This is a genomic window from Cohnella hongkongensis (genome assembly GCF_042654645.1).
GTDB lineage: Bacteria > Bacillota > Bacilli > Paenibacillales > Paenibacillaceae > Cohnella > Cohnella hongkongensis.
Map to the genome: position 1 here is coordinate 115344 of NZ_JBHSEP010000009.1, position 57671 is coordinate 173014.

A 57671-nucleotide genomic window follows, 5' to 3' on the forward strand; every position below is an offset into this window, starting at 1 on the left:
TGTACGAGGTTTATCATAACGGTGTCAATTCGTTCTTCTATCCGAAGAACGAATGCTACTCGGAAGACGGAAGGTACGCCTATACGGGGCAGGATGCGATCCGTTTCCGGATGAAGCCGGTTCGCGCCGCCCGCGACATCATTTTGTCGATCTCCCGCATCTACGAAGAGCTGCGCGACGATCTGTCCTATTACGAGAGCGATTATTTGACGCATCGCCGGATGCAAGGACAATCCAAATAGCAAAACTGGCTGCAACCTCCGCCCCTCTGTCCGTATACCCCGCCCGCGCGGGCGAACACTAGGACAGGGGGGTGATCAATAATGCCGAAAGACGTAGCTTGCAGCGTAAGCAACTGCACGTTCTGGAAGGAAGGCAACGCCTGCGGAGCCGGCGAAATCCAGATCGAGGTGGACGCCCACGCTCGCCGGCACTGGGATGAGGAATTCGCCGCCGAATTCGAAGACCATCAAGACCAGGCGAAGACTTCTTCGGTCACCTGCTGCCTGACGTTCGAGCCCAAATCGTAAAAACAGATCCGGAGCAGCGGCAGGCGAGATCGGTCGGGACTGGTCGTACTCCCGGGATTGTTGTACAATGAAATCATCCGATTACAATCTGACAATGGGGAGCTAATCGACTTGAACATAACGACGGATCCTCGCCTGCTCAAGCAACTGCTGCTCACGCAATGGATAACGGAAGCGAATCCGTTCTCCGGCAAATCCGCCAGCGGCGCGCCGGAGAACTATACGGGTCTGTTCGACATGCTGCTCAGCCAGTATTCGGCAAGCTCGGCGGCGTCCGGCGTTTCCGAGACGTCCGTCATGAATCCGATGGGCGGGTTGTCCGCCTACCCGGTCCATTGGGGGGGAGCGCTCGCCGGCGCCGGGGGAGCTTCCGCCTTCGACGATCTCATCGCCGCCGCCGGAGAAAGATACGGCGTAAATCCCGCCTTGATCAAGGGAGTCATTCAATCGGAATCCTCCTTTAATCCGAATGCGGTCTCCTCGGCCGGAGCCAAGGGACTGATGCAGTTAATGGACGACACCGCGCGCGGACTCGGCGTAACGGATTCCTTCGACCCCGCTCAGAACATCGACGGCGGCACCCGCTTTCTGTCGTACTTGCTGAGGAAGTACGAGGGCAATGTCGCTACGGCGCTGGCCGCCTACAATGCGGGACCGGGACGAGTCGACCGGCTGGGCTTGAAGACCGACCGGGATGTCGAAGCCAATCTTCATCTGCTCCCGTCCGAGACGCAAGGCTATATTCGCAAGGTGCTGAACGCGACCGTTCAGTGGAGCGCTTAGTCTCCGCAGGCCGGACGGACTGCGCATGCGGAATGGCTGACGCCGGCACTTCATGGATCGGGACGGGACGGCTGCGGCCGGGCCCGTCTTTTTATTTTCCCGGAACGGAGAAAAGGCTATGAACACCTATTATTACGATCACTGCGCATCCTCCCCGATGCCGCAGAGGGTGATCGACACGATGAGCGAGCTGATGAGGCTGCATTACGCGAACCCGGCGTCCCTGCATCAATCCGGAACGGAAGCGATGAAGCTGGTGGAGAGAGCCCGCGCGGGCGTGGCCGACAGGATGGGCGCCAAGCCGCAGGAGGTGGTGTTCACCTCGGGCGGGACGGAGAGCAACAACCTGGCGATCAAGGGGCTGGTCGACAAGACGGCCCGATCGGCCAAGCATCTGATCGTCTCAGCGGTGGAGCACGCATCGGTATACGAGTGCGCCAAGCAGCTGGAAGCCGGCGGAGCGGTCGATCTGACCGTCGTTCCCGTCGATTCCGCCGGCCGGGTCGACCCGGGGGACGTCGCAGCGTCGATTCGCAAGGAGACGGTGCTCGTCAGCGTCATGCACGTCAACAACGAGACGGGAACGATTCAGCCGATCGAAGAAATCGGCCGCGTCGTCCGCTCACATGGGCATGTTCGCTTTCATGTCGACGGCGTGCAGGCGATCGGCAAAGTGCCGTTCGATTGGAACGGCTCGGGCGTCGACCTGTATACGGGTTCGGCTCACAAGTTCGGCGGGCCCAAGGGCGTCGGCTTTTTGCTGGTCAGAGAAGGAGTTGAGCTGTCTCCGCTGCTTAGCGGCGGTCGTCAGGAGAACGGCATGCGCTCGGGCACGCTTAACGTTCCGGCTATCGTCGCGATGTCCCAGGCGCTCAGACTGACGACGGAAAAAACGGAGGCGAGACGCTCGGCGATGTACGCCATGAGAAGACGGCTGCTGGAGATCGTCTCGGATATTCCCGAATTGGTCGTCAACGGAACGGCGGCGGCCGATGAGCGAATGGAGCGGGAAACCTCTCCGCATGTCATCAATCTGTCCTATCCGGGAATGCGTCCGGAAGTGATAATTCATATGCTGGAGCAGGAAGGCATCTACGTCTCGACCCAGTCGGCTTGCTCCTCCAAAAGCTTAAAGCCGAGCCGCGTGCTGCTGGCAATGGGCCACGATGCGGACCGCTCCTCCGGAAGCGTCCGGATCAGCTTCGGGGACGAGCACCGGCCGGAGGATATCGAAATACTTGGCGCAAAGCTGCGTTCGGTCGTGGCCGGCTTAAAGCTGCTGGAGAGGACGAAAATATGAAATACGAGCTGGTGCTGGTCCGATTTGGGGAGATTGTCATTAAAGGGCGCAACCGCAATCGTTTTGAGACGATGCTGTTGACGCAAATCCGGACAGCGTTAAAATCGTTCGAAAAGCTGGAATTCGTCAGAAGCTACGCCCGGGTTTACATTCGGCTGAACGGAGAGAGCTACGAGCGGGTCGCGGAGAGGCTTAAGGACATTTTCGGCATTATGAGCTTCAGTCCGGTCATCGGCTCGGAGCTGGAGCTGGAAGCCATTCGCGAGCATTCGCTTCAATTGATTCGCCGGCTGAGCGCAAGGCCGAGGACGTTCAAGGTGTCGGTCAATCGCGGCTGGAAGTCGTACCCGCACAGCTCTCCCGAGATGAACCATCTGGTCGGGTCGCACGTGCTGCGGAATACGCCGGATTTGAAGGTCGACGTCCATCATCCGGACGTCGAGCTGAAGATCGATATTCAGAAGGAGCTGGCTTATATTTACTGCGAGGTCGTCAAGGGAGCGGGCGGCTTCCCTCTGGGCATGAACGGCAAAGCGATGCTGCTGCTGTCCGGAGGCATCGACAGCCCGGTAGCCGGCTGGATGGCGATGCGCAAGGGGCTGAAGGTGGAGGCGGTTCATTTTCACAGCTATCCTTATACGAGCGAGCAGGCGAAGGACAAGGTCGTCGCCTTGGCGAAGAGGTTGGCCTACTACGGCGGCAAGATCCGGCTCCACCTCGTGCCGTTCACGGAGCTTCAGACGAAGCTGGCGCAGTCCGGTCACGACAATCTGATCATTACGCTGATGAGAAGAAGCATGCTGAGGATCGCCGAGAAGCTAGCCGAGCAGAACGGAGCGCTGGCGATCGTCACCGGAGACAGTCTCGGACAGGTGGCCAGCCAGACGCTGGGCAGCATGAACGTCATCGGCCGCTCCGCGGCTCTCCCGCTTCTGCGTCCGCTGGTGATGATGGACAAGCAGGATATTATCGGCTACGCCGAGCGGATCGGCACGTACGAGACGTCCATTCTGCCTTACGAAGATTGCTGCACGCTGTTCGTGCCGAAATCTCCGGCCATTAATCCGAACCTGAAGATCGTGGAGAGGGCCGAAGCGATGATGGGCGGCGAGCTCGAGCGGCTGATCGATGAAGCCGTGCGAGGAACGGAAGTCGTCGTCTTGAAGGACGGGCCTTCCGGGGACGACGCTTCGGAGCGTCCCGAGGACGCCTGGTTTTAACGCCAAAGCCGCGAGTCGCAACATGCGATTCGCGGCTTTGGCCCGTCGTGACGGCGCTGCCGGCTCGGAATCCGCCGCTTCCGGCCCCGCCAAGGATTCAAAAAATTTACAGCTCATAACCCCCTCGGCTTGTACATAAATCTGGTTAGAGGGGGAGTGCCGAATGGGAATGATGGAATCCGTACTCGTATTTCTGAAAATCGTGATGATCAATATGCTGCTCAGCGGCGACAATGCGATCGTCATCGCTATGGCCGGACGCCGGCTGCCGCCTAACCAGAGAAGGCGGGCCGTCTGGTGGGGAGCGGCGGCAGCGGTCGTGCTCCGCTGCGTGCTGACGCTCGGGGCGATCGCGCTGCTCCACATTCCTTATTTGCAGTCGGCAGGCGCTGCGCTGCTGCTGGTGATCGCCTACCAACTGCTTATGGACCATAAGGACAAGTCGGCCGACACGCAGGCGGCCAATACGCTGGCCGGCGCCGTATGGACGATCGTCGTGGCCGATTTCGTCATGAGTCTGGACAACGTGCTGGCCGTAGCGGCGGTCGCCGACGGAGATACGGCGCTGCTGATTATCGGCATCGTCATGAGCATCCCGATTATTATTTGGGGGAGCTCGTTTATTATGCGCCTGTTGGACAGACTGCCCGGCTTGCTTTATCTGGGAGGAGGCCTGCTGGGATACACTGCGGCGGAGATGGCGATGGGCGATCCCGCCTGGGAGCCGTACAGGCACCTGCTTCCCGCCGACTCCGACAAGCTCGTGCCTCTGCTGGCGGTCGCCGCGCTGCTCGTCGTCGTCCTGCTGATGCGCAGACGCAGCCGGCAATCCCATTAGCCGCGCCTTCGGCAGGGGAATCTTTAGGGAAAATTTTGCTTTCATCAACTGGTTTTTTGCCCCGACTTCCATTAAACTAAAGGAAAAGCTGTCACGCTTCGTTACCGGAACGTGAGCTACAGAGAAATGAAGTGGGGGAGCGATCGTGAACAGACAGTCCGCAGCCGTCGGAGTTGGAGTTTTAGCTGTTGGATTAATCATTCTTCTAGGAAAATTGGGTGTATTCGCGTTTATCGGCGCGGTGTTCTGGCCTTTGTTCGTGCTGATCCCGGGCGTGCTGCTTCATGTGCTCTATTTCGGCCGAATCGTTCCGTCGATCGCGCTTATTCCGGCCGGCATCCTCACCGTCGTCTCTATCGTGCTGCTGATCGGCAATTGGTTCGGATGGGGGCTGCTGAAATACCTTTGGCCGCTGTTTCCGTTCGCGATCGCCGTCGGACTTTACGAGTATTACATTTTCGGATTCGACCGTTCCAGACAGCTGTGGCTCGCTTCCATCGGCATCGCCGGCCTGTCTTTGCTGTTCTTCCTCATGACGCTGCTGTGGACGTGGGGCATCTATTTGATTGCGATCGCTTTGATCGGCGTCGGCGCATGGCTCGTCATCCGCAGACCGAAGATTTGGTGAAGAGGCTTTGGAGCTGCCGGAGTGGATAGAAATGGATTGGCTTTTCGGCGAACGTAGCGTATAATATAAGGGATGAGGACCAGCGGCATTCTCATGCGCGCTGTGTCGATCGTACCGGTGATGGTGATTAACGTCGGCCTCGTGTCGGCGTTTTGTTTTGTGAAATAGAAGCACCTTAACGGGCGGTTGATCCGCTTGCAGATCATGGAGCGCTAACAGAGACTACAAGGAGTGGAAGTATGCATTCGAGAGACAAAATTCGCAACATCGCCATTATCGCCCACGTCGATCATGGCAAAACGACTTTGGTAGACCAGCTGCTGCGACAGTCGGGCACGTTTCGCGACAACGAGCAGCTGCAGGAGCGCGCCATGGATTCCAACGATCTTGAGCGGGAGCGCGGGATTACGATTCTGGCCAAGAACACGGCGGTCAACTACAAGGATACGCTGATCAACATCGTCGATACGCCGGGACACGCCGATTTCGGAGGCGAGGTCGAGCGAATCATGAAAATGGTCGACGGCGTGCTGCTGGTGGTCGACGCGTTCGAGGGCTGCATGCCGCAGACGAAGTTCGTGCTTCGCAAGGCGCTGCAGCAAGGCTTGACCCCGGTCGTCGTGCTGAACAAGATCGACCGTCCGGCCGCCCGCCCCGCCGAAGTCGTCGACGAAGTGCTGGAGCTGTTCATTGAGCTGGAAGCTTCCGACGAGCAGCTGGATTTCCCGGTCGTGTACGCTTCGGGGCTGAACGGCATCGCCGGCTATTCCCCGGACGATCTGAAGGAAACGATGGAGCCGCTGTACGAAATGATTCTGAAGCATATTCCATCTCCGAAGGAAAATCCGGACGATCCGCTCCAGTTTCTCGTCACATTGCTCGATTACAATGAATATTTGGGCCGTATCGCCATCGGGCGCGTGAATCGCGGCCATATCCGGCAAGGCCAGGCGGTGGCCGTCATCGATCGCGAAGGCGCCGTCAAGCAGGCTCGCATCGAGAAGCTGTTCGGCTTCCAGGGTCTCAAGCGGATCGAGGTGGAGGAGGCGGCCGCCGGAGATATCGTGGCGATCGCCGGCTTGAAGGAGATTAACATCGGCGAGACGATCGCCGATCCGGGGCATCCCGAGCCTTTGCCGGTGCTGTCCATCGACGAGCCTACGCTGCAGATGACGTTTCTCGTCAATAACAGCCCGTTCGTAGGACGCGAAGGCAAGTGGGTCACTTCCCGCAAGCTGCGCGAGCGGCTGTTCAAGGAGATCGAGACCGACGTCAGCTTGCGGGTCGAGGAGACGGACAGCCCGGACGCGTTCATCGTCAGCGGACGCGGCGAGCTCCATCTCGGCATTCTGATCGAGAACATGCGCCGCGAAGGATTCGAGCTGCAGGTGTCCAAGCCGGAGGTTATTTTGAAGGTGATCGACGGCGTGAAGAGCGAGCCGATCGAGCGACTGCTGATCGACGTGCCCGAAGAAAGCATGGGAGCGGTTATGGAAAGCCTTGGAACGCGCAAGGCGGAGATGGTCAACATGATTAACAACGGCAACGGCCAGGTGCGTCTGGAGTTTCTCATTCCCGCTCGCGGGCTGATCGGTTACCGGACGAACTTCCTGACGCTTACGCGCGGCTACGGCGTCATGAACCATGCCTTCGACAGCTACGGACCGGTCGTCGGCGGCCAGGTCGGCGGAAGGCATCAGGGCGTTCTGATCGCCAGCGAGACGGGGAAATCGACGATGTACGGCATGCTGTCGGTCGAGGATCGCGGCATACTGTTCCTGGAGCCGGGAGAAGACGTGTACGAGGGCATGATCGTAGGCGAGCATACCCGCGATAACGATATTATCGTCAACATCTGCAAGGAGAAGGCGCTGAACAACATTCGCACCGCCAACAAGGAAGAGACGGTTAAGCTGAAGTCGCCTCGCCTGATGTCGCTCGAGGAAGCGCTCGAATACCTGAACGACGACGAGCTGTGCGAGATTACCCCGAAGAGCATCCGTCTTCGCAAGAAGCTGCTGAACAAGAGCGAGCGCGACAGAGCGGAGAAGCATCGCCGCATGGCCGAGTCGGGCGTCTAATCGCCCGCCACGCACGAAAGGGGGATTTCCATGCAACAGTGGTTTCACGATCACCCGATCATTTCCTACATTTTGATTGTCGCCTGTACGATTTACATTTTCAATTCCGTCTTCAGAGTCGGGAGACTCCCGATTCTGAAGGAGATTGTCGTGCATATCGTTCTGGCGCTCGGCTGCCTCGTGCTGCTGCTGCTGCAGCTGGACAAGCTTCCGATCATCCAGTGCATGGGCGTCGCGGTGGCTATGATGCTGCTGCTGAGGCTTCGCCAGCTTTACGACAAGCGCAAGGCTCATCGGAAGAACAAGGACGGCGAGGCGCCGCCGGCCGGTTAACCCGCCGCCGGCGCCGCCGACTGTCCGGATGCTGCAGAGAAGAGGAGGAAGCCTGCCGTGTCTCTGATGGATGCTTTATTTTATTGGCTGCAGATGAAATGGATCGTCTCCGAACGACCCGACGACGAAGCGGCCAGGGAGACGCTTGCCTTTTTCACGCAAATTTTGTCGGAGGACCATCGATTGACGTCGTTCGATGTCGGCTCGACGGACGAACACAAAGTATACATAACTTATGTCGCGGAGGAAGGCGGCGCTTCGCGCACGGTCTGGTTCGACCGCGAAGCCGTGGAGCAACTGAATCGGGAGATGTTCGGCGGGTCCTCCGGCTGCGGACCGGAATTCAATCCAGAGGATGAGGAGGATCAGGATTGAGCCAGCATACACCGCTTCCGTCGCGTTCAAGCAGACGCGGCTCCGCTCCTAAAGCCTCGAAAAAGCCGGGAAGAAAACTCCGCTGGGGCAGGCTCCTGTTTCTGTCGCTCGGTCTGATCATCGTTCTGCTGGCGGGATACGTGGCGTATTTGTATTTCGGCTCCTATAAGCCGAATCTGGCCAAAATCGCCAAGCCGAACGACGGCACCGGCGTCGCCGCCGCGATCCCGAAGGAGGAGCGGGCGCAGGTCAAGCCGATCTCGTTCGTGCTGCTCGGGCTCGACACCCGCAGCGCGACCGGCAGCATGAATACGGACGTGATGATGGTGGCCGCCTTTAATCCCCGGACGAAAACGGCGACGATCGTCTCGATTCCGCGGGACAGCGATTTGAAGGTGGACGGGTATAAGAGGCATAAGGCCAACGGGTATTACGCCGCTTTCTACATGTACGGGAAAAATACGGAGAAGCTGGAGAAGGAGAAGCTTGCCGGATATGCGCAGGACGAAACCCGGCTGCTGCTGTCCCGGTTCTTCGGAATTCCGGTCGATTACACCGCTGTGATCGACTTCCAGGGGTTCGTCGACGTTGTGGACGCCCTCGGCGGCATTCAGGTGACCGTGGATCAGGATATGAGGTATATGGATTCCGTCGACGGCACCGATATTAATCTGGTGAAGGGCGAACAGGAGCTGAACGGGGAGCAGGCGCTGGGCTTCGTTCGCTATCGGCAGTCCAATTCCAACAAAGGCTTCAAGCCGACGGCGGAATCGAGCGACTTTCAGCGCAACGAGCGGCAAAATCAGGTGCTCGGCGCGATCGCCGACAAGATGAAGTCTCTCGGCAGCGTCACGAAGGTCGACGGTCTGCTGAACGCGGTCGGCAACAACCTGCGAACCGACATTCCGGCATCGCAGATCGAGAACATCATTACGACGTACTTCGGCATCAATCGTTCCGATATTCGCTTTATTCCGCTGACGGGCACCTGGAAAAGTCCGTACGTGATCTTGGACGACGACAGGTTCGCGGAAGCGAAAAAGGCGTTGGAGGAGGAGCTCCATCCTGAAGGACGCGGGGGAGCCGCTGCGGCCGGAGCGAGCGGATCGGCCGAATCAGCCGCCGGAGAGCCATAGCGCGAATGGCGCCGCCAGGGAACGCTCCCTGCGGCGCCATTCGTATTTTTTTACGGCTGGAGCAGCGCCCGCCACCGTTCGTAAGTGTCCCGCGCCCTGCCTTGCTCGAGGATCGATTTGGCGGTATAGAGCCCTTCCTCGACGGAGCCGACCCGGTTCGCGAGATGAAGGCGGTACGCCGCGTTCAGCAGCACCTGGTTCATGAACGCCAGGTGGCCTTCTCCGCGAAGAACGGCTTCGGTCGCTCCAATCTGCGAAGCGGCCGTCCACTCGACGTCCGGAACGGGCGTGTCGAGTCCCCACGATTCGGGGCTGACGACGTTCAAGCTGGCGCTGCCCCGCTCTACGATATAAGTGCGCGTAGGCCGGTCGACGAACAGGTCCTCCGAGCCTTCGGCGCCCTGCACGATCAGCGCTTTGCGGTATTCCAGCGCAGTCATCAGGCGGGAGAGGCGATCGAAGACGGTGTTGTGATAGACGCCGAATACGAGATAGGGAGAGCGGCCGTAGTCGATCAGCTTCTCCGCCGTATTCAGCGCCGTTCTCATGCCGAGCTGCTCGCGGATCGGGCGAAGCCGGCCGAGCGGCGGGCACCACCGCTCCGCCGGCGCGTACAGAAGACCCGTCCTCTTCGCCGCCGCTACGATCGTCTCGCGAGGCAGTTCGTCCGGACGAATGCCGAGCTCGCCCAACAGATCGTGCAGCGTGATTCCCCATTTGGGCGGGAGAGAGCCCGCGCCGTGCAAAGTGACCGGCAGTCCCGCAGCGGCGAGAACGAACGCGCATGCGAAGGAGGCGTAAAACGACTTTTTGCGGCCGTCGTAAGGGCCCGCGCAGTCGATTCCTTCCTCGAGCGGCGTCTCCCGCCAGGCGGCTTGTCTGCACGCGTCGACGAACGCATTCAGCTCCTCGACGCTCTCCATTTTGATCCGCTCGGCCATGAGGAACGCGCCGATCTGAGCGGGGGTCGCCCGCAGGCTCATAATTTCCTCCGCCGCTTGCAGGCTTTCTTCATAGGTCAAATCGCGGGCTCCCCGCTTGCCTCTGCCGACTTCCTTTAACCATGCGATCATCTCCGCCTCGTCCCTCTCTCTTTGTTTTCTTGCAGCAGCTGATGCACCTTGACGATCGAAGTGGCGACGTCCACCATTCTTTTGCGCTCGTTCATCGCTTGTTTGCGCAAAATATCGTAGGCTTCGGATTCGGTTACGTTTTTGATTTCGCATAAAATTTTTTTGGCGATATCGATCCATTTTCTCTCTTCGATACGGCCGAGCAGCTGCTCTCTCTCGCTCAGCCACTGCCTTCGCTCCATAAATTGCTTCGCCCCGATGTGAAGAGCCCAATGAATTTCCGAGCCGGTCATGGAGGGCGTCAGCAGGCCGTCGATCGGAATGTCGTCCTCGCAAGCTTCCAGAGATTGGGCCGCGGCTTCTTCGTCGCACCACCAGAGCAGCGGCAAGGCTTTGAACTGAAGCAGGCGGTCGCCCCATGCGTGGATCGAATGGATCGGAAGCTGCATAATCGCGGCATCCGCGTCCCGGATGAGGTGAGCGGCCTGGTCCTTGGAGGAGGTTCCGAATACGAAATAGCCGTGCGAGCGAAGCGTCGATTCGGGGCGTGCCTGAGCAGAAGGGGCAAGCGGCCTCTCTGCCGCCGGAGCGCGGTCGTGAATTACCAACAAGGAACGCATATGTCGACCCCCCCCTCATTTCTGTGGATCCAATCAATATGTCATGTAATCTCACGTAAATTTTATAACATAACGAGGGCTCTGCTGTCTATCGTTCACAATAATAAATTTATGTTAGGTATATTGACGTGAGATCGACCGATATTGTATAGTTAGACCATCAACCTATTCATTTTTATAACGAGGAGTACAACGAGGTACTCGCTCAAGCGGCAATGGAGCCTGCTATTCGGAATTCGCGGAATGACTGATCCGCGAAGCGCGAAGGCGGGCTTTTTAAGTGATTCAGAAAGGGTCAAATTCGCTATCCTTAGATGGATCGCCTCCGACAAAAACGCGATTCTGCGTCCAGAGGACGCCAAAGCCGTTTTTGCTTGAGTTTCAGGCATTCGGGAGGGAGAGGAGAAATGATGATGAATAACGCGAGGAAAAAGCTGGTGCTTGTCGGAAACGGGATGGCCGGCGTGAGGACGATCGAGCATCTGCTGAAGCTGGCCCCTCAAGCGTACGAGGTGACTATTATCGGGGCAGAGCCGCATCCCAATTATAATCGGATCATGCTGTCGTCCGTTTTGGCCGGAGGCGCGACTCTGCAGGAGATCGTCATGAACGACTGGGATTGGTACGAGCAGAACGGCATTCGCCTGCTTGCGGGACATCGGGCGACGAGCCTGGATACGAAAAAGAAACAAGTGACGACGGATCGGGGCGAGGCGCTGGAATACGACAAGCTTATTCTGGCGACCGGATCGAATCCGTTTATGCTGCCGCTGCCGGGCGCGGACAAGGAGGGCGTCATCGCCTTCCGGGATATTAGCGATTGCGAGAAGATGATAGAGGCGTCGAAGAAGATCAGGAACGCGATCGTCATCGGCGGCGGCCTTCTTGGACTGGAAGCGGCGCGGGGATTGCTTCATCTCGGCATGGACGTCTCGGTCGTGCACATTAACGGCTACCTGATGGAAAGACAGCTGGACGAAACGGCGGCGAAAATGCTGCAAAGCGAGCTTGAACGGCAGGGCATGAAGTTCCTGCTTCGCAAAAATTCAAGCGCCGTTCTCGGAAGGAAGCGAGTGACGGGGCTGGCGTTCTCCGACGGCACGGAAGCGAGCGCCGATCTGATCGTGATGGCCGTCGGCATCAAACCGAACGTCGAGCTGGCGAAGTCGGCCGGGATCGAGGTCAATCGGGGAATCGTCGTCAACGACTGGCTGGAGACGAGCGCGGAGGACGTGTACTCGGTCGGAGAGTGCGCGGAGCACCGGGGAATCGCCTACGGACTCGTCGCCCCGCTGTACGAACAGGGAGCGGTGCTGGCCAAGCGGCTTGCCGGAGCGGAGACGGCCGGCTACGAAGGCTCCGTCACCTCGACGAAGCTGAAGGTGTCCGGGGTGGACGTCTTCTCCGCCGGACGCTACGACGAGCCTGCCGGCTCGCGGGCGCTTCGCTATCAGGACGAGGTCGACGGCGTATACAAAAAAATCGTCCTGCAGGACGACAAGCTGATCGGAGCGGTGCTGTTCGGGGATACCGGAGACGGGGCGAAGCTATACTCCGTCATGAAGAACGGGGAGTCGGTCAAGGGCCGCGAGAAGGAGCTGCTGCTGGGCATCGCTCCGGGACAGCCGGGTTCCGATCCGACGGAACGGTTAAAGCAGCTGCCGGACGACGAGATTATTTGCGGCTGCAACGGCGTATCCAAGGGGGCGATCGCGGAAGCGATTCTGAATAAAGGGTGCGCGAGCGTCGGGGAGATTAAAGCTTGCACGAAAGCTTCGGGCTCCTGCGGCGGCTGCAAGCCGCAAGTCGAAGGACTGCTCGCCATCTATGCGGGCGAGAATGCGGTAGACGTCAAGGAAGGCATATGCGGGTGCACGCCGCTGGGCAGAGACGAGATCGTCGCGGAGATCCGCCGGATGAAGCTGAAGAGCATCAAGGAAGTCATGAACGTGCTGGAGTGGAGCCAGCCCGAAGGCTGCTCAAAATGCCGGCCGGCGCTGAACTACTATCTGGGCATGCTGTGGCCGGAAGAGTATAAGGACGAGAAGGAGTCCAAAATTACGAACGAGAGATACCACGCCAACATTCAGAAGGACGGCACGTTCTCGGTCGTTCCGAGAATCTACGGCGGCGTCACCTCTCCGGCGGAGCTGAAAAAAATCGCGGAGGTGGCGGAGAAGTTCGACGTGCCGATGGTGAAATTTACCGGGGGCCAGCGGCTCGATCTTCTGGGCGTGAAGAAAGAGGATCTGCCGAGAATGTGGGAGGAGCTGGATATGCCGTCGGGCCACGCCTACGGAAAAACGCTCCGGACGGTCAAAACTTGCGTAGGCTCGACGTTCTGCCGGTTCGGAACGCAGGACTCCATCTCGATGGGCATTCGGCTGGAGAAGGAGTTCGAACGGCTGAACACGCCGGCCAAGGTGAAGCTGGCGGTGTCCGGCTGCCCGAGAAACTGCGCGGAGGCGACGATCAAGGACTTCGGCGTCGTAGCCATAGACGGAGGCTGGGAGCTGCACATCGGCGGCAACGGCGGCGTCCACGTGCGCGCGACGGATCTGCTGTGCGTCGTGAAGACGGAGGACGAGGTCGTCGAATGGGCGGGAGCGTTCCTTCAATATTATAGAGAAAACGCCCAATGGAACGAACGGACGTCGACATGGGTGGAACGGATCGGCCTGGATGCGGTGAAAGCCGCGCTGCAAGGCAAGGAGGCTCGCGCGGAGCTGTACGCCCGGATCCGCAGGACGCTCGACTTGACGACCGATCCGTGGAAGCAGATCGTCGAGGACGGAACGCTGCGCAAAAACTTCGAGCCTTTGGCGGAAGCTGAAACGGTGTAACTTATTACGAGGACTAAGGCAGGTGCAGGCGGATGAACAAGCTTCTTGTCGGCAACATCGGAGACATCGACTTGAAAGGTTCGCGTACGCTGAACATACGGAACAAGCAGATCGCGCTATTCCGTCTCTCGGACGGGGAAGTGCTGGCGGTCGAGAACAGGTGCCCGCACAAAGGCGGGGCGCTGTCGGAAGGGATGGTGTGCGGCGGCGTCGTTCATTGCCCGCTCCACGATTGGAGGATCGATCTGCGCAGCGGAGCTGTGCAGGAGCCGGACGAAGGCTGCGTGGAGACGTACGAGGTGGAAGTCGATCGCTCCAGCGGCGCGATCTATGTGACGATCGATTCGCTGTCAGGCGCGGAGAAGGGCGCATGAGGCCCGGGATCGTTCATCTCGTCGGGGCCGGGCCGGGAGATCCGGAGCTTATCACCGTTAAAGCGCTCGGACTGATCCGGCAAGCGGACGTCATCGTCTACGATCGCCTCGTCGACGAACGGCTTCTCGGCTGGGCGAGGGCGGACGCCCAGCTCGTCTATTGCGGCAAGGAGCCCGGGCGCCACGCGATGACGCAGGAGCGGATTCACGACGAACTGGCGAAGCATGCGCTGCGGGGGAAAACCGTTGTGAGGCTCAAGGGCGGAGATCCTTATCTCTTCGGCCGCGGCGGAGAGGAGGCGGTCAATCCGTCGCTCGTCATCGTCGGGGAGACGGTGAAGGTGCGGCAGCAGCTCGAACGGCTGGCCGACGAAGCTGCGGCGATGGCCGGGTGAAGGTCTCGTCGGGCGGTCGGGGTCAGCCGGATTACGCACCGCGTCTTCGTGCCGCGCTTCCGGCAGGGACCGGCACTGGCGGCGAAAGTCCGTTGGAAACCGGATAGGGATATGGTATAATGAAGCCAGCACAACCGTTATGGGGGGCTGCGGGTGATCTACGCGAGACCTACTTTGGCCGATCGGATCTTTCAACAAGCCGTCTGCGAACGCACGGACTGCCGTGCGTCTGCAGCCATGACGAAAGCCCAGTGAAATTTTCACTGGGCTTTTTGTCATTTCTGGGGTCTTTCCGCCGGAGGAGTGCCCAGATTTTCCGGCTCTCTCGGGGGAATGATGCTGCGGGGGATTTGCGGAATAAGCCTTCCGACGATATCGGCGAGCTCGTCCGCGAATCCGGAGATCGGACGGCCGTTCTGAACGTCTGCGTGGATTTCCCGTATTCTCTGCCCGATATCGATGTCCGCCGTAACCAGCGCGTCGATGCCGTACGGATCTTTGCGGAACGCTTCGGCCACCGCGTACTTGATCGTCCCGACCTGCGAGCGCTCCATTTTCTCGTCGACGTCGATTCCGACGATCGCGTATCTGCCGAAGACGACGCAGTTGGCATCCTTAACGCCTTCGACGCCGCGGGCCAGCGACTCGAGATGGGCAGCCGTCTGCTGCGGGTTGCGCTGCATGTCGTCCGCCGTCCCGTCCAGAGCTTGAGCCTGAGGCGCGCCTTCGTTCGCCCCCGGGTTCGTCTGCCGGTTGCCGCCGCAGCCGGCGGAACCGAGCGCAAGCAAGATCGCGAGCAGGGCCGCGACCGGGCCGGCGATCGTTCTGTTGAATTTCATCGTTGTTCACCACCCTGGTTGGAGGGATGCCCGGATCGACCGCTTGGAGTCGGCTTCCGCCTCCGTCGAGTCGGTCGTTCGCAGGAAAAGCTTGCTTCTCGTATTGTTCCCTGTCGTCCGTTCACTATGTAAGCCGTGGAGAAAAAACGGAGCTATGGCTCGGCATACGCCCATAAGCTCGAATCGGGAGGGAACGTCCATGAGAAAAATCTATGTTCTGGATACGAACGTCCTGCTGCACGATCCGCTCTCTTTGTACGCATTCGACGACAACGAAGTCATTATTCCCTCCGTCGTTCTGGAAGAGATAGACTCCAAGAAGAGGCTGGCCGACGAGATCGGCCGCAACGCCCGCAACATCTCCAGGGAGCTGGATGCGATGAGAACCCACGGGCCGCTTCATACGGGCGTCCCGCTGCCGGGCGGAGGCTTGCTTAAAGTGGAAATGAATCATCGCCGGTTCGTGAAGGTTCAGGAGTTGTTCGGAGAGATGACGAACGATAACCGGATTTTAGCGGTGGCGTTGAATTATCATATGGAGGAGCAGGAGACGGACGGCCCGCGGCCGGTCGTCCTCGTCAGCAAGGACGTTCTCGTGCGCGTGAAGGCGGACGTGCTCGGAATCGTCGCGCAGGACTACCTCTCCGATCGAATCGCCCCGGCGACGGATCAATATACCGGCCACGCTACGCTGCAGGTGCACCCGTCGGTCATCGACGAATTTTATTCGACGCGGTCGTTAAGCATCAAATCGCTCGGACTGAAGACGAAACTTCACCCGAACGAGTTCGTCATTCTTCGGGACGAGATGGGCACTTCCAAATCCGCGCTTCTCAAAGTGACGCCCGACGGCCTTCGCCTGGAGCCGCTGCATATGAGCAACGACCCAGTATGGGGCATCACCGCCCGCAACGCCCAGCAGCGCATGGCGCTGGAGCTGCTGCTCAGCGACGACATTCCACTCGTCACGCTGACAGGACGCGCCGGAACGGGCAAGACGCTGCTAACGCTGGCGGCCGGGCTGATGAAGGTCGAGGACGAGCATAAGTTCAAGAAGCTGCTGATCGCTCGCCCGGTCGTTCCGATGGGCAAGGACATCGGCTATTTGCCGGGAGAGAAGGAGGAGAAGCTGCGCCCGTGGATGCAGCCGATCTACGACAACCTCGAATACTTGTTCGACACGAAGCGAGCCGGAGACCTCGATAAAATATTGATGGGCATGGGAAGCATTCAGGTCGAGGCGCTGACGTATATTCGGGGCCGGTCGATTCCCGGACAGTTCATCATCATCGACGAAGCGCAAAACTTGAGCAAGCACGAGGTCAAGACGATCGTCTCCCGCGTCGGCGAGAACAGCAAAATCGTGCTTCTGGGCGATCCGGAGCAAATCGACCATCCTTATTTGGATTCGCAGAGCAACGGTTTGACCTATCTGGTGGAGCGCTTCAGGGAAGAAGGAATCAGCGGCCACATTACACTAGAGAAGGGCGAACGCTCCCGATTGGCCCAGTTGGCCACGGAGAAGCTGTAACCGATCGATCGCAACGTGCCGTTCCTGTCGGCGGGGACGGCTTTTTTTCGCGCCTTCGGTGAAGCGCTTCCGGAAAAGGGGAGACAGGCCGCGCGCGGCCTGTTATCATGAAGCTAGCGATGTTTAACGATACGACGAAAAAGGTGAGGTTGTGGCGCGTCGAAAGCTGGCCCTGGTGTTTCTTCTGCTGTGCGTCATGGTGTTGCTGCTGTCGCCGTGGGCGGATGCTCCGACTTCCACCTCGGTTCCCGTCGTCGCTCCGCCGGGCGGGGCGGCCCTCGTCGAGGAGCCCGAGCAGGCGGAGGAGGTAGCCCGATTGACGATCGAAGTCGCGCTTGAGGAGCCGGAATTCCGCGCTCTGTCCGACCGGAACGACGATTTTAAGTCCCGAAATCCCGGCATCGAGGCGGAGCTGCGAAGAGTCGCCCCCGAGCAGGCCTACGACGCATTCCGGCGAGCCTCGGAGCTGGAGGAGGCGGCCGACGTTATGCTGTTCCGCAACGAATGGGTGGCGGAGTTCGCATCGGCCGGCCATCTGTTTCCGGCCGATTCGGCGTTCGTCGGCAAGGCGCTTGGCGAGCAGTTCGAGGCGCTGTCCGGACCGCTGAAGTGGAACGGATATTTGTGGGGCGTTCCGCGCGATATGGACCCGCACGTGCTGGTTTGGAACTCGGATCTGCTGCGGGCCTGGCTCGGAGAGGACGCCTCGCTTCCGCTGACGCCGGAGCAATGGGAGACCGCGGCGGCCGGCGCCGGAGCGGAGGAAGGCGGAGGGGCGGCCTGGCTCGCCATCGACCCCGCCGATCCGTTCGCGCTGCTGGCGTGGGTGGAGAACTACGCGCAGACGCGAACCGACGAGCTGTGGACGCAGGAGAGCGAGCCTTGGGAAGGGACGGAGCGTGGGCAGGCGCTGGCGCTGCTGGAGAGAAACAGGGAGAGCGTGCGGTTCGAGCGGGATGTTCGCGAATCGATTCGGGCGCAGGCCCAGGGCCAAGTGCTGGCGGCCGTTATGCCTTACTCGGAGGCGATCCGGCTCGCTCCGCCCGGCGAAGACGGGGAAGGCCGGCCCGAGCTGGCCATCGACCACAGCGGCTGGAAGCTGCCGTTCGTATGGCCTCGCGGCAGCAGCTTCGTGATCTCCTCCCGCACCGAAGCGGAGGAGGCGGCGGCCGCCTGGATCGCGGAGATGACGGGCGAGCAGGCTCAGCTGTCGAATCTGGAGGAGCAGGGGAAGCTGCCGGTTTTCAGCTCGCTGTACGAAGCCGACCGAAGGCTGGCCGACCTGCTTGCGGGCAGATCCGGGCAGGCTTTCCCGGATCAGGCTCCGCTGCTGTACGGTCCGGAAGCGGTTCGGCGGCTCGACGAGGTCGGCCGGCTGTGGAGCCGCTTCGCCGGCGGCGAATTGACGCGGGAGCAGTGGGGAGAGGAATGGCGCATGGCGATGGAAGGCTGAAGTCAGCCTCCGATCGCCAGATCTACGGTCAGCACGCCGTCCTCCATCTCCACGCTGCGCGCCTTGACGTATTTAATGAGCTTCTGCGGGTAGAAGCCGAGATCGAACTCTCTTTCCAGCTCGGCCCGCGTCGTATCGGGCAGGGACAGCCCGTTGAAGATCAGCGTGTCGACGTGAAACCGGATGGCGTTCTCCGGCTCTTCCTCGATCGTGTACCGGCCCTGAATCGTCACCTGCAGACGGCCGTTGTCTCCCTCCATCGTCAGCAAGCCGTCTTCAAACCGGAAGGAGAAGTCGTCGAAGCGACTGTCCTCCGAGCGCAGAAATTCGTTCAGCTGCCGGTCGGACAACGTCAGCTTCGCCTTCAGTCCGCTCGTATTCACGATGCCCGGGGTCTTCTGAATATAGTCGGGGAGACGGGTCATGGCGCGGGCCAGCGCGTTAAAATACTGTTTGACCTCGAACAGGCCGACGTTGCGCCAATACGCCTGAAGCTCCTCCATGAGGCGGCGCAGCAGCTGTTCGTCGTCGCTGGAGGCGAGCTCGCGGTCCAGCTCGCCCCGCAGCGCGGTCACTCTGTCCCGCTGGGCGATCAGCTCCGTTTCGACGGAGATGAGGTCTTCCTTGTCCCGCCTCAGCCGGTCGTAACCTTCCTTCAGTTGGCTGTACTGCTCGGCGTAGGCGTTCATCGTCCGGTGATCGGATTGCAGGATCGTATCCATCGTGTCCCAGACGCGAATCAGCTTGGGCAAGGAATTGGCGTTCAGCAGCGCGGACAGCCAGAAGTCCTTGTAGCCCATATAATAGGAGCGCAAAACCCGGCCCGCCCGCTCGCGCTGAACGGCGATCGCCATCTCTCGTTCGGCGAGAAGCCGCTCGTTCCGCTCGATCTCCGTCTGTGTCTTGTTTTTTAATCCGGATATTCTCTCGATTTCCCGGTTCAGCTCGACGACCGACAAGCTTTTCTCTAGCAGTTTTCTCGTTTCCTCGGGATAGGGCTCGGCATAGACGGGAAGCAACGCTCCGCCTCTGGAGACGCCCGCTAGAAATATCGAAACCGCGAGCGCTATCGTCATCATTCGACGCATCGGGTCACTCCTTTCCTGCGGCGTCCGATCCTATGCTATTATAAACTTTCGATATCACTTGGGGAAGGTGCGGATCGTATGGAACAGGCTCAAGCTCGCCGTTTTCCCTTGCTGGACGCCGTCTCCGCCGCCATCGATGCGGAAGGCCGGCCGGCGATTGCAGCCGACGGGGCGACGTTGTCCGCGATTTCCTTTTACCATTATATGTCGCTCTGCCTCTATCATCCCGAATTCGGCTATTATCGTTCAGGTTTCCCGAAGGTGGGGAGGGAAGGGGACTTCTACACCAGCTCATCTATCGGGGACGTGATGGGAGAAACGTTGGCGGGGTGGCTGCGAGAGGCCGCACTCGCCCGTTTCGGACCCGGCGCGGCGGTCGAAGTGCTCGATTGGGGCGGGGGGACGGGGCGTCTAAGCCGGCAGATGCTGGACGCCTGGGCCGCTTCGTCGGACCGGCCGGAGGATGGCGCGGCTCCGGCGTTCGCCGTCACCGTCGTCGACGGGAATCCCGCCCATCGCCGCGAGGCCGAACGGGAGCTGGCCGCTCATATTCGGGCCGGAACGGCTCGGGTGTCCGACGAGACGGAATGGGAGAAGCTGCTCGCGCCCGATCGCCCGGTTATCGTCGTCGCCAACGAGCTGCTTGACGCGTTTCCCGTTCACCGGCTCGTCATGCAGGACGGGAAGCTGAGCGAATGGGGGGTCGCCCGCACGGCGGAAGGCCGCTTGGTTCCCTGCTTGATGGAGCCGACCGACGTCCGGCTAGCCGATTGGCTCGCCGAGGAAGGGGTCGAGCTGTTGGACGGCCAGACCGTCGAAGCGAATCTGGACGCCGCGGCTTGGGCTGCGGACATCGCCGTCCGCTTCGCCCGGGCGCTGCTCGTCCTGATCGACTACGGCGACGAGACCGCCGAGCTGATCTCCCCTCACCGGATGGACGGAACGCTGCTCTGCTACTATCGCCACCGGGCGCACAACGATCCGTATCAATGGCCGGGGGAGCAGGACCTCACCGCGCACGTTAACTTCAGCCATATTCGGCGAAGCGTGGAGAAGCGGGGAGGGCGGCAAATCTGGTACGGCTCGCAGAAACGGTTTCTGGTCGAGGCCGGCTTGCTGGAGCGGTTGACGGCGCACGGCTTCACGGATCCGTTTCACCCCGTCGTTCGGCGCAACCGGGCGATTCGCCAGCTGCTGCTGTCCGACGGCATGAGCGAGCTGTTCAAGGTTCAAGTGTTCGCGATCGGCCGGTCGACATGACAAGAGGCTGCTTCCCCGCCGTATGGCGGGAAGCAGCCTCTTGTCATGTAACGTATGTATCCGGTTCCGAAGGGGAGATTAGACGGGAATTCCCATCTCGAATACGGACCAGTACGTGAATCCGAGAAAGGCTAAAACCATGTAGCCCCAGAATACCATCAGGTAGGTCCGCTCGGTGAAATTCAAATAACCGATCAGGAAGAAAACGGCAGTTTGGATGAAGAACAGTAGGGCGAACTCGTACATGTCTCCCGCAAACGCCATCAAGGCGATTACCAGCGTCCAGAAGCCGAGGACCCTAAACATTCGTGCCATCTTGAATACCCCTCTCATACGCGCAAGACGATTTCTAAAGCATATTATAACGGCTCCGCATAGGCGTGTAAACCCAACAAGTCGTGACGAATCGGCAAACTTTTTCGCCGCTGCCTTATCCTTCCCTCCATTATGGCGAGTTATGCATCGTTTCGAGGCGAACCTAAGGATCGATTCGAAAGGTATAGTGACAGGAAAAGTGGATATAAATAGGAGTATCCGATAGATTCTATGAATTCTACTACGGGCATAGAAATGAAGAAAGCAGCAAAATATATGCGAAGCTTAAGGAGGGAAGGGCCACCCATGACGGCTGCGAGACAAGACGCATGGAGTCCGGATGACGACTTGATATTGGCGGAAGTGACTTTGCGCCACATTCGCGAGGGCAGCACGCAGCTATCCGCGTTCGAGGAAGTCGGGCAGCGAATCGCCCGTACTTCAGCGGCATGCGGATTCCGCTGGAATAGCTGCGTTCGCAAAAGATACAGCGAAGCGATCGGACTGGCCAAACAGCAGCGCCAGAAACGAAATTATCTCAAAAAACAGGGAATTTCTATTTCCGGAGCCGATCGCCTGACCGCGGAAGAAACCGATTCCGGCAAACAGGAGCTGCTGTCGGCCGAGTCGCTGTCGCTCGAGTCCATCATTCGATATTTGCGGCAGTGGAAGAATACCGTGCAGGAGATGGGCAAGCAAATTCGTCAGCTGGAGAAAGAGTTGAAGGAAAAGGACGAACGGATTGCCGAGCTGACCGAGACGAACGAACGGCTGTCGAAGGAAGTGAACGAAGTCCAGACCGACTATCAGGTCGTCAACGACGACTACAAGGCGCTGATCCGCATTATGGACCGGGCGCGCAAGCTGGCGTTTTTGACGGAGGAGACGGAAGAGGAACGGGCAAAGTTCAAAATGGACGCCAACGGCAATCTGGAACGAATCGAATAGCTGCCGCCATCCAACCCGCAGGGCTACCCCTGCGGGTTTTGCTTTGGTATCTTTAAGAGAACCGACAAATGGAAAGGAACGGGAATATGGAGGACAGAACGGCCGTGCTGGGAGGAGGCTCGCTGGGGCTTTTGCTCGCGGGGAGGCTGTATGCGGCGGGACGGGAGTGCGTCGTGTGGACGAGAACGCGGGAACAGGCCGAGAGGCTGAACGGGGAAGGCTTGAGGATCGAGGCGGGGAACGGCCTGCCGGAGAGGCGGACGGCCGCGTGCGCGCGCGCGTGGGAGGACGCCGAGCCGACGGCCGGAATCGTTCTGCTGACAGTGAAGCAGACGGCGCTGTCGGACCGGTTTCTGAAGCGGCTGGCCGAGCTGGTGCCGCCCGGGGGGACGATCGTTCCGTTCCAGAACGGCATCGGGCATGTCGAGGCGCTGCGCAAAGCGCTGCCGGGAAGGCAGATCGCCGTCGCGGTGACGACTGAAGGGGCTTGGAGAACCGGGGCCGCGAGCGTGCGGCATACCGGGCACGGCGACATCCGGCTCGGAGACGACGGGGAAGTCAGGCCGGAGACGCTGCAAGTTGTCGAACGAATGCTGACGGAGGCAGGATTTTCCGTCTTTCTGTCGAAACAGTTGAATAACGAGATGATGCGCAAGCTGCTGATCAATGCCGTCGTTAATCCGCTTACGGCGATCTTGCGCATCCCGAACGGCGCATTGGCGAAGACGCCGGAGCGGCTGGAGCTGGCGAAAGCCTTATTTCGGGAAACGTACGAAGTGCTCCGCGCTTACGGCCTTGAAGGCGAGTCGGAGGATTTATGGGAGACATTGACGCGAGTATGCGAGGCGACGGCCGACAATCGCTCCTCCATGCTGCAGGACGTCGAGGCGGGCAAGGAAACCGAAGTCGACTCGATTAACGGCATGATCGTGCGCATGGCCGCGGCGAAACATTCGGACGCGCCATGGAACCGCATGGCGACAGCGCTGGTCAAGGCGCTGCACGACAACGGATAGGAGGTGACGCATGAGCTCCATCTGGAACGCACTGGTGCAATCTTACGCTTTTCTGGCCACGGTGCCGGTTATTCCTTTTATTCTGGTTTACGTAATCATGACGTTCATAGGAAGCGAACGGAAGAACGCGATCCAGCTGTCCATGGACGTCACGACCGCGTTTCTATTCGGCTGTGTAGCTTCTCTGTTGAACGGCCGGCTGCACACGAGCTTCGGACCGTTTTTCCTGCTTCTCGTCATGCTGATCGGGGGCGGGCTGATCGGCAGCGCGCAAAACCGGGCCCGCGGCAAAGTCGATGTCCGGAAGCTGCTGCGGGCGGTGTGGAGGCTGAGCTTTTTCGGCTTGTCCGTCCTCTATGTGATCCTGATGCTGCTGGCGATCCTTTTTCCGGTTCGCCCGGCAGGTTGAGCGGCTCGCTGCGCGCCCGAACGAGGTTGAACCGAGAGGCGTATACTTCAACATATCGGAGGAAGGCTTCCCCAGCTGGGCCGACGATCGCTAGACGTCGGTTCTGTTTGCGTCCTCGCGAATCTTTTTGACGATCCGACCGCTCTTGTGTACAATCGATTCTGATAGCACAACGACGGATCGGGGGAAAGTTCCCGTTGAATATTACATCTTATATCGAATCCAATCGATCATCATTGGCAGAGCGTTATAGATTGGAAGATTCGCAAGTGTTGGAGCTGTTCGGAAGCCATCCCGCGCAGGAGAGCGCCTGGGCCGCCCGGGCCGCCCGGCTGGACGGCTCCGAGGCACGAAGAGCCGATCGGCGGAGCGTGGCCGAAGCGATCAGAAGCTACCATCGCAAGCTCCCCGCGAGCGCCGAGGCGGACCAGGCGCTGGAGAAGCTGGAGCGGGGCGCTCTTGTCGTCGTCGGGGGGCAGCAGGCCGGACTGTTCGGAGGCGCGCTCCTTATTTATTACAAGGCGCTCTCCGTCATCCAAGCGGCCCGAGAGGCGGAGCACCGGCTGTCCAGACCGGTCGTGCCCGTATTTTGGATCGCGGGAGAGGACCACGATTTCGACGAGGCGAATCATGTGAACGTACAGTCGCCCGGCGGCGAGGTGAGACGCGTGCGGCTCGAGCGCCCGGAAGGGCCGAGGCTGGCGGTCAGCCGGACGCCGCTTTCGGCGGAACAGTGGGCTTCCGCTCTGCAGGAGCTTGCGGCTCAGCTGCCGGATACCGAATTCAAGCCGCAGGTGCTGGACCGGCTGCAAAGCCATGTGGAGGATGCGCCTTCGCTGAGTCTCGCCTTCGCCCGCCTGCTCGCCGACTGGTTCGGCCGGCACGGACTGCTGCTGCTCGATGCCGACGACCCGAACCTGCGGGCGCTCGAGGGCCCGATGTTCCGCGAGCTCATCTCCCGCAACGACGAGCTCGAAGCGGCGCTCAAGGCGGGCGAGAGCCTGGTGACCGGGCAAGGCTTCCGGCTGCAGGCGGAGACCGCAGCGGGCAGCGCGAACTTATTTTTGCAGCACGAGCAGGGGCGGCTGCTGCTCCATAAAGACGGCGGCCGCTTCGTCGACCGGAGGGGAGTCGCGTCTCTGGCCTGCGAGGAGATGCTGGAGCTGACGGCTCATCGTCCGGATCGGCTGAGCACGAACGCGCTCACCCGTCCGCTCATGCAGGACTATCTGCTCCCGGTGCTGGCGACGGTGCTCGGCCCGGCGGAGATCGCGTATTGGGCGATTCTCGGTCCGGCTTTCCGGGAGTTCGGCATGGAGATGCCGATCGTGCTGCCGCGCCAATCGTTCACGTACGTCGAGCCGGCGGTGGCCGGCTTGCTGGATAAATACTCGATTACCGTTCAACAAGCGATCGAAGACTGGGAGACGCTGCGGGCCGATTGGCTCTCCAGACAGGACGAATGGAATCTGGAGGAGCAGTTCCGCCGGGTCAGGGAGCAGTTCCTCGTTCTCTACGAGCCGGTCATGGCGACGGTGTCCGGCCTGCAGCCGGGCTTGGCCCAGCTGGCGTCCGGCAACCGGGACCGCATCCTGGAGCAGATCTCGTATTTGGAGTCGAGATCGGTCGACGCCATCGCCAAGCGGCACGAATCGTCTCTAAGGCAATGGGACCGGATCAGACAGTCGCTGTCTCCGCTCGGAAAGCCGCAGGAGCGGGTGTACGGAACGGTGCATTTCTGGAACCGGTACGGTCCGGGCTGGCTGCTTTTATGGGACGAAGTCCCGTTTCAGAGGGTTGGCGGACATCGGTTCGTAGACGGCTGGCAGGAGATCAAATAACAGGACGATGGAGGAGTTAGGGAGATGAAGACCGCTTTGAAAAGCATCGTGCGCGATCCCGCGCTTGCGCCGGAAGGCAAACTGAAGATCGACTGGGTGCAGGCCCATATGCCGGTATTGAATCGAATCCGCGAGGAGTTCGAGCGCGATCTGCCGTTTAAGGGGCTGCGGGTGGCGATCTCCCTGCATCTGGAGGCGAAAACGGCGTATTTGGCCAAGGTCGTGCAAGCCGGAGGCGCCGAAGTCGTCATTACGGGCAGCAATCCGCTGTCGACGCAGGACGACGTGTGCGCGGCGCTCGTCGAGGACGGGATCGCGGTATACGCGAAGTACAATCCGGATCCGCAGGAATACAAAGAGCTGATGATCAAGACGTTGGAGACGAAGCCTGATCTGATTATCGACGACGGCGGGGATCTCGTGTCGATCCTCCATTCGGAGCGGCAGGATCTGCTCGCCCAGGTGCGCGGCGGGGCGGAGGAGACGACGACCGGCATTCTGCGCTTGAAGGCGATGGAGAAGGAAGGGTCGCTTCGCTTCCCGATGGTCGCCGTGAACGACGCCTACTGCAAATATTTGTTCGACAACCGCTACGGTACGGGCCAATCGGTATGGGACGGCATCAACCGGACGACCAATCTGGTCGTGGCCGGCAAGACGGTCGTCGTGAACGGCTACGGCTGGTGCGGCAAAGGCGTGGCGATGCGGGCCAAAGGACTTGGCGCGAACGTCGTCGTCACCGAAGTGGACGCGATCCGCGCGGTTGAAGCGTATATGGACGGCTTTGCGGTTCTGTCGATGGCGGATGCCGCCAAGGTCGGCGATTACTTCGTGACCGTAACGGGCAATCGGGACGTCATTCGCGGAGAGCATATCGCGAACATGAAGGACGGCGCGATTTTGTCCAATGCGGGTCACTTCGACGTGGAGGTCAACTTGGTGGAGCTGGCCGAGCTGGCGGTTTCCAGACGCGTCGTTCGCCGCAACATCGAGGAATACGTGCTGAAGGACGGGCGCAAAATCTACGTGCTGGCCGAAGGGCGGCTCGTCAATCTGGCGGCTGGCGACGGGCACCCGGCGGAGATTATGGATATGACGTTCGCGCTGCAGGCGATCTCGCTGCGCTACGTGAACGAGAACTACGAGAAGATCGGCAGCCAAGTCATCAACGTCCCGTACGAGCTGGATGAACGGGTGGCCAGGACGAAGCTGGAATCGCTCGGCATCGGCATCGACGCGCTGACCGACGAGCAGAAGGCTTATCTGGACAGCTGGACAGCGCATTGACAGACGGCTCGACCGCCGTTCCGCGAGAAAGTGCGGAACGGCTTTTTGCCGTTTCGGCGGATCGGCAACATTTTCCTTTTCGCTCGCGTCTATCCCTTTAGACAGGATGAAAAGGGGAGATCGAAATGAAAGGGAAACAGGCAGGGACATGGCACAGACGTTTGCTGCTGGCTGTGGCGGCGATGCTGCTGGCAACCGGGCTTGCGGCGTGCAGCGGCTCGGCGAGCGATTCCGGTGCGCCCAAGTCGGAGATGTCCATGGCGGATCAGGCGGCGCCGGCGCTGAGTGAACCGGTGGAGGGTGAAATCGCTGCGGCGCCTTCGATGTCCGCGCATCAGAATGCCGGCGCGGCGACGACGACGGCTTCCGACGGGGGCGGCGTCGGCGTCGGTCCGATCGCGGACGCGAATGCGGGCTACGGACGCAAGATCATCTACCGCGCCGATCTGGTGATGAAGGTCGATGATTTTCAGGTCGCCCAGGAGCAGCTGCTCGATCAGATTCATCTGAGCGGCGCCTACGTGCTGCAGTTCTCGGACAGCCGCAATGCGAACGAGGTCGGGGCGACTTACGTGATCAAGGTGCCCTCCGAGGGCTTCACCTCGTTTCTGGAGAAGCTGCAGAGCATCGAGAATTTGAAGTTCGAACGCGAAGTGAAAGGGAGCGACGTCACGGAGGAGTTCGTCGATCTCGAAGCCCGGCTGAAGACGCAGACGGCGCTCGAGGCCCGCTATCTCGATTTTATAAGCAAGGCGACGAAAACCGGCGATCTGGTGCAGTTCGCCAACGAGCTGGCTCGAGTGCAGGAGACGATCGAGCAGATTAAAGGAAGAATGCGCTATCTCGATCAGAACGTCGCTTTTTCGACGGTGAATTTGAGGCTGTATCAAGCAGACGGCATCGAGGAGCCCCGGGCGGCGGCGGAGAAGAAGAGCTTCGGCGATCGAATCTCCGATGCGCTGCTCGGCAGCGCAACCGTGCTGCGTCAACTCGGCGAAGGCTTGATCGTCGTGCTGGCGGCGATGCTTCCGGTGCTGATCGTCGCCGGGGCGCTCGGCGTTCCGGCGTATGCGATCTTCCGCGGACGAAGCGCGGCCAGACGCCAGGCGGCCGAGTCGAAGCGCAAGGAATGGAACCGCGAGCGAGCCGAAAGCGGCGGAGACGGAGAGACGCCGCAGGAAGAAGGCGGGGCTGCCGAACGGCCGGCCGAGCCGGAGGGGGCGTCCCCGGAAGAGGAGAGTCGTTAATCTCGTAAAATATTTTTTATAAAATCCTGCCTACGGGGCAGGATTTTTATTTTACGTCGCGAATAATCTTCATTAAGTGGTTCAAAGTGGTGGAAAGTGGTGAAGAATGGGGGAGGTGTGGAGAGCAGATGTTTCTGGGGGAATTTCAGCATACGATCGACGATAAAGGAAGAATCATCATCCCGGCGAAATTCCGCGACGCTCTCGGCACCGACTTCATTATTACCCGCGGACTGGACAACTGTCTGTTCGTCTATCCCCGCGAGGAATGGACCCAGCTGGAACAGAAGATCAAGAGCCTGCCCTCCATGGCAGCGAACGCCAGGGCGTTCTCCAGGCTGCTGTTTTCCGGCGCTTCGGAATGCGAGTGGGACAAACAGGGCAGGGTAAACGTGCCGGGCCATCTGAGAGAGTACGCCAAGCTCGACAAGGAATGCACCGTGATCGGCGTATCGAGCCGAGTCGAGATTTGGGATAAGGCGACGTGGGAAGAATATTCCCGTCAATCCGCCGAGTCGTTTAACGAGATCGCGGAGAAGCTGGTCGATTTCGATTTTAATTTCTAATTCGTTAACAACCTCATTCCACATACACAAACCAGAAAGACGGTTCCCTTGCAGGACGCCGGGAGGCAGCAACTATGTTCCACCATGTTACCGTGTTAAAAGAAGAATCCGTGAAGGGGCTGAACGTGCGCCCCAGCGGCATCTACGTCGACTGCACGCTGGGCGGCGCCGGACACAGCGAGCTGATCGCTTCGCAGCTCGGGCCGCAGGGCCGGCTGATCGCGTTCGATCAGGACGAAGCCGCCCTGGCGAACGCCAGGATCAGGCTGGCGCCTTACGGCGACATCGTAACGTTGGTGAAAAGCAACTTCCGGCACCTGAAACCGGAGCTGAAGCGCGCCGGAGCTCCCGAGCGGGACGGCGTGCCGCAGGTGGACGGAATTTTGTTCGATCTCGGCGTGTCCAGCCCTCAGCTGGACGAAGCCGACCGCGGCTTCAGCTACAATCACGACGCCGAGCTGGATATGCGAATGGATCGCGGGCAGCCGCTCACGGCTAGGGCGATCGTGAACGAATGGAGCGAGTCCGAGATCGCGGACATTCTCCGGGATTACGGAGAAGAGAAGTTCGCCCGGAGGATTGCCGCCAATATCGTCAAGCTTCGGGAGAAATCGCCGATCGAGACGACCGGCCAGCTGGCGGACATCGTGAAACATTCGATTCCCGCCGCTACCCGGCGAACGGGGCCGCATCCCGCGAAGCGCTCTTTCCAGGCGCTGCGCATCGCGGTGAACGACGAGCTGGGGGCGTTCGAGGAAGCGCTGGAGCAGTCGATCGATTGCTTAAGCCCGGGAGGGCGTATCGCGGTGATCACCTTCCATTCGCTGGAGGACCGAATATGCAAGACGGCGTTCGCCAAGGAGGTCGCCAGCTGCAGCTGTCCGCCGGATTTCCCGGTATGCGTCTGCGGAGGCGGCTCGGGGCGGCTCAGACTGACGCCGCGCAAGCCGATCGTGCCGTCGGAGGAAGAGCTCGAGGCCAATCCGCGAGCCCGTTCCTCCAAGCTGAGAATAGCCGAGAAGCTCGGATAACCGGACGGTGAGCGGCAAATAGGATAAGATACGTTTTCATCGGAGAGGGGGCATCCCGTTTACATGGCCTATTACGGTAATTTGGCGCTTCGACCGGAGCGCGTCGAAGAACAGAAGACAAAGCAACCCAGCCCGCGCCAACAGACTCCGCCCTCTAGGGCGCCTCGGCGGAGGCCGCTGCCGCTCGGAGAGAAGCTGATATATCTGTTTACGATTGCGGCGGTCGCTTTCGTCGCCGGTCTTATCATTTTCCGTTACGCGGAAATCTATCAAATTAACGGACAGCTGCAAACGACCAATAAAGCCTATACGCAGGCGACGGAGCAGACGAAGGAGCTTCAACGGGAAGTCGAACGGCTGAGCGACCCGGGAGCGATCCGGAAGAAGGCGCTGGAATTGGGCTTCGTCCCGAATACGGGAGAAAGCATCGAAGCGTCCAGAAGCGGCGGAAACGGCGCCGCTCCAACCCCTTAGCGATCGCGGAGGACAAGAAATGGCAATGACGAAAAGAATCAAATTGAGAACGCTGCTGGCCGGAGGGATCTTCACCCTCCTTTTCGTCGCTTTAGTCGTTCGCGTCTATTGGGTGCAAGTGGTGAAAGCCGATTTCTGGACAGCCGAGGCGATGAAGACATGGAACGCAAGCGAGACGATCAAGCAGGAGCGGGGAATGATTCTCGACCGAGACGGCAAGGTGCTGGCCGCCGACGCCGCCGCCTACACGATCGCCGTCAATCCGAAGCTGATCGCCAAGTTCGAGCAGGAGCATCCGGAATGGAGAATGGCGGACCGGATCGTGTCCAAGCTTCATAACGTGCTGGGCACGCCCGAGGACCGGCTGAGAGAGATGGTCGCTTCCAAGAAGGACAACGGGGAGTATCGCGATCAGCGCGAGATTCGTCCGGAAGGCTGGAAGGTCGACAAGGAAGTGAAGGACCGGCTGGAGGCTTTTCGCGAGGAGCTGCGCAAGATTACCGGAATCAAGACGGACGTCGGCCTCTATTTCCTCGAGGAGAAGAAGCGCTACTACCCCAAAGGAACGTTGGCTTCACACATTCTCGGCTACGAGGACAAGGAAGGCGTGGCGATTCTCGGACTGGAGAAAAAGCTGAACGAGGAGCTGAGCGGCTCCGAAGGGTATATCAAGTATCTGAAAGACGGCGCGAGAATGCAGCTGCCGAACGGCAAGGTGGAGTACAAGCAGGCGCTGGACGGCAAAGACGTGACCCTGACGATCGACGAGGACATTCAGTTCTACATCGAGGAGGCGCTCCGGGCCGGCTACGAGAGGTATAAGCCGATCAGCATGACGGCCATCGCCGCCGATCCGAATACGATGGAGATTCTCGGCATGGCGAGCATTCCGGATTTCGATCCGAATACGTATTGGGAGAAGGCGCAGGATCAGGCGGCATTCCGCAACCACGCGATTCAGTCGCTGTACGAGCCCGGCTCGACGTTCAAGATCGTGACGCTGGCCGGAGCGGTGGAGGAAGGGCTGTTCGATCCGAACGCCTACTACAAGTCCGGCTCGATCAAGTACAGCGACAAGGACAAACCGATCAGAGACCATAACAACGGCATCGGCTGGGGCGAAAACGGGATGATCACTTACCTGGAAGGGCTCAAGCATTCCAGTAACGTGGCGTTCGTCAAGCTGGGCTATCAGATGCTGGGCAAGGAGCGTCTGGTCCAATATATTAACCATTTCGGCTTCGGGCAGAAGACGGGGATCGAGCTCCCGAACGAAGTGTCCAGGCCGTTCAGCCTGGACTGGCCTTCCGAGGTCGCGACGGCGACGTTCGGGCAAGGCAAGGTGCTGGTTACGCCGATCCAGCAGGTGGCCGCCGTCGCCGCCGTCGCCAACGGCGGCAAGTTGATGGAGCCGCATCTCGTCAAGACGATCAGCGATCCGAATACGGGAGAGAAAGTCGTCACGGAGCCGAAGGTCGTCCGGCAGGTCATCTCTCCCGAGACGTCCCGCAAGGTCGGGGAGTATTTGGAGACGGTCGTCAGCGACCAAGAGATCGGGACGGGCCGCAGCGCATATACGCCGGGTTACCGGATCGCCGGCAAGACGGGAACGGCGCAGAAGGTGGCCCGGGGCGAAGCCGGAGGCTACGCCAAAAACAAATACGTCGTATCCTTCATCGGCTATGCGCCGGTCGAAAATCCGAAGGTCGTGCTGTACGTCGTCGTCGACGAGCCGCAGGTAGACAACGCCGGCGGCGGCTCGGTCGCAGGTCCGATCTTCAAGGAGATTATGGTCAAATCGCTGCAGAAGCTTGGCGTCGAGCCCAATCTGAACGATCAGGAATCGGAGAAGGCTTCGAATGCTTCCTCGACCGAGGCCGACGGCGGGAAGAAGGAACTGACGGCGTCCGTGCCGGACGTGACCGGGATGACGGTCACCCAGGCGCGCGACCGTCTGGCCGAAAGCAAGTTCCCGTACGGCGTGCTGGGCAAGGGGAATAAAGTGCTGCAGCAGCTGCCGAAGGGCGGCAGCGTCATGCCGGCTTCCCAGCGAATCTATTTGCTGACGGATACGCAGCCGGGCAACGTTCCCGACTTGACCGGCCTGTCGCTGCGCGATGCGCTGGAGATGTGCTCGCTGCTGCAGGTCAAGGCGAAGGTCGAAGGGGAAGGCTACGTCGTCGCTCAGAAGGCGGTCAAGGAGGGCGACCGCTGGACGCTTAGCTTGACGCTTGCGCCGCATGGCCAGGCCGATCCGCCCGAAACGGACGCGGAGGCGGAAGGCGACACCTCGCCGGACGAAGAGCGATCGACGGGCGAAGCCGGCGCGCAGTGACGAGGCTTGTTCTAACCCTCTTGTCCGTGGAATAGTCTGGAACAAGGCGTAAGCCTTGCAGACGTTCGCGGGTAAGGGGGTTTTCTCGTGAAAAAAATATCGCAGGTGACGGTGCGAAAGCGGCTGTACGTCGCCCTTGTGTTCGCCGCGCTCGCCTTCGGGGCGCTTGTGCTGAGGCTCGGCTACGTACAGCTGTGGATCGGCGACGAGATTACGAAGAGGGCCGAGGATTCCTGGAGGCGGAACATCCCGTTCGAGGCGAAGCGCGGAGAGATCGTGGACCGCAACGGCGTTCGGCTTGCCTACAACGTCAGCTCCCCGACGATCTACGCCGTTCCGGTGCAGATCAAGGACAAGCGGGCGACGGCCCGACAGCTGGCCGGACCTCTGGGCATGGCCGAGGATAAGCTGTTCGAGCTGTTGTCCAAGCGAGCCTCGAGCGTGGAGCTTAAGCCGGGCGGGCGGAAAATGACGACCGAAAAGGCGCAGGAAATCCGCAATCTCGGCTTGCCCGGCATCGTCGTGACGGAGGACAACAAACGTTATTATCCGTTCGGGAATTTGGCCTCTCACGTCCTCGGGTTTACGGGCAGCTACAATCAGGGACTGACCGGCCTCGAGCTGAAATACGACAAGCGGCTGACGGGGCTGCGGGGAAGCGTGTCCTACTTGTCCGACGCCGCCGGACGCAAGATGCCCCAATCTTCCGATCAATACGTGCCGCCGCAGGACGGGCTGACGCTGCAACTGACGATCGACCAGACGATCCAGTCGGTCGTCGAGCGCGAGCTCGATCAGGCGGTGCTTCAATACGAGCCGGACGGCGTTATCGCCATCGCGATGAATCCGAATACCGGAGAAATCTACGCGATGGGCAGCCGGCCGACGTTCGAGCCGGACAACTATCAGGAGGTTCCGGCGGAAGTCTATAACCGCAATCTGCCGATCTGGATGACTTACGAGCCCGGCTCGACCTTCAAAATTATTACGCTGGCCGCGGCGCTCGAGGAGAAGAAGGTCGACCTGGAGCATGAGCGCTTTTACGATCCCGGCTACATTGAAGTGGCCGGAGCGAAGCTGAGATGCTGGAAGCCGGGCGGCCACGGCAGCCAGACGTTTCTGGAGGTCGTGGAAAACTCCTGCAACCCCGGCTTCGTCACGCTCGGCAATCGGCTGGGCAAGGAGAAGCTGTTCTCTTACATTCACGACTTCGGCTTCGGGCAAAAAACGGGCATCGACCTGCAAGGGGAAGAGAACGGAATTTTGTTCAAGCTCAAGCAGGTCGGACCGGTCGAGCTGGCGACGACTTCTTTCGGCCAGGGCGTGTCGGTCACTCCGATTCAGCAGATTGCGGCGGTGTCTGCGGCGATCAACGGCGGCAAGCTGTTCAAGCCGTTCGTCTCCAAGTCGTGGATTCAGCCGGAAACCGGCATTCTTCTCGAGGAGACGGAGCCGCAGCTCGTCCGTCAGGTCATCTCCGAGGAGACGTCCAAGAAGGTGCGGGACGCGCTGGAGAAGGTCGTCGCGCAGGGGACGGGGGCGAAGGCGTTCCTGGACGGGTACCGCGTAGGCGGCAAGACGGGAACCGCCCAGAAGGTCGTGAACGGGCGGTATTCCAAGAACGAGCACATCGTGTCGTTCATCGGCTTCGCGCCGGCCGACGACCCGCAGCTCATCGTCTACGTCGCCGTCGACAATCCGCAGGGCATCCAGTTCGGCGGGGTCGTCGCCGCGCCGATCGTCCGCAACATTATGGCCGACGCCCTGCCTCATCTGGGCGTCGCGCCCCGCACGACCCAAGTGGAGAAGGAATACAAATACGGGGAGCCGCGGACCGTAACGGTGCCGAATCTCGTCGGCAAGACGGTGGCCGACATCTACGAGGATATGAACTCGGACTTCCAGCTGTCGGCGTCCGGCAGCGGGGCGACGGTCGTGCGCCAGGCGCCGCAAGCCGGCGCCAAGGTCGAGCAGGGCTCGGTCATTCGCATCTACCTCGGGGCAGGGGATTAAACTTTGCTCATCCTCTTGAATGAAGGCTATGCGTTAGACCATAATGATTGTACATCGCAACTGGAAGCTGCTACGCGAGACCCAGGTCGTCAGGAGGCCGTAATCCGATGAAATTACTTGAACTCTCTCAACAATTGCTGCTGGCCGCAATCGCAGGCGAAGGCTCCGTCGACGTGCGGGGTCTGGAGTCCGATTCCCGCAAAGTCCGGCCGGGCTGCTTGTTCTTCTGCCTGCCGGGCCATACGGTGGACGGTCACGATTACGCGGAGCAGGCGCTGGCGCAGGGGGCGGCGGCGCTCGTCGTCTCCCGCCAGCTGCCGGTCGCCGCGCCGCAGCTCGTCGTGCCGGATACTCGGCACGCGCTGGCGATGCTCGCCGACTATTATTACGGCAGGCCTTCCCATAAGCTGAAGCCGGTCGGGGTGACGGGCACGAACGGCAAGACGACGACAACCTACTTGGTCGAGCGCATCTGGGCGGACGCCGGCTTCTCCGCCGGCGTCATCGGCACGATCGAAACCCGCTACGCCGGGCGAAGCTACCCGATGTCGGGAACGACGCCCGACGCGCTCGAATTGCAGTCGATTCTGCACGATATGGTCGAAGCCGGGACGCAGCGCTGCATAATGGAGGTGTCCTCGCACGCGCTCCATCAGGGACGCGTGAAAGGCTGCGACTTCCGCACGGCGATCTTCACCAACTTGACCCAAGACCATCTCGATTACCACGGCACGATGGAAGCGTACGAGGCGGCGAAGGGCTTGTTCTTCTCGCGGCTGGGCAACGCGTATTCCGACGACCCGCGCGAGCGCAAGTACGCCGTGCTGAACGCCGACGACCCGGCTTCGGAACGCTTCGCGAGGCTGACCGCAGCGGAGGTGCTGACGTACGGCATCGAGCGAGAAGCCGATCTGCGGGCTTCCGACGTGCGGATAACGGCCGCCGGCACGTCGTTTCGGCTCGATTCCTTCCTCGGCAGCCGAGAGGTCAAGCTGAAGCTCGTCGGGAAATTTAACGTGTATAACGCGCTGGCGGCGCTGGGCGCCGCGCTATGCGAAGGCATCGAGCTGGACGGCGCGATTCGCAGCCTGGAGCGCATTCCGGGCGTTCCCGGGCGCGTGGAGCCGGTCGACGCCGGACAGCCGTTCGCCGTGATCGTCGACTACGCGCATACGCCGGACGGTCTCGAGAACGTGCTGAAGACGGTGAAGGAGCTCGCCGCCGGCAAAGTCGTCTGCGTGTTCGGGTGCGGGGGCGACCGCGACGCCAAGAAGCGCCCGATGATGGGCCGGATCGCGGCCGAGCTGGCGGACGCGATCATCGTGACGAGCGACAATCCTCGCACGGAGGATCCCGAGCGCATTTTGCGGGATATCGAAGCGGGAATAAAGGGAGCAGGCGTCCCGGCCGACCGCTACGAGCTGGAGCCCAATCGGCGCGCGGCGATCGAAAAAGCGGTTGATCGGGCAAGCCCCGGCGATGTAGTATTGATTGCGGGGAAAGGTCATGAGACGTATCAGATTATCGGTCGGGTAACGCACGATTTCGATGATCGCCTTGTGGCGGAAGAAGCGATAAGGAGTCGAATGCGGTGATGCAGGCAACGGTTCGGGAAGCGGCCGAGTGGAGCGGCGCGCAAGGCATCGGGGGAGATGCGGCCGGCGGCGCGGAAAGGCTGCTGTCCGGCGTATCGACCGATACGCGCAGCATTCGTCCCGGACAGCTGTTCGTTCCTTTGCGGGGAGAACGGTTCGACGGGCATGATTATATTCGGAAGGCGAAGGAAGCGGGCGCCGCAGCCGCGCTGTGGGACGCGTCGGTCACGCAGCCGGAAGATTTGGGCCTGCCGCTCCTCCTCGTTCCGGACACGCTGGAGGCGCTGCAGCGTCTGGCTGCGTCTTATCGGAGCGAGCGGCTGACCGCCGCGAAAGTGGTGGCGATTACCGGCAGCAACGGCAAGACGACGACCAAGGATCTCGTTTCGTCCGTTCTGGCCACCTCGTTGGTTGTACATAAAACCGAGGGGAACTACAATAATCATATCGGGCTGCCGCTCACCATTCTCGGGGCGCCGGCGGAGACGGAAGCGCTGGTGCTGGAGATGGGGATGAGCGGCTTCGGAGAAATCTCTCTGCTCTCCCGGCTGGCCCGCCCGGATCTCGCGGTCATTACCAATATCGGGGAGTCGCATCTGCTTCAGCTCGGCTCGCGAGAGAACATCGCCAGAGCGAAGCTGGAGATTGCCGAGGGGCTGAAGCCGGGCGGAACGCTCGTCTACTGCGGCGACGAGCCGCTTATCGCCGCAGCGCTGGCGGAGAGGCCGCCTTCTCCGGACGCGAGACTCGTGACGTTCGGCGAGAACGCGGGCAACGACTGGGTCGCGCGCTACGTTCGCGTAACGGCGGAAGGCACGCGGTTTACGGCGGCGGGCGACGCGGAAGCGGCGTTCGAGCTGCCGATTCCGGGACGGCACAACGCGGTGAACGCGCTCGCCGCCATCGCGGTCGGACGGTCGTTCGGGCTGTCCGTCGACGCCATCGGCGCCGGTCTCCGGCAGGCGAAGCTGACCGGCATGCGGATCGAGCGCAGCGCGGCATGGAACGGGGCGGTTATCCTGAACGACGCCTACAACGCCAGTCCGACGTCGGTCAAGGCGGCGATCGATCTGGTGGCGGAGCTGTCCGGCCACCGCCGCAAGTGGATCGTGCTCGGCGACATGCTCGAGCTCGGCGACGGCGAGCTCGAGCTGCACGGCGGCATCGGGCGTTATTTGGATCGTTCGAAGGCGGACTTCGTCCTTCTGTACGGTCCGCTGTCCATGCGAACCTACCAGGAAGCGCGCTTGAATTACGAAGACGATAGCGTGCGCCATTTCGACGATAAGAAGGCGCTCGCCGCAGTTCTGCTCGCGGGGCTTTCTTCGGACGATCTGGTGCTCGTCAAAGCATCGAGGGGCATGAAAATGGAAGAAATCGTAGTTGCGCTGCAGAGAGGGGGCGGGGAGTGACAGATGGACTACACATCGGTTTTGTGGACGCTAGGGGTATCCTTCGTGCTGGCGGTGCTGATCGGCCCTCTGTTCATCCCGCTTCTGCGCAGGCTGAAATTCGGACAGCAGGTCCGCACCGACGGACCCGAGTCCCATCTGAAAAAATCCGGAACGCCGACGATGGGCGGGATCATCATTCTCGTGGCGCTGACGCTCGCGTTCCTGCGGTTCGCCGACCGCGGACCGCAGTATTGGGCGCTGATCGTCGGCTGTCTCGGCTTCGGACTGATCGGTTTTCTGGACGATTACATTAAAATCGCATTTAAACGTTCGTTAGGCCTCACGGCCAAGCAGAAGCTGTTTGGCCAGCTGCTGTTCGCCGGCCTCTTCTGTTGGATCCTGATCGGCATGAACCACAGCACGGTCGTGGGCGTTCCCGGCACGGACTGGTCGCTGGATCTCGGCTGGGCATACTATTTATTGGTGGTCGTCATGTTTCTCGGGGCGACCAACGCCGTCAACTTCACCGACGGCCTCGACGGGCTGCTGGCCGGGACAAGCGCCCTCGCATTCGGAGCGTTCGCCGTCGTTGCGGTGGAGGCGGCGCAGCCTCATTCGGCGGTGTTCAGCGCGGCCGTCGTCGGCGCGGTGCTCGGCTTTCTCGTCTATAACGCGCACCCCGCCAAAATTTTCATGGGAGATACGGGCTCGATCGGATTGGGCGGCGGCATCGCCGCGGTGGCGATCTTGACGAAAACCGAGCTGCTGCTCGTCGTCATCGGCGGCGTGTTCGTCCTCGAGATGCTCTCCGTCATTATCCAGGTTGCGTCGTTCAAGACGCGCGGCAAGCGGGTATTCAAAATGAGCCCGATTCACCATCATTTCGAGCTGTCGGGCTGGTCCGAATGGCGCGTCGTGACGACCTTCTGGTTCGTCGGGCTGCTGCTGGCGGGCGCCGGACTGCTGCTGTTCAAAGCGAGCTAAAGGAGTTTTAACGCGAATGATGCAACTGACGAATTACCGCGGACGGCATGTCGTCGTCCTCGGTCTGGCAAGAAGCGGCGTGGCCGCCGCCAAACTGTTCCACGACGTCGGCGCCGACGTCGTCGTCAACGACAAGAAGGAACGGGATCAATGCCCCGAAGCCGACGAATTGGCGGCTTTGGGCATTTCTGTTGTGTGCGGCCACCATCCGGACGGGCTGGTCACCGGGGAGACGGCGCTGCTCGTCAAAAATCCGGGCATTCCGTACACCGCGCCCCCGATCGTCGAAGCGCTCAGACTCGGGGTCGAAGTGGTCAGCGAGGTGGAGGTCGCCGGACAGCTGTCCCCGGCTCCCATCGTCGGCATTACCGGCTCTAACGGGAAGACGACGACGACGACGCTGACCGGCGTGCTGCTGGAGGCGGCCGGATTGAAGCCGCTCATTGCCGGCAACATCGGGCGTCCGCTCTGCGAGGCGGCGATGGAGGTGGAGCCGGACGGCTGGCTCGTCGCCGAGCTGAGCAGCTTCCAGCTGAAAGGGACGGCGGATTTCCGTCCGCGCATCGCCTGCCTGCTCAACGTGGCTGAAACGCATCTCGATTATCACGGATCGATGGAGGATTATGTCGGCTCGAAGGCGAAATTGTTCGAGAACCAGACCTCCGACGACGTGGCCGTCTATAACGCGGATGACGAAACGTGCCGGAGGCTGGCGGAAGGATTCCGAGGCCGGGCCTTTCCGTTCTCGGTGACGAGAACGCTGACGTCCGGCGTCATGATCGATCCGCCGTACGCGGCCGTTCGCCCGTCGGACGGCGAAGCGGAGGACGACGACACCCCGCGCTGGATCGTCAGCCGGGACGGCGGGAGCGCGGAGCGCCGCATCGTTCGCGTCGACGAGCTCGGCATTCCCGGGCGGCACAACGCCGCGAACGCGCTGGCGGCGATCGCCGTCGCGCTGGCGGCCGGGGCCGATCCCGAGCGGCTGGCGGAGCCGCTTCGCGCTTTCCGCGGCGTCGAGCACCGTTTGGAGTACGTCGGCACGTTCGGCGGCGTGAAGTTCTATAACGACTCCAAAGCGACGAATCCGATGGCGACGACGATGTCGATTTTGTCGCTGCCGTCGCCGCTTGTGCTGATCGCGGGAGGGCTGGACCGGGGCTCCGACTATATGGAGCTGCTGCCCGTATTCCGCGACCGGCTGAAGGGGCTGGCAGCGCTCGGAGAGACGAGGGAGAAGCTCGCCCGCGTGGCGGAGCTGGCCGGTTTAACGGACGTGAAAATCGTCGAACCTGTAGAGGACGCCGAGCAGACGCTCCGAAGAGCCGTGCGGGAAGCCGCCGCCATGGCCGGGCCGGGAGACATCGTTCTTCTGTCTCCGGCCTGCGCAAGCTGGGACATGTTTCCGTCCTATGAGGTTCGAGGCCGCATTTTTAAGCAATCGGCGCATACGTTGTAAGAGGGGGCTCGTCCCCAACTTACCTTACGCGAGGTGTCCGGTTCATGGCCAAATCCCGTTCCGTTCCCGACGTATGGATGATTGCCGCAACGCTAGGCATTCTGGCCATCGGCGTCGTGATGGTGTACAGCGCCAGCGCCGTAGCGGCTTTTCACGACTACGGGGATTCGTATTACTATGTGAAGAGGCAGCTGCTGTTCGCTGCGCTTGGCATCGCCGCCATGTTCGTCACAATGAACGTCGAGTATACGTTCTGGCGCAGATGGGCGGTGCCGGCGCTGCTCGTCTGCTTCGGGCTGCTCGTCATCGTGCTCGTGCCGGGACTCGGCGTCGTTCGCGGGGGAGCCCGAAGCTGGCTCGGCATCGGCTCGCTGGGCATTCAGCCGTCCGAGTTCATGAAGCTGGCGATGATTCTGTTTATCGCCAAGCTGCTGTCGGAGCGGCAGAATCAAATTACCGATTTTACGAAAGGGCTGCTGCCGCCTCTCGGCATTCTGGGAGCGGCCTTCGCGCTCATTATGCTGCAGCCCGATCTCGGAACGGGAACGGTAATGATCGGAGCCTCCTTGCTGGCGATCTACGTCGCCGGGGCGAGATTGTCCCATCTGGCCGGGCTCGGCCTGATTGGCGTCGCCGGTCTGGCAGGGCTGATTATGGCGGCGCCGTACCGGCTGCAGCGCATTACCGCTTTTCTCGATCCGTGGCAGGATCCGCAAGGGGCCGGGTACCAGTCGATTCAATCGCTGTACGCGATCGGGCCGGGCGGTCTCGTCGGGCTGGGGCTGGGAATGAGCCGGCAGAAATACAATTACTTGCCCGAACCGCAGACGGACTTTATTTTTTCCATATTGGCCGAGGAGCTCGGCTTTATCGGGGGCTCGCTGCTGATCTTGCTGTTTCTGCTGCTCGTCTGGCGGGGCATGAGAACGGCCATCACGCTGACCGACCCGTTCGGCAGTCTGCTGGCCACCGGCATTGTCGGCATTTTCGCCGTGCAGGTGCTCATCAATATCGGCGTCGTCATCGGCTTGCTCCCGGTGACCGGGGTTACGCTGCCGCTCGTCAGCTACGGAGGCTCGTCGCTGACGCTGCTGTTGACGGCGCTCGGCATTTTGCTTAATTTATCCCGCTATTCGAGGTGACTGTCATGCGTGTCGTGTTGACCGGAGGAGGTACCGGGGGGCATATTTACCCCGCGCTGGCCATAGGCCGCGAAATCGCGGAGAGACAGCCGGGCTCGTCGCTGCTGTACATCGGCACGAGCCGCGGACTGGAAGGCCGGATCGTGCCGGAACAGGGCATCGCTTTCGAGAATATTACCATCACCGGCTTTCGGCGCTCGCTGTCGCTGGAGAACGTAAAAACGGTCATGCGGTTTCTGAAGGGCGTTCGCCGTTCCAAGGAGCTGCTGAGGGCGTTCAAGCCGGACATCGTCGTCGGAACCGGCGGCTACGTCTGCGGACCGGTCGTCTACGCCGCGTCCAAGCTGGGCATTCCGACGCTGATCCACGAGCAGAACGTGCTGCCGGGACTGACCAACAAATTTCTGTGCCGTTACGTCGATGGCGTCGCGGTCAGCTTTAAGGAGTCGGAAAAGCACTTTGCCAAGTGTCCCGACGTCGTCTATGCGGGCAATCCGTGCGCGACGCGCGTGCTGAAGGCGGACGCCCGCGCCGGCTGCGCCTCGCTGGGCTTCGCTCCGGGCACGCCGTTCGTGCTCATCGTCGGCGGGAGCGGCGGGGCGAGGGCCCTGAACGAAGCGTTCGTCCGCATGCTTCCGCTGCTCGGGAAGCTTCCGGACGTGCGCTTCGTCTTCGTGACCGGAGAGCGATTTTACCGCGAGACCGAACGCGCCGTAGCGGAGAGCACGCAAGCGGATGCCGGACGGGTCAAGGTGCTGCCGTACATCGCCAATATGCCCGACGTGCTGGCCGCAGCCTCGCTGTACGTGGGCCGGGCCGGGGCATCCTTCCTGGCGGAAGTGACTTCCCTCGGGCTGCCGTCTCTGCTCGTTCCGTCTCCGAACGTCACGAACAACCATCAGGAAGCGAACGCGAGAAGCCTGATGAACGCCGGAGCGGCCGATCTCATTCTCGAACGGGAGCTGAGCGGGGATACGCTGTTCGGCGGCATTGCCGCCATTATGGGCGACCGGGCCCGCCGGGAGCGGATGTCCGCCGCCTCCCGGGCGCTCGGCCTGCCGGAATCGGCGTCTATCATCTTTGATCAGATCGGAAGATTGCAGCGCAAGAAAGAATAGGAGCTTGCCTTCGGGGGCTTGCAATTGGGCGTTTGTCACCACCCCCGCCCAGCCGTCATAAGATACAGCGTGATCGTGAATGTCTGACCGTCGGGCCTAGGCAGCGGCGGGCGGTGCGCGGCCCCGAAGGACTTGGAAGGAGGAATTGCCATGCAGCACTTGGTTGCCGAGCTGGAGCGGGCGGGAATTAGCCGGGTGAGGGCGAACGAGCCTTTGGCCGGACATACGACCTGGAAAATCGGCGGACCTGCGGACGTGCTGATTGTTCCGGCCAGCGAAGAGCAGCTCGAAGCGGCCCTGCGTCTGTGCGCGGTTCACGAGGTTCCGTGGAGCGTGCTCGGGCGCGGATCCAATACGCTGGTATCCGACAAGGGAGTCCGGGGGGCCGTCATCAAGCTGGGCGACGGCTTCGACGACGTTCGGTTCGATGGCGAGACGGTAACCGCAGGCGCATCGTATTCGTTCATCAAGCTGTCGGTCATGGCCGGCAAGGAAGGGCTGACCGGCCTGGAATACGCGGGGGGAATTCCGGGCTCGGTAGGCGGCGCCGTCTACATGAACGCCGGAGCTCACGGGTCGGACATATCACGTATCTTAAAGTCGGCCAGCATTGTGTGGGAAGACGGAAGCAAGGAAGTGCTCGGGAACGAGGAGATGAAATTCTCCTATCGCCATTCCATCCTGCAGGAGCGTCGGGGGATCATCACCCGGGCGGTATTCCAACTGGCCAGTGGAGACCGCAAGGAAATTGCGGCGGCTATGGCGACGTACAAGGATCGCAGGCGCCGCACTCAGCCGCTGCAAATGGCATGCGCGGGAAGCGTCTTTCGCAACCCGCCGAACGATCACGCCGCGAGGCTGATCGAGGCGGCCGGGTTGAAAGGGCTTCGCGAAGGAGCCGCCGAAGTGTCCCGATTGCACGCCAACTTTATCGTCAACCATGGAGGCGCTACGGCCGAGGACGTCCTCACCCTCATCGGAAAAGTGCAGCAGATCATCGAACAAACCTACGGAATAACGCTCGTGCCGGAGGTTCTCATGATGGGTGAGCGGTAACCCGGAGGTGAAACCCTTGGACAATTTGGTGATTGAAGGCGGGAACCCGCTTTCGGGCACCATCCGTATCCATGGAGCCAAAAATGCCGCTTTGCCGATTTTGGCCGCCAGCTTGCTCGCGGAAGGAGAAGTGACGATCCGCAACGTTCCCCGGCTGCTCGATATCGAAGTCATGCTGGACATTTTGCGGGATCTCGGGTGTAAAGCCCGGCATCAGGATACGGTGGTGACGGTCGACACGGCAGTCGCGACATCCTCGCACATTCCGGAGACGCTGATGCGCAAAATGCGTTCCTCGGTGTTTTTGATGGGGCCGCTTCTTGCAAGATTCGGAGAAGCCCAGCTCTATCAGCCAGGGGGATGCGCCATCGGCGAGAGAAAGATCGACTTGCATTTGCGCGGCTTGGCCGCGCTGGGCGCGAGAATCGAAGAGAAGGGCAGCCGAATCGTATGCTCCGCCCGCCGGCTGCAGGGGGCCGAGATCAGCCTCGATTTTCCCAGCGTCGGAGCGACGGAAAATATTATGATGGCGGCTGTTCTGGCCCGCGGACGGACGACGATCATCGGGGCGGCCAGAGAGCCGGAGATTCAGGATTTACAGCAGTTTCTTAATCGAATGGGCGCGCAAGTAAGCGGCGCCGGAACGGACATGATTACGATCGACGGGGTCGACGGCTTGCACGGCTGCGACTTCGAGGTCATTCCCGATCGGATCGTCACGGGGACGGTCATGGTCGCGACCGCGGCGACGCGGGGAGAGGTCACGCTGGAAAATACGAATCCGGGCCATTTAACCTCTCTGATTCACGTTCTCCGGCGCGCCGGTGTTCAAATCGAGGCGGGCAATGATATAATGAGAGTCGGTGCCGTCAAACGGCCGACTGCCGTAGACCGGATCGTCACCTCGCCGTATCCGGCCTTCCCGACAGACATGCAAGCGCAGATCATGACGCTTCTCGCGCTCGCCGACGGCGTAAGCATTCTGAAGGAAACGGTATTCGAAGGACGCTTTAAGCACGTGGACGAATTGTGCCGCATGGGCGCCGATATCCGGGTCGATCTGAACAACGCCATCATCCGGGGCGTGCCGCAGCTCTACGGCACGACCGTAGAGGCGACGGATCTTCGGGCGGGTGCCGCTCTCGTCGTGGCTGGATTAGCGGCGCACGGCATGACCGTCGTCGAGCAGGTCCACCATATCGACCGGGGCTACGACCGAATCGAGGAGATGTTCCGGCACATCGGCGGCAATATTAAGCGCGAAGTTCACAGAAGCAAAGTATACAGCTAACGGTGACGGGGCCCCGCCGCAGAAGCTTACTTCCGCCGCGGGGTCTCTCGCTAGAAGAAATCGGACAAGTTATGGCTAGGGGGGACATTGGTGACCGAAAGAATTCCCGCGCTGAAGAAAGAGACGGAGCCGCCGCGGACTCGCCGCGGCAAAAAGCTGCTCGGGCTGCTGATCGCTCTGGCGGCCATCCTGGTCGTCGTGCTCTTCTTCCGTTCCCCTTTGTCGAAAATCTCTGAAATTCAAGTGAACGGCAGCGAATTCGTCAGCCGCGAGGAGATCGTCCAAGCGCTCGGCGTTTCGGCCGGAGACTCGTTTTTCTTTCCCGGAATCGGCAAGCTGAAGCAGCGCGTGGAAGAACTGAAGCCGGTGGAGAGCGTCCTCATCGTGAAAAGCTTTCCAGGCGTCGTTCGCGTCGAAGTGAAGGAGCATGCGCACGTCGCCGTCCGGCTTTCTGCGGACGGGAGCCTGTCGGCCATTCTTTCCAACGGGCTCGTTCTGCCGATGCCGGAAGGCAAGCTTCCGGACAAGCCGATCCTGTCCGGCTGGCAGGCGGACGACGAGAATCTGGCGGAGCTGTGCAAGGCGCTGAGCGACTTGCCGGGCTATCTGCTGTCGGATCTGTCCGAGATTCAGCCCGATCCGTCCGTCTCTTATCCGAAGCGGATCAAGCTGTTTACGCGCTCGCGGTTCGAAGTCACGACGTCGATCGATTTGTTGAAAGACAAGATCGCTTATTTGAGCGATATCGTGCAAAACCGCGAGCCCGGAAAGATAACGATGTTGGATGTGGACTATTATTTGCCGTATTCGGCGGAAAATGTTGCCGAGTAGGCGGCGAAGGCCGTTAAACTTAAGGAAAAGGACTCTACTCAATCGGCCAAAAGAATGCTAGAATTTCATTTATGGGTAAAAGCGGGATGCCGCGATACCAGTCGGGTTTCGGCCTTGACGGGCAATCTAAAAAAATTGTAGAAAAAAGAGGGAAAACCTCGCGGATGTGGAATATGTAGAGGAAGCATCCCTTGTTCGCAGCCATTTTCATCGACCTACGGGAGGTGCCACCGGTTGAGCAACAATGACCTCATCGTCAGCCTGGACATCGGAACTTCGAAAATCCGGGTGATTATCGGGGAGATCAGCAACGGGGCCATTAACATCATTGGCGTCGGTTCCGCAGATTCGGACGGAATCCGTAAAGGCGCCATTGTCGATATTGACCAAACCGTTCAATCCATCCGCAACGCCGTCGATCATGCGGAACGCATGGTCGGAATTGGAATTAGCGAGGTTTACGTCGGGATAACCGGCAATCATATCGCATTGCAGAGCAATCACGGAGTCGTAGCCGTCTCCAATGAAGACAGGGAAATCGGCGAAGAAGATATCGAGCGTGTGTTGCAAGCGGCTAAAGTGGTTGCCCTGCCGCCCGAACGGGAAATCATCGGACTCGTTCCGAAGCAGTTTTTAGTAGACGGTCTTGCGGGCATTCAAGATCCGCGAGGCATGATCGGCGTTCGTCTGGAAGTCGAATGCACGATCATTACCGGCACGAAAGCGGCCATACACAACCTGATGAGGTGCGTTGAGAAGGCAGGGTTAAAAATATCCGGTCTGATCTTGATGTCGCTGGCCTCGGGAATGATGGCTTTGACTAAGGACGAAAAGCAGATGGGAACCGTTCTCGCCGATATCGGAGCGGGTTCGACCACGTTGGCGATATTTGAAGGCGGAAGTCTCGCGGCCGTATCGACATTGCCGATCGGCGGAGATTACGTCACCAGCGACATTTGCTACGGACTTAAGACCCAGACGGAGCATGCGGAGAAGATCAAGCTGAAATACGGGTGCGCTCGTATCGAAGACGCCGCCGAGGATCAGAAATTCAAGGTGATGAGGGTCGGCAGCAACATGGAGAAGGAATTTTCCCAACTCGACCTTGCCAACATCATCGAGCCCCGGATGCAGGAGATTTTCCAGATGATCCGCCAGGAAGTCAAACGTCTCGGATATCATGACAAAATTAACGGTTACGTACTGACGGGCGGTTCGGTTTCTTTGCCAAGCGTTCTTCCGCTGGCCCAGTTTGAACTGGAGTCCAACGTCAGAATTGCGGTGCCGGATTACATCGGCGTCCGGGATCCTTCCTTCAGCAGCGGTGTCGGCATGATCCAGTACGTCACCAAGTACGTTCGTACGCGCGGCGCACCCGGACCGAAGCGCGCTCCGAAAGCCAAAGCGGCGGCCGGGAGCACGACGACGGAATCCAAGCCTGGCATTGTTGAATGGTTCAAAAACATGTTCAAGGAATTTATTTAAGCCGCCGCTTACGAGAGAACCATTCATGCGAAGCAAGGAGGAGTTAACAAATTATGTTGGAGTTTGATTTTGAGATGGAACCACTTGCGAAAATCAAGGTCATCGGGGTTGGCGGCGGCGGCAGCAACGCTGTAAACCGAATGATCGAGAACGGCGTCAAAGGCGTCGAATTCATTACGGTTAATACGGATGCTCAGGCTTTGCACCTGACGAAGTCGGAACAAAAGCTTCAGATCGGGGACAAGCTGACGAGAGGCCTTGGCGCGGGTGCGAATCCCGAGGTCGGCAAAAAAGCGGCCGAGGAATCCCGCGAGTTCATTACGAACTCTCTGCGGTCTGCGGATATGGTCTTCGTGACGGCGGGGATGGGCGGCGGCACCGGTACCGGCGCAGCTCCCGTCATCGCCGAGCTGGCCAAAGAATGCGGCGCTTTGACGGTCGGGGTTGTGACCCGTCCGTTTACGTTCGAGGGCCGCAAGCGCTCCACGCAAGCGGAGATGGGCATTGAAGCTCTAAAAGAGAAAGTCGATACGCTGATTGTCATTCCGAACGACCGGCTGCTGGAGATCGTGGACAAGAAGACGCCGATGCTGGAAGCTTTCCGCGAAGCGGATAACGTTCTTCGTCAAGCGGTTCAGGGCATTTCCGACTTGATCGCCGTTCCTGGCTTGATCAACTTGGACTTCGCCGACGTGAAGACGATTATGTCCGAGCGCGGTTCCGCGCTGATGGGCATCGGACAAGCCTCCGGAGAGAACCGCGCCATGGAAGCGGCCCGGAAGGCGATTATGAGCCCGTTGCTGGAAACGTCCATTGAAGGCGCTCGCGGCGTCATTATGAACATTACCGGCGGCTCCAACCTCAGCTTGTACGAGGTCAACGAAGCGGCCGAGATCGTTATCGCCGCGTCCGATCCGGAAGTCAACATGATTTTCGGCGCCATTATCGACGATAACCTGAAGGACGAAATCAAAGTGACCGTCATCGCGACAGGCTTCGAGCATAAAGGACCTTCGCGGCGTCCGTCCGGCCCTTCGGCGGCACTGCCTCAGACGCCAACGCAGGCCGACCCGGCAAGCCAAAGCAACGAAATTCGCCAGACGAACAATTTGCGGCCTTTCGGCAATCAAACACCGTCAAGCGACCAACTGGATATCCCGGCTTTCTTGAGAAACCGCCCTCGCGGCGACCGTTAATCCAACGGCCGATTCTTTTTTACGCAAGCCCTCGCTTCCGCAACACGTGGAAGCGGGGGCTTTTTTTCTCGGTCTCGACAAAAAAAGGTGCGCGGGGCTGGCAAGATTAGACAGACACCGAATTTGAAAGCGGCTATACTGGTTTCATCCATCCCGGCCTGCATAGTTGGCGATGTTTCCGGGCGATGAAGGATGGGGGCTCGGTATGACCGTTTACGTGGATTTGGTGTTTCTGACGAACCTGGCGGTGGACGCTGCGGTGCTGATGGCGACCGCCAAAGTACGCCGCATCAAGCCGTCCCGAACGCGTCTGTTCGCGGCTGCATTTCTGGGGGCGGCTTATGCGGCATTGATGTTCTGGGCGCACATTCCTTACTTGTATTCCTTCGGAGCCAAAGTATTCGTCTCCGCGGCCATGGTGCTTCTCTCTTTCGGTTATGGCGGTCCGCTGCGCTGCATTCGCAACTTCGCCGCATTCTACGTCGTTAATTTCGCTACCTTGGGCGGGGTCATCGGACTGTCTTTTTTGCTGAGGAGCGCGAATTCGCCTTGGGGAGCCATGACCGTTACCGAAGACGGCGGATTCATTCTGGAATGGCAAATGCAGCTCGGTTTGCTGGTCGTCACGTTTCTGATGTCCGTCTGGATGTTCCGCAGCGCGTCCGAGACCGGCCGCAAACGTCAGGAGCTTGATCAATGGGTATGGAAGGTCGAAATTCGGATCGACGGCGACAGCTGGACGATGCCGGCGCTGCTCGATACGGGCAACCGGTTGTACGATCCGCTTACGCGCATTCCCGTTATGATCATGGAAGCCGATGTGTGGAAAGAGCGTCTGCCTGCGGGCTGGAGCGAGCGGCTGAAAGAGGAATCTCCCGACAGGCTGATCTCCGAGCTCGACGCGGAAGCTTCGGAGGAGTATGCATGGGGAAGCCGTCTCCGACTGGTGCCGTATCGGGCCGTGAACGGGTCGAGCCGGCTGATGCTGGCCGTCAAGCCCGACCATGTCGCGCTGTACCGGGAAGGACATCCTCCTCTTCAAGTGAACCGGGTGCTCATTGGTTTAGATGGAGGCACTTTGTCATCCGAAGGAACTTACCGCGCCATCGTCCATCCGGATATGGCTCAAGCCGACCCCGTACCGTCGGCTCCATCTCAACCTGCGTGACAGGAGGTAGCAGAAATGTTCGTGAACTTGAAGCTGAGGACGCAATTGTCGATTTATCGCCTGTTGTTCCGGTTCGGTTGGAAGAGCGAAGAAGTTTATTATATCGGCGGAAGCGAAGCTTTGCCTCCGCCGCTCAGCCGCGAGGAAGAGGAGTATTTGCTGGAGCGCCTGTCGACCGGCGACGCTGCGATTCGCGCCATGCTGATCGAACGCAACTTGCGATTGGTCGTTTACATCGCCCGGAAGTTCGAGAACACCGGCATCCATATCGAGGATTTGGTCTCGATCGGGGCGATCGGGCTCATCAAAGCGGTGAACACGTTCGATCCGGACAAGAAGATCAAGCTGGCCACCTACGCATCCCGATGCATCGAAAATGAAATTCTGATGTATCTGAGAAGGAACAGCAAGACGAGGACCGAGGTGTCGTTCGACGAGCCGCTTAATATCGATTGGGACGGCAACGAGCTGCTGTTGTCCGACGTGCTCGGGACGGAGAACGATACAATCTATCGCAACATCGAGGAACAGGTGGACCGAAAGCTGCTGCATAAAGCTCTGGATAAGCTGAGCGAACGAGAGCGGACGATTATGGAGCTTCGCTTCGGCTTGGCCGACGGCGAGGAGAAGACGCAGAAGGACGTCGCCGACCTGCTTGGCATCTCCCAATCGTATATTTCACGTCTGGAGAAGCGCATCATTAAGCGCCTTCGCAAGGAATTCAACAAGATGGTTTAGCAATTGTGAGAAAATTCGGGGTTCTTGCCCAAGGGAATAAAAACCCCCTTCCCGGAGATACTTTACATTAATGCTGCTCCCCGGGAGGAATTGCCTTGACCCGTAACAAAGTGGAGATTTGTGGAGTGGACACCTCAAAGCTGCCTGTCCTCACCAACGCCGAAATGAGGGAGTTATTTCTCGCTCTGCAAACCCGTGGAGAGATTGCCGCCAGGGAAAAGTTAGTGAACGGCAATTTGCGGCTGGTGCTCAGCGTCATCCAGCGGTTCAACAATCGCGGGGAATTCGTGGACGACCTGTTCCAGGTCGGGTGCATCGGCTTAATGAAGGCGATCGACAACTTCGATCTCGGTCAGAACGTCCGGTTTTCCACCTATGCCGTACCGATGATTATCGGGGAAATCCGCCGTTATCTCCGGGACAACAACCCGATCCGCGTCTCTAGAAGCTTGCGGGACATTGCTTACAAAGCTTTGCAGGTTCGGGATCAGCTGACGAATCAGCATTCCAGAGAGCCGACCATTCTGGAAATTTCGGAAGTGCTGAACGTTCCGAAGGAAGACATCGTCTTCGCCCTGGACGCCATCCAAGATCCCGTTTCCTTGTTCGAGCCGATCTATCATGACGGAGGCGATCCGATTTTCGTGATGGATCAGATCAGCGACGAGCGTAACAAGGACATTCAGTGGATCGAGGAGATCGCTCTGCGCGAGGCGATGAGGAAGCTGAACGATCGCGAAAAAATGATCTTGTCCATGAGGTTTTTCGAAGGTAAAACCCAGATGGAAGTCGCCGACGAGATCGGCATCTCTCAAGCTCAGGTTTCACGTCTTGAAAAGTCGGCCATACAGCAAATGCAGAAGCATGTGAAAACGTAATTCTAGGCTCTAAGCACTAAGCTCTGAGCACTATGCACCAAGCGAAAGAGGATGGGCGCCTTCGGGCTCTTATCCTCTTTTTCATGGAGCTTTTCCGCTGGTCCTGCCGGGTGGGATTCTTCCTCCGGCTCCCTGCAGCCATTATCCCCTTCGCTCAGAAAGTTGCCCTCGCTTCGCGCCACACGTCTCCCTGACGCTACGATGAACCTTTTAATAAGAGCTTCACGAACAAGAAAAACATCCGGCGCAACTAGAGCGTACCATCAAATAAATCAGCCTTGCATACGCAGCGAGGGTCTCTGACAGACTAACCGGCTTCCCTTAGCAATTCTTTATAGATGCGCTTGTGACGGGCGGAGTCGTCGACACGGCTGACTAGGTCCGGATAGGTGACGACCGTGGCTGACGCGGCGCATTGGAGCAAATAACGGAACGGGTCTGCGGCGTTCTCGCGGTGGTTTAAGCCGAAACAGTACTGATCCAAATAAGCCTGTAAATGTTTGGGGCCGATTCCGTTAAACCTGAAGTTGATCCATCGACCGGCGTGATTGCACAGTTCAATGAGCGGGCGATAACGGTCTCGGCTGAATTTTAGAATCACGGCATGAACGGCCTCGGCTTCGGGAGAGACATGGCGCTCGATAAAATGATGCTTGCCTCCGTTAGTAATTCGATCGTGGATCAAATGCTTGTTTGGAACCTGCTTGATTTTCGCATAAGTAAAACGCCCGCTGCCATCGATGGAAGCCCCGGCGAGCAAAGGCTGCTCCTGCGGATGGCGAAACACGGTCGGGTTGTAAGGGCGGCCGTAACTGCCGCAATTGATGCGTACGATCCCGGCAAGAAGCCGATCGGCATCGTCGGTTGACATGGCGTGGCGAATTTTATGGCAGATTAACCAGGCGGTTTTATAAGTCGTTCCTATGATTTCCGCCAGCCGGGTCGCGCTGATGGCTTGCGGCCGAGCATGAAGAAAGATGGCTTGAAACCAAAGGCGAAGCGGCGTTCGGCTCCCTTCCAGAACAGTGCCGACGGTAAGGGAGGTTTGCGCTCGACAGGATCGGCATTCATATAAGGGCAGCCGCCGCGTACGGATCACGTAGCAGCCGGGAAAGGCGCACTGCGGGCAGCGAAATCCATGCGGCCACCGCGCAGAGAACAAAGCCTGGATACAAGAGGATTCGTCATTGAACTTGCTGCAAAACTGTTCGAATGTAGCGGCTTTGCTGTCCATTTCCACTCCTCCAAACAAGAACGTTTGTTCCTATTTAAGAATATACTATTTTTTCTAAATTTGCAAGAGGATGATCTGTTTTTTTTGGTCGAAAACGGGGTGTTCTGAGCGGACGGGATAAGTGGGACGGGAGGAGGCGGAGAGCAGCGGCAGCTCGCGGAGAAGGATGCTGGGTGAAAGGCGCCACTCCACCCCGCCCAGCCTCGGCCCTTCCCTGAGTCGAGGGGATAATGGGCCCAGGGAAGAAAAAGGGGGGAGGGAGCGGAGCAGGGGAAGAGGTTCTGAGCGAAAGGGATAATGGCCCAAGAGCTGCGAGAAGAGGAACATCGTACGGGCGAATAGAGCTCAACCGTACATTTTTCCCGGCCGGATCATATATTTAATAACAGGGTGCGAATGCCTGGCCGGACGGGGGGCGTGAAAGGATGAAAATATCCGATTTTCAGACGAAGGACGTCATTAACATCGTCGACGGAAAAAAGCTCGGACAGGTTAGCGATCTCGAGCTCGATTTGCGTCAGGGGCGGATCGACTCGATCGTGGTCCCGACTTCGACAAGGCTGTTCGGGATGTTCGGCGGAGGCAGCGATGTCGTGATCCCGTGGAAAAACATCGTGAAGATCGGAACGGACGTCGTGCTGGTCCGATTGGATGACGCGAAGGTGTACCGGCTCGAGGACGGGGATCCGGGGAGATAGCGCGCCGATCTGGCGCGCTTTCCTTCCGCTGCCGCCGCAGCTATGGTACACTGAGGTTCGGAGGTGCGACAGGTGGAGCCTTTTGTTTTACGCGAGGAAGCGGATCGGCCGTCTGCGCTGTTCCTTCTGAAGTGCTGGAGCGGGACGGACGGATTGACCGCAGGATTCACGGCGAGGCAGGCCGGGAACGTCGCCCTGCACGTCGGGGACGCGCCGCAAGACGTCATCTCGAACCGGGAGGCGGTGACCCGTCAGCTGGGCTGGGATTTTGCAGCGTTCACCTGCGCGGAGCAGGTGCACGGGAGCGACGTCTACGTCGTTGCGGCGAAGGATGCGGGACGGGGGCGGACAAGCCGGGATACGGCCATTGCGAACACGGACGCGATGATTACGAACGAGCCGGACATTCTGCTGGCCATGTTTTACGCCGACTGCGTTCCGCTTTATTTTCACGACCCCGTCACGGGAGCGATCGGGCTCGCCCATGCCGGGTGGAAAGGAACCGTTGCCGAGATAGCGGTCAGAACGATCGAAAAAATGCGCTCGGAGTACGGCGCCAAGCCTGAAAACATGAGGGCTGCCGTCGGCCCGGCCATCGGCGAATGCTGCTACGAGGTCGACGAGTCGGTGGTAAAACACGTTCGTCCGCTGCTGGATACGGCAGTTGGAGAGATCCTCAAGCCGAACGAAAAGGGCGATCGTGCGCAGCTTAACTTGAAACATTTAAACCGACAACTTATGATAAAAGCAGGAATTATGCCGAGCCGCATCGAAATGTCTTCATGGTGCACAAGCTGCCATAGCGAGCTGCTGTTTTCCCACCGTAAGGAAAAGGGCGCGACAGGACGGATGATGAGCTGGTTAGGCAGGAAATCGAGGTGATCGTTTCGTGGCACTGCAAGACCGACTGCGAGACGTGGAAAACCGGTTGGAGCAAGCTTGCGCCAGAAGCGGAAGGCGCCGCGAGGACGTTCGCGTCATTGCGGTCACGAAATACGTGTCAACCGCCACGGCGGAAGCCGTCGTGCGGGAGGGCGTCGCCCATATCGGGGAAAATCGCTGGCCCGACGCGAAAGCGAAATGGGAGGCGCTCGGGGGACAAGCCGTTTTTCACTACATAGGCTCCCTGCAGACGAATAAAGTGAAGGACGTTATCGGGAAATTCGATTACATTCATTCGCTGGATCGCCTATCGCTGGCCGAAGCCGTTCAGAAACGGGCGCACGCGTTGGATTTGTCCGTACCGTGTCTGCTTCAGATCAACATCTCCGGAGAGCTTTCCAAGCACGGGCTGGATCCGGAAGCCGTAAAGCCTTTTCTGGAACAGCTGAGGACGTTCGATCGCATCAAACCGGTCGGCCTCATGACGATGGCCCCGTACGAAAGCGAGCCCGAGGCGACCCGGCCCGTATTCCGGGCGCTGCGACAGTTAAAGGACGAGTTGAATGCGTCGTCCGCTCTGGACGAACCGTTAACGCAGCTGTCGATGGGGATGTCCAACGATTTCGAGGTCGCCGTAGAAGAAGGCGCGACTTGGGTGCGTTTGGGAACGGTGCTTGTAGGGAAAGAAGAAATAGAGGAGGGATAGGCATGGGTGTTATGAATCGGTTTCTTAACTATTTAGGTTTGCAGGAGGAGCAAGAGCGCGAGGCGGAGCGCGAACGTTTCGAAGAAAACGAAGAGCAGGAAATTGAAACTCCCGCGTTCGAAGCGCGTAGACATTCTAGTAAGAACAACGTCGTAAGCATTCATTCCCAGAAGGCCGCCCGCGTCGTTCTGACGGAACCCCGTTCCTACGATGAAGCGCAGGAAATTGCCGATCACCTGAAATCTCGCCGTTCGATCGTCGTCAATCTGCAGCGCGTCAGAAGAGAACAGGCGATCCGGATCGTGGATTTTCTGAGCGGCACCGTATACGCTTTAGGCGGCCACATCTCCAAGCTGGGTTCGGACATTTTCCTCTGTACGCCGGATTCCGTGGAAGTGTCGGGAACGATTACGGAAATGTTGTCTGAGGAATCCGTCGACTACCCCAAAATGAGGTGACACCAGGTTGGAGCAATTAGAAGTTTATATTGGCATTTTGTACCGCATTTACTCGTACATGATTATCATCTACGTGCTGATGTCTTGGCTCCCGGCCGTGAAGGAAAGCTTCGTAGGCGAGCTTCTCGGCAAGTTGGTGGAACCGTATTTAAGACCTTTCCGCAAGATCATTCCGCCGATTGGCGGAATTCTGGACATCTCCCCGATCATCGCTTATTTCGCGCTTGGCTTTGTCGCGCAGGGCTTGATCGCTGTCCTGAGATTCCTCTTCGGAGCGTAGATGCTATGTCGCATACGGGTATTTACGAGCATTTTCATCCGGATGAAAAAGCATTCGTGGATCGCGCCTTGGAGTGGGTCGAAAGAGCCGCCGAACGTCACGAGACGAAGCGGACGGATTTTCTCGACCCGCGCCAGGCGCATATTTTATTTGCCCTGGCGAATCGGGAGCCGGACGCCCAGGTGAGGCTGGACGGCGGAAGTCCTCATGCCGAGAGGAAGCGGGCGCTGGTCGCTCCCGATTACCGACCGCTCGAAGACGAGGATATGGGCATCGTCGTCCTGGACATTTCCTCCGACGATCGCAAAATCTCCGAGCTGGATCACGGCGATTACTTGGGCGCACTGCTCGGACTGGGCATCAAGCGCGACAAGATCGGCGATCTCCATGTCAGCGATTCGGGATGCCACGCGTTGATTGCCGAGGAAATCGGCGATTTTCTGCTCGGACACATGAAGCAAGCGCATCGGGTCGACGTACGCGTATCCGTGCGGCCGCTCTCCGAGCTTCGCGAAACGAGAGCCCAGCTCGAGGAGCAGGTGATTTCCGTTGCCTCGATGAGGCTTGACGGCATTGCGAGCGACGTTTTCCGGCTGAGCCGGGCGAAGATCGTCGATCCGATCAGAGCAGGGAGATGCAAAGTGAGCTGGAAGCCGGTGGAGGATCCTTCGCATCCGCTAAAGGTCGGCGATGTCGTATCCATGAAAGGTTTCGGCCGATTTCAGGTGCTCGACGTGGAGGGCGTGTCGAAAAGCGGCAGAATCCGGGTTCGCATCGGGAAATTTGTATAGCGGGGCAGAAGGAATTTTTCAGCTTTCGTCGAATTGGAATGTGAACAGGCTGCTTGGAATTTAGGACCGAGGAGGTGCACCGATGCCACTGACCCCACTGGACATCCATAACAAAGAATTCGCCCGCCGCCTTCGCGGTTACGACGAAGATCAGGTCAACGAGTTTCTCGATCAGATTATCAAGGATTACGAAGCGATGATCCGCGAGAACAAGGAATTGCAAAATATGGTCGCCGCTTCGCAGGATAAGCTGGGCCATTTCTCCAACATCGAGGAGACGTTGAGCAAAACGATCATCGTTGCACAGGAAGCGGCGGACGAGTTGAGGAACAACGCGAAGAAGGAAGCTCATCTGATCATTAAAGAAGCGGAGAAGAACGCCGACCGCATCATTAACGACGCGCTGGCGAAGTCTCGCAAGATCGCCCTGGAGGTCGAAGAGCTGAAGAAGCAGGCAACCATCTACAGAGCCCGTTTCCGCGCACTGATCGAATCCCAGATGGAGCTGCTGTCCCAGGACGGTTGGGAATCGCTTGAAGGACGCGAATCCCGGGGGATCGAAGCCTAAGCGGTTTGACAAATGGAGCTCGGGAAAGTATAACAAGAATAGACGATGTATCGCAGCAATGTCCCAGACGGGAACGAGTAAGCGCAATTGCCTGAGCTCAGAGAGTTGGCGGTCGGTGCGAGCCAACGCGAGGGACGCGCAGAAAATCCTCCCCGAGACGCCTGCCGAACGCCGCGCTAGCTTGCTGCGGCCATTAAGCGTGGCCGGCCGTCCGCCGTTATCGGATGCTGAGTTGCCGCCTCTCCGGATCTTCCGGCGAGCAGCGGAACAAGGGTGGTACCGCGAGCTCGACTCGTCCCTTCGCAGGGGCGGGTCTTTTTTTGTTTTCACAGGTAACGGAAAGGATGAGAATCATGCAAAGAGTCGACGTCAAGGAAAAAGCGAGAGCCCGCGAGCAGCGAGTTCTGGAACAGTGGAAGAAAGAAGATACGTTCCGCCGCTCGATCGCCAACCGGGAGGGCAGGCCGAATTTCGTCTTCTACGAAGGGCCGCCTACAGCCAACGGAAAGCCGCACATCGGCCATGTGCTCGGGCGCGTCATTAAGGATTTCGTCAGCCGATACAAGACGATGGCGGGCTACCGGGTTATCCGCAAAGCCGGTTGGGATACGCACGGCTTGCCGGTCGAGCTCGGCGTAGAGAAGCAGCTCGGCATCTCGGGCAAGCAGGAGATCGAAAACTACGGGGTGGAGCCGTTCATCCTCAAGTGCAAGGAGAGCGTGTTCGAGTACGAGCGCCAATGGCGCGAGCTGACCGAAGCGATCGCGTACTGGACCGACCTCGACGATCCATATATTACGCTCGACAATCACTACATTCAGAGCGTCTGGCACATTCTGGCTACGATCCACGAGAAGGGCCTGCTTTACCGCGGCCACCGCGTCAGCCCGTACTGTCCTTGCTGCCAGACGACGCTCAGCTCGCACGAGGTCGCCCAAGGCTACGAGGACGTCAAGGATTTGACGGCGACGGCCAAGTTCAAGCTGAAGGAGAGCGGCGACTACGTGCTCGCCTGGACGACGACGCCTTGGACGCTGCCGGCGAACGTGGCTCTGGCCGTTCACCCCGAGCTCGACTACGTTCGGGCGAAGATGAACGGAGAGGTGTATGTCGTGGCAGCGGCGCTGGCTGACAAGGTGCTGAAGGACGAATACGAAACGCTTGGCACCGTGAAGGGGCGCGAGCTCGTCGGACATACGTACGAGCCGATCTTCCCGTACGTCCGGGTGGACAACGCTTATCGCGTCATTGACGCCGAATACGTCACCGACGCGAGCGGAACGGGGATCGTGCACATCTCGCCGGCGCACGGCGAGGACGACTATCGGGTAGCTCGCCAGCACGGCATTCCGATGCTGATGGTCGTTAACAACGAAGGCAAATATACGCCGGAAGTGACAGACCTGGCCGGCCGGTTCGTCAAGGACTGCGATGTCGACATCGTCAAGATGCTGTCGGAGCGCGGCCTGCTGTTCCACAAGGAAAAGATGGAGCACAGCTATCCGTTCTGCTGGCGGTGCAAAACGCCGTTGCTCTA

General features: G+C 59.7%; 55 protein-coding genes and 1 pseudogene (2 of these 56 cut by a window edge). 50 read left to right on the forward strand and 6 right to left on the reverse strand.

Translation table 11 applies throughout. From position 1 onward, the window contains the following. The 11 genes from ACFO3S_RS14080 to ACFO3S_RS14130 form a co-directional block, all read left to right on the forward strand. Window positions 1–242, forward strand: partial view of a YpuI family protein gene (locus tag ACFO3S_RS14080; protein WP_378097051.1) — the 3' portion only. 259 nt of this gene lie to the left of the window's left edge; 242 of the gene's 501 nt are visible here — the last part of the coding sequence; the start codon falls outside the window, past its left edge; it ends in the stop codon at window positions 240–242. An 81-nt stretch (window positions 243–323) separates the two neighbouring features. After that, the gene (locus ACFO3S_RS14085) at window positions 324–530 is read left to right on the forward strand and encodes a DUF1540 domain-containing protein (protein ID WP_378097054.1); all 207 of its coding nucleotides are present in this window, start codon (window positions 324–326) and stop codon (window positions 528–530) included. A 111-nt stretch (window positions 531–641) separates the two neighbouring features. After that, window positions 642–1313, forward strand: coding sequence for a lytic transglycosylase domain-containing protein (locus ACFO3S_RS14090; protein ID WP_378097056.1), 672 nt, complete (start codon window positions 642–644; stop codon window positions 1311–1313). A gap of 118 nt (window positions 1314–1431) precedes the next feature. After that, a complete protein-coding gene (locus tag ACFO3S_RS14095; RefSeq protein ID WP_378097059.1) occupies window positions 1432–2613 on the forward strand; it encodes a cysteine desulfurase family protein in 1182 nt (393 codons plus the stop codon). After that, complete coding sequence (thiI, locus tag ACFO3S_RS14100) at window positions 2610–3833, forward strand: tRNA uracil 4-sulfurtransferase ThiI (protein WP_378097062.1); 1224 nt, start codon at window positions 2610–2612, stop codon at window positions 3831–3833. The genes ACFO3S_RS14095 and thiI overlap by 4 nt, the downstream gene beginning before the upstream one ends. A 163-nt stretch (window positions 3834–3996) precedes the next feature. Further along, window positions 3997–4671: a TerC family protein gene (locus ACFO3S_RS14105; RefSeq protein WP_378097065.1), complete on the forward strand. Its 675-nt coding sequence runs from the start codon at window positions 3997–3999 to the stop codon at window positions 4669–4671. A 214-nt stretch (window positions 4672–4885) separates the two neighbouring features. Then, the gene (locus tag ACFO3S_RS14110; protein WP_378097067.1) at window positions 4886–5299 is read left to right on the forward strand and encodes a hypothetical protein; all 414 of its coding nucleotides are present in this window, start codon (window positions 4886–4888) and stop codon (window positions 5297–5299) included. A gap of 239 nt (window positions 5300–5538) precedes the next feature. Continuing rightward, window positions 5539–7380 carry a translational GTPase TypA gene (typA, locus tag ACFO3S_RS14115; protein WP_378097070.1) on the forward strand — a complete coding sequence of 614 codons (1842 nt, stop codon included), beginning with the start codon at window positions 5539–5541 and terminating at the stop codon, window positions 7378–7380. 30 nt (window positions 7381–7410) lie between these two features. Next, window positions 7411–7713 carry a YlaH-like family protein gene (locus ACFO3S_RS14120; protein WP_378097073.1) on the forward strand — a complete coding sequence of 101 codons (303 nt, stop codon included), beginning with the start codon at window positions 7411–7413 and terminating at the stop codon, window positions 7711–7713. A gap of 66 nt (window positions 7714–7779) precedes the next feature. Then, complete coding sequence (locus ACFO3S_RS14125; RefSeq protein ID WP_378097284.1) at window positions 7780–8088, forward strand: hypothetical protein; 309 nt, start codon at window positions 7780–7782, stop codon at window positions 8086–8088. Continuing rightward, window positions 8085–9224 carry an LCP family protein gene (locus ACFO3S_RS14130; RefSeq protein WP_378097076.1) on the forward strand — a complete coding sequence of 380 codons (1140 nt, stop codon included), beginning with the start codon at window positions 8085–8087 and terminating at the stop codon, window positions 9222–9224. Before ACFO3S_RS14125 ends, ACFO3S_RS14130 begins: the two co-directional genes overlap by 4 nt. Before the next feature lie 50 nt (window positions 9225–9274). Here ACFO3S_RS14130 and ACFO3S_RS14135 read toward each other — a convergent pair whose 3' ends face one another. Both ACFO3S_RS14135 and ACFO3S_RS14140 read right to left on the reverse strand, forming a co-directional pair. Continuing rightward, a complete protein-coding gene (locus tag ACFO3S_RS14135; RefSeq protein ID WP_378097079.1) occupies window positions 9275–10297 on the reverse strand; it encodes an anthranilate phosphoribosyltransferase in 1023 nt (340 codons plus the stop codon). Beyond that, window positions 10294–10917, reverse strand: coding sequence for an ANTAR domain-containing response regulator (locus ACFO3S_RS14140; RefSeq protein WP_378097082.1), 624 nt, complete (start codon window positions 10915–10917; stop codon window positions 10294–10296). The genes ACFO3S_RS14135 and ACFO3S_RS14140 overlap by 4 nt, the downstream gene beginning before the upstream one ends. A 413-nt stretch (window positions 10918–11330) precedes the next feature. On the opposite strand from ACFO3S_RS14140, the gene nirB reads away from it, so the two are divergent. The 3 genes and pseudogenes from nirB to ACFO3S_RS14155 all read left to right on the forward strand — a co-directional run. Continuing rightward, the gene (nirB, locus tag ACFO3S_RS14145) at window positions 11331–13760 is read left to right on the forward strand and encodes a nitrite reductase large subunit NirB (protein WP_378097085.1); all 2430 of its coding nucleotides are present in this window, start codon (window positions 11331–11333) and stop codon (window positions 13758–13760) included. Between the two features lie 32 nt (window positions 13761–13792). Continuing rightward, the gene (gene nirD / locus ACFO3S_RS14150; RefSeq protein ID WP_378097088.1) at window positions 13793–14134 is read left to right on the forward strand and encodes a nitrite reductase small subunit NirD; all 342 of its coding nucleotides are present in this window, start codon (window positions 13793–13795) and stop codon (window positions 14132–14134) included. Beyond that, window positions 14131–14436 (forward strand): annotated as a pseudogene (locus tag ACFO3S_RS14155) (uroporphyrinogen-III C-methyltransferase); the annotation flags it as partial. The gene nirD and the pseudogene ACFO3S_RS14155, both read left to right, overlap by 4 nt. 368 nt (window positions 14437–14804) lie before the next feature. On the opposite strand, the gene ACFO3S_RS14160 reads toward ACFO3S_RS14155, so the two are convergent. Beyond that, window positions 14805–15368: a YhcN/YlaJ family sporulation lipoprotein gene (locus ACFO3S_RS14160; protein ID WP_378097091.1), complete on the reverse strand. Its 564-nt coding sequence runs from the start codon at window positions 15366–15368 to the stop codon at window positions 14805–14807. 199 nt (window positions 15369–15567) lie between these two features. On the opposite strand from ACFO3S_RS14160, the gene ACFO3S_RS14165 reads away from it, so the two are divergent. After that, entirely contained in the window at window positions 15568–16899 is a 1332-nt protein-coding gene (locus ACFO3S_RS14165; RefSeq protein WP_378097093.1) for a PhoH family protein, read from the forward strand. Between the two features lie 151 nt (window positions 16900–17050). Further along, window positions 17051–18352 carry an extracellular solute-binding protein gene (locus ACFO3S_RS14170; protein ID WP_378097096.1) on the forward strand — a complete coding sequence of 434 codons (1302 nt, stop codon included), beginning with the start codon at window positions 17051–17053 and terminating at the stop codon, window positions 18350–18352. A gap of 2 nt (window positions 18353–18354) precedes the next feature. Here ACFO3S_RS14170 and ACFO3S_RS14175 read toward each other — a convergent pair whose 3' ends face one another. Continuing rightward, a complete protein-coding gene (locus ACFO3S_RS14175) occupies window positions 18355–19440 on the reverse strand; it encodes a coiled-coil domain-containing protein (protein ID WP_378097099.1) in 1086 nt (361 codons plus the stop codon). 78 nt (window positions 19441–19518) lie between these two features. Here ACFO3S_RS14175 and ACFO3S_RS14180 point away from each other — a divergent pair, with 78 nt between their 5' ends. Continuing rightward, complete coding sequence (locus ACFO3S_RS14180) at window positions 19519–20700, forward strand: class I SAM-dependent methyltransferase (RefSeq protein ID WP_378097102.1); 1182 nt, start codon at window positions 19519–19521, stop codon at window positions 20698–20700. Window positions 20701–20778: 78 nt separating this feature from the next. Here ACFO3S_RS14180 and ACFO3S_RS14185 read toward each other — a convergent pair whose 3' ends face one another. After that, on the reverse strand, window positions 20779–21015 hold the full coding sequence (locus ACFO3S_RS14185; protein WP_378097105.1) for a DUF2626 family protein: 237 nt from the start codon (window positions 21013–21015) through the stop codon (window positions 20779–20781). 306 nt (window positions 21016–21321) lie between these two features. Here ACFO3S_RS14185 and ACFO3S_RS14190 point away from each other — a divergent pair, with 306 nt between their 5' ends. The 25 genes from ACFO3S_RS14190 (at window position 21322) to sigG (ending at window position 50517) form a co-directional block, all read left to right on the forward strand. Next, window positions 21322–21963, forward strand: a complete 642-nt coding sequence (locus ACFO3S_RS14190) for an RsfA family transcriptional regulator (protein WP_378097107.1) — start codon at window positions 21322–21324, stop codon at window positions 21961–21963. A gap of 68 nt (window positions 21964–22031) precedes the next feature. Beyond that, the gene (locus ACFO3S_RS14195) at window positions 22032–22979 is read left to right on the forward strand and encodes a ketopantoate reductase family protein (protein ID WP_378097110.1); all 948 of its coding nucleotides are present in this window, start codon (window positions 22032–22034) and stop codon (window positions 22977–22979) included. A gap of 10 nt (window positions 22980–22989) precedes the next feature. Beyond that, a complete protein-coding gene (locus tag ACFO3S_RS14200; protein WP_378097113.1) occupies window positions 22990–23388 on the forward strand; it encodes a DUF3397 domain-containing protein in 399 nt (132 codons plus the stop codon). Between the two features lie 197 nt (window positions 23389–23585). Then, window positions 23586–25229, forward strand: coding sequence for a bacillithiol biosynthesis cysteine-adding enzyme BshC (bshC, locus tag ACFO3S_RS14205; RefSeq protein WP_378097115.1), 1644 nt, complete (start codon window positions 23586–23588; stop codon window positions 25227–25229). A 24-nt stretch (window positions 25230–25253) separates the two neighbouring features. Next, window positions 25254–26516, forward strand: a complete 1263-nt coding sequence (locus tag ACFO3S_RS14210) for an adenosylhomocysteinase (protein WP_378097118.1) — start codon at window positions 25254–25256, stop codon at window positions 26514–26516. Between the two features lie 125 nt (window positions 26517–26641). After that, window positions 26642–27763, forward strand: coding sequence for a DUF4349 domain-containing protein (locus ACFO3S_RS14215; RefSeq protein WP_378097121.1), 1122 nt, complete (start codon window positions 26642–26644; stop codon window positions 27761–27763). A gap of 128 nt (window positions 27764–27891) precedes the next feature. Then, window positions 27892–28329: a division/cell wall cluster transcriptional repressor MraZ gene (gene mraZ / locus ACFO3S_RS14220; RefSeq protein WP_378097124.1), complete on the forward strand. Its 438-nt coding sequence runs from the start codon at window positions 27892–27894 to the stop codon at window positions 28327–28329. 74 nt (window positions 28330–28403) lie between these two features. After that, entirely contained in the window at window positions 28404–29360 is a 957-nt protein-coding gene (rsmH, locus tag ACFO3S_RS14225; RefSeq protein WP_378097127.1) for a 16S rRNA (cytosine(1402)-N(4))-methyltransferase RsmH, read from the forward strand. A gap of 63 nt (window positions 29361–29423) precedes the next feature. Next, window positions 29424–29834 carry a cell division protein FtsL gene (ftsL2, locus tag ACFO3S_RS14230; RefSeq protein WP_378097129.1) on the forward strand — a complete coding sequence of 137 codons (411 nt, stop codon included), beginning with the start codon at window positions 29424–29426 and terminating at the stop codon, window positions 29832–29834. A gap of 19 nt (window positions 29835–29853) precedes the next feature. Beyond that, window positions 29854–32169, forward strand: coding sequence for a penicillin-binding transpeptidase domain-containing protein (locus ACFO3S_RS14235; protein WP_378097132.1), 2316 nt, complete (start codon window positions 29854–29856; stop codon window positions 32167–32169). 87 nt (window positions 32170–32256) lie between these two features. After that, the gene (locus tag ACFO3S_RS14240) at window positions 32257–34182 is read left to right on the forward strand and encodes a stage V sporulation protein D (RefSeq protein WP_378097135.1); all 1926 of its coding nucleotides are present in this window, start codon (window positions 32257–32259) and stop codon (window positions 34180–34182) included. Window positions 34183–34289: 107 nt separating this feature from the next. After that, window positions 34290–35777: a UDP-N-acetylmuramoyl-L-alanyl-D-glutamate--2,6-diaminopimelate ligase gene (locus tag ACFO3S_RS14245; RefSeq protein WP_378097137.1), complete on the forward strand. Its 1488-nt coding sequence runs from the start codon at window positions 34290–34292 to the stop codon at window positions 35775–35777. Continuing rightward, complete coding sequence (locus tag ACFO3S_RS14250; RefSeq protein WP_378097140.1) at window positions 35774–37189, forward strand: UDP-N-acetylmuramoyl-tripeptide--D-alanyl-D-alanine ligase; 1416 nt, start codon at window positions 35774–35776, stop codon at window positions 37187–37189. Before ACFO3S_RS14245 ends, ACFO3S_RS14250 begins: the two co-directional genes overlap by 4 nt. Window positions 37190–37192: 3 nt before the next feature. Then, window positions 37193–38155 carry a phospho-N-acetylmuramoyl-pentapeptide-transferase gene (gene mraY, locus ACFO3S_RS14255; protein ID WP_378097143.1) on the forward strand — a complete coding sequence of 321 codons (963 nt, stop codon included), beginning with the start codon at window positions 37193–37195 and terminating at the stop codon, window positions 38153–38155. 16 nt (window positions 38156–38171) lie between these two features. Then, window positions 38172–39614 carry a UDP-N-acetylmuramoyl-L-alanine--D-glutamate ligase gene (gene murD / locus ACFO3S_RS14260; RefSeq protein WP_378097146.1) on the forward strand — a complete coding sequence of 481 codons (1443 nt, stop codon included), beginning with the start codon at window positions 38172–38174 and terminating at the stop codon, window positions 39612–39614. A gap of 44 nt (window positions 39615–39658) precedes the next feature. Beyond that, window positions 39659–40756, forward strand: coding sequence for a stage V sporulation protein E (gene spoVE / locus ACFO3S_RS14265; RefSeq protein ID WP_378097149.1), 1098 nt, complete (start codon window positions 39659–39661; stop codon window positions 40754–40756). A gap of 5 nt (window positions 40757–40761) precedes the next feature. Continuing rightward, window positions 40762–41874 (forward strand): undecaprenyldiphospho-muramoylpentapeptide beta-N-acetylglucosaminyltransferase, encoded by a 1113-nt coding sequence (gene murG, locus ACFO3S_RS14270; RefSeq protein ID WP_378097152.1) that lies wholly within the window; start codon window positions 40762–40764, stop codon window positions 41872–41874. A gap of 150 nt (window positions 41875–42024) precedes the next feature. After that, window positions 42025–42930: a UDP-N-acetylmuramate dehydrogenase gene (murB, locus tag ACFO3S_RS14275; protein ID WP_378097155.1), complete on the forward strand. Its 906-nt coding sequence runs from the start codon at window positions 42025–42027 to the stop codon at window positions 42928–42930. A 16-nt stretch (window positions 42931–42946) separates the two neighbouring features. Next, window positions 42947–44221 carry a UDP-N-acetylglucosamine 1-carboxyvinyltransferase gene (murA, locus tag ACFO3S_RS14280; RefSeq protein ID WP_378097157.1) on the forward strand — a complete coding sequence of 425 codons (1275 nt, stop codon included), beginning with the start codon at window positions 42947–42949 and terminating at the stop codon, window positions 44219–44221. 90 nt (window positions 44222–44311) lie between these two features. Then, window positions 44312–45052, forward strand: a complete 741-nt coding sequence (locus tag ACFO3S_RS14285) for a cell division protein FtsQ/DivIB (protein WP_378097159.1) — start codon at window positions 44312–44314, stop codon at window positions 45050–45052. Between the two features lie 234 nt (window positions 45053–45286). Further along, entirely contained in the window at window positions 45287–46537 is a 1251-nt protein-coding gene (gene ftsA, locus ACFO3S_RS14290; RefSeq protein ID WP_378097162.1) for a cell division protein FtsA, read from the forward strand. A 53-nt stretch (window positions 46538–46590) separates the two neighbouring features. Further along, window positions 46591–47733 (forward strand): cell division protein FtsZ, encoded by a 1143-nt coding sequence (gene ftsZ / locus ACFO3S_RS14295; RefSeq protein ID WP_378097165.1) that lies wholly within the window; start codon window positions 46591–46593, stop codon window positions 47731–47733. 205 nt (window positions 47734–47938) lie between these two features. Continuing rightward, window positions 47939–48901 carry a sigma-E processing peptidase SpoIIGA gene (gene spoIIGA, locus ACFO3S_RS14300; RefSeq protein ID WP_378097168.1) on the forward strand — a complete coding sequence of 321 codons (963 nt, stop codon included), beginning with the start codon at window positions 47939–47941 and terminating at the stop codon, window positions 48899–48901. A 15-nt stretch (window positions 48902–48916) separates the two neighbouring features. After that, window positions 48917–49639, forward strand: a complete 723-nt coding sequence (sigE, locus tag ACFO3S_RS14305) for an RNA polymerase sporulation sigma factor SigE (protein ID WP_198960567.1) — start codon at window positions 48917–48919, stop codon at window positions 49637–49639. Between the two features lie 95 nt (window positions 49640–49734). Continuing rightward, window positions 49735–50517 carry an RNA polymerase sporulation sigma factor SigG gene (gene sigG / locus ACFO3S_RS14310; protein WP_378097173.1) on the forward strand — a complete coding sequence of 261 codons (783 nt, stop codon included), beginning with the start codon at window positions 49735–49737 and terminating at the stop codon, window positions 50515–50517. Between the two features lie 307 nt (window positions 50518–50824). Here the strand turns inward: sigG and ACFO3S_RS14315 are convergent, their stop codons facing one another. Continuing rightward, window positions 50825–51751 (reverse strand): transposase, encoded by a 927-nt coding sequence (locus ACFO3S_RS14315; RefSeq protein ID WP_378097177.1) that lies wholly within the window; start codon window positions 51749–51751, stop codon window positions 50825–50827. Between the two features lie 425 nt (window positions 51752–52176). Between ACFO3S_RS14315 and ACFO3S_RS14320 the strand changes: the two genes are divergently transcribed. The 8 genes from ACFO3S_RS14320 to ileS form a co-directional block, all read left to right on the forward strand. After that, window positions 52177–52449 (forward strand): YlmC/YmxH family sporulation protein, encoded by a 273-nt coding sequence (locus tag ACFO3S_RS14320; protein WP_378097180.1) that lies wholly within the window; start codon window positions 52177–52179, stop codon window positions 52447–52449. A gap of 72 nt (window positions 52450–52521) precedes the next feature. Beyond that, window positions 52522–53331 carry a peptidoglycan editing factor PgeF gene (gene pgeF, locus ACFO3S_RS14325; RefSeq protein ID WP_378097183.1) on the forward strand — a complete coding sequence of 270 codons (810 nt, stop codon included), beginning with the start codon at window positions 52522–52524 and terminating at the stop codon, window positions 53329–53331. 7 nt (window positions 53332–53338) lie between these two features. Then, complete coding sequence (locus ACFO3S_RS14330; RefSeq protein WP_378097186.1) at window positions 53339–54037, forward strand: YggS family pyridoxal phosphate-dependent enzyme; 699 nt, start codon at window positions 53339–53341, stop codon at window positions 54035–54037. Window positions 54038–54039: 2 nt separating this feature from the next. Continuing rightward, a complete protein-coding gene (locus ACFO3S_RS14335; protein WP_378097189.1) occupies window positions 54040–54495 on the forward strand; it encodes a cell division protein SepF in 456 nt (151 codons plus the stop codon). A gap of 7 nt (window positions 54496–54502) precedes the next feature. Then, on the forward strand, window positions 54503–54775 hold the full coding sequence (locus ACFO3S_RS14340) for a YggT family protein (protein WP_378097192.1): 273 nt from the start codon (window positions 54503–54505) through the stop codon (window positions 54773–54775). A 5-nt stretch (window positions 54776–54780) separates the two neighbouring features. Next, entirely contained in the window at window positions 54781–55566 is a 786-nt protein-coding gene (locus ACFO3S_RS14345; RefSeq protein WP_378097194.1) for a YlmH family RNA-binding protein, read from the forward strand. 82 nt (window positions 55567–55648) lie between these two features. Then, entirely contained in the window at window positions 55649–56134 is a 486-nt protein-coding gene (locus ACFO3S_RS14350) for a DivIVA domain-containing protein (RefSeq protein WP_378097197.1), read from the forward strand. Window positions 56135–56487: 353 nt separating this feature from the next. After that, a protein-coding gene (gene ileS / locus ACFO3S_RS14355) for an isoleucine--tRNA ligase (RefSeq protein ID WP_378097199.1) crosses the window boundary here: on the forward strand, window positions 56488–57671 show its start. 1900 nt of this gene lie beyond the right edge of the window; 1184 of the gene's 3084 nt are visible here — the first part of the coding sequence; the start codon lies at window positions 56488–56490; the stop codon falls past the right edge of the window.

Coding starts and splice junctions, on each gene's coding strand:
- ACFO3S_RS14200 (WP_378097113.1), top strand. CDS start 22,990: ATGAGCTCCATCTGGAACGCACTGGTGCAATCTTACGCTTTTCTGGCC.
- ftsZ (WP_378097165.1), top strand. CDS start 46,591: ATGTTGGAGTTTGATTTTGAGATGGAACCACTTGCGAAAATCAAGGTC.
- thiI (WP_378097062.1), top strand. CDS start 2,610: ATGAAATACGAGCTGGTGCTGGTCCGATTTGGGGAGATTGTCATTAAA.
- ACFO3S_RS14320 (WP_378097180.1), top strand. CDS start 52,177: ATGAAAATATCCGATTTTCAGACGAAGGACGTCATTAACATCGTCGAC.
- ACFO3S_RS14165 (WP_378097093.1), top strand. CDS start 15,568: ATGAGAAAAATCTATGTTCTGGATACGAACGTCCTGCTGCACGATCCG.
- ACFO3S_RS14185 (WP_378097105.1), bottom strand. CDS start 21,015: ATGGCACGAATGTTTAGGGTCCTCGGCTTCTGGACGCTGGTAATCGCC.
- ACFO3S_RS14105 (WP_378097065.1), top strand. CDS start 3,997: ATGGGAATGATGGAATCCGTACTCGTATTTCTGAAAATCGTGATGATC.
- ACFO3S_RS14195 (WP_378097110.1), top strand. CDS start 22,032: ATGGAAAGGAACGGGAATATGGAGGACAGAACGGCCGTGCTGGGAGGA.
- ACFO3S_RS14120 (WP_378097073.1), top strand. CDS start 7,411: ATGCAACAGTGGTTTCACGATCACCCGATCATTTCCTACATTTTGATT.
- ACFO3S_RS14235 (WP_378097132.1), top strand. CDS start 29,854: ATGGCAATGACGAAAAGAATCAAATTGAGAACGCTGCTGGCCGGAGGG.
- mraY (WP_378097143.1), top strand. CDS start 37,193: ATGGACTACACATCGGTTTTGTGGACGCTAGGGGTATCCTTCGTGCTG.
- ACFO3S_RS14175 (WP_378097099.1), bottom strand. CDS start 19,440: ATGCGTCGAATGATGACGATAGCGCTCGCGGTTTCGATATTTCTAGCG.
- murG (WP_378097152.1), top strand. CDS start 40,762: ATGCGTGTCGTGTTGACCGGAGGAGGTACCGGGGGGCATATTTACCCC.
- nirB (WP_378097085.1), top strand. CDS start 11,331: ATGAATAACGCGAGGAAAAAGCTGGTGCTTGTCGGAAACGGGATGGCC.
- ACFO3S_RS14125 (WP_378097284.1), top strand. CDS start 7,780: ATGGATGCTTTATTTTATTGGCTGCAGATGAAATGGATCGTCTCCGAA.
- rsmH (WP_378097127.1), top strand. CDS start 28,404: ATGTTCCACCATGTTACCGTGTTAAAAGAAGAATCCGTGAAGGGGCTG.
- spoIIGA (WP_378097168.1), top strand. CDS start 47,939: ATGACCGTTTACGTGGATTTGGTGTTTCTGACGAACCTGGCGGTGGAC.
- ACFO3S_RS14315 (WP_378097177.1), bottom strand. CDS start 51,751: ATGGACAGCAAAGCCGCTACATTCGAACAGTTTTGCAGCAAGTTCAAT.
- typA (WP_378097070.1), top strand. CDS start 5,539: ATGCATTCGAGAGACAAAATTCGCAACATCGCCATTATCGCCCACGTC.
- ftsL2 (WP_378097129.1), top strand. CDS start 29,424: ATGGCCTATTACGGTAATTTGGCGCTTCGACCGGAGCGCGTCGAAGAA.
- ACFO3S_RS14135 (WP_378097079.1), bottom strand. CDS start 10,297: ATGATCGCATGGTTAAAGGAAGTCGGCAGAGGCAAGCGGGGAGCCCGC.
- ACFO3S_RS14190 (WP_378097107.1), top strand. CDS start 21,322: ATGACGGCTGCGAGACAAGACGCATGGAGTCCGGATGACGACTTGATA.
- ACFO3S_RS14160 (WP_378097091.1), bottom strand. CDS start 15,368: ATGAAATTCAACAGAACGATCGCCGGCCCGGTCGCGGCCCTGCTCGCG.
- ACFO3S_RS14140 (WP_378097082.1), bottom strand. CDS start 10,917: ATGCGTTCCTTGTTGGTAATTCACGACCGCGCTCCGGCGGCAGAGAGG.
- ACFO3S_RS14085 (WP_378097054.1), top strand. CDS start 324: ATGCCGAAAGACGTAGCTTGCAGCGTAAGCAACTGCACGTTCTGGAAG.
- ACFO3S_RS14180 (WP_378097102.1), top strand. CDS start 19,519: ATGGAACAGGCTCAAGCTCGCCGTTTTCCCTTGCTGGACGCCGTCTCC.
- ACFO3S_RS14215 (WP_378097121.1), top strand. CDS start 26,642: ATGAAAGGGAAACAGGCAGGGACATGGCACAGACGTTTGCTGCTGGCT.
- spoVE (WP_378097149.1), top strand. CDS start 39,659: ATGGCCAAATCCCGTTCCGTTCCCGACGTATGGATGATTGCCGCAACG.
- ACFO3S_RS14335 (WP_378097189.1), top strand. CDS start 54,040: ATGGGTGTTATGAATCGGTTTCTTAACTATTTAGGTTTGCAGGAGGAG.
- nirD (WP_378097088.1), top strand. CDS start 13,793: ATGAACAAGCTTCTTGTCGGCAACATCGGAGACATCGACTTGAAAGGT.
- sigE (WP_198960567.1), top strand. CDS start 48,917: ATGTTCGTGAACTTGAAGCTGAGGACGCAATTGTCGATTTATCGCCTG.
- murB (WP_378097155.1), top strand. CDS start 42,025: ATGCAGCACTTGGTTGCCGAGCTGGAGCGGGCGGGAATTAGCCGGGTG.
- murD (WP_378097146.1), top strand. CDS start 38,172: ATGATGCAACTGACGAATTACCGCGGACGGCATGTCGTCGTCCTCGGT.
- ACFO3S_RS14350 (WP_378097197.1), top strand. CDS start 55,649: ATGCCACTGACCCCACTGGACATCCATAACAAAGAATTCGCCCGCCGC.
- ACFO3S_RS14095 (WP_378097059.1), top strand. CDS start 1,432: ATGAACACCTATTATTACGATCACTGCGCATCCTCCCCGATGCCGCAG.
- ACFO3S_RS14245 (WP_378097137.1), top strand. CDS start 34,290: ATGAAATTACTTGAACTCTCTCAACAATTGCTGCTGGCCGCAATCGCA.
- ACFO3S_RS14345 (WP_378097194.1), top strand. CDS start 54,781: ATGTCGCATACGGGTATTTACGAGCATTTTCATCCGGATGAAAAAGCA.
- ACFO3S_RS14210 (WP_378097118.1), top strand. CDS start 25,254: ATGAAGACCGCTTTGAAAAGCATCGTGCGCGATCCCGCGCTTGCGCCG.
- mraZ (WP_378097124.1), top strand. CDS start 27,892: ATGTTTCTGGGGGAATTTCAGCATACGATCGACGATAAAGGAAGAATC.